The organism is Streptomyces sp. NPDC004610 (genome assembly GCF_040609715.1).
Classification (GTDB): Bacteria; Actinomycetota; Actinomycetes; order Streptomycetales; family Streptomycetaceae; genus Streptomyces.
This window is the reverse complement of the sequence record NZ_JBEXLA010000022.1, coordinates 118,441-161,728: the sequence shown is the minus strand read 5'-3', so window position 1 is coordinate 161,728 and position 43,288 is coordinate 118,441. Positions and strand designations below refer to the sequence as shown.

The window sequence follows — 43,288 nt, the reverse complement described above, 5'->3', positions numbered from 1 at the left end:
GCAACCCGCTACGACAAGACCGCCGAGTCCTACCAGGCAGCCGTCACCCTCGCATCGCTCCTGATGTGGGCGTGACAATTGAAGACAACTCCTAGCGGACATCGGCGTTGGGGTCGGTGAGGGCCTTGGCCAGGGTGGGGACGTCCAGTTCGGGCGCGGCGGCCGACAGCGCGGTGGCGGCACCCGCCCGCACCTGTCAGGCCGGGTCGGACTGTGCGGTGGCGGCGTCGGCGGCCAGGGCGTCCGGGCAGTGGGTGGCGGCCAGGGAGGCGCTGCCAGCGCCGCCGCTCGCCCTACCCGCGCCCCTCGCCCCGTCCACGCCCCCTTCGCACCGCCCGTGCCCCACCACTCACACACTCGGAACCTCAGCCCAGCGCGTTCAGCCCCGGCAGGAACGTGATGATCAGCGGCAGTAGCGGTACCAGCGCGGCGGCCGTCGTGGTCAGGGCCCGGCGGCGGCGGTTCAGCCGGGGCTTGGGTTCCAGCAGCCGGTCGACGCGCTCGCCCAGCAGTCGGTGGCTGGAGGAGCAGGACAGCACACCCCGGTGCTGGTTCAGCTCGATCAGCGCGAGGGCGGTGGTCAGATGGCCGCAGCGGCGCGAGGCGGTGTCATCGGCGGCCAGCTCGACCAGCCGCCGGGTCTGGTCGCAGAAGTGGGCGAACAGCGGCACCCGGGGGAAACCCGTGGCCAGCGCGGTGGACAGATGCAGCAGCCAGTCGTGATGGGCGCGGGCGTGACCGCGCTCATGGGTGAGGACGGCGTCCAGCTGGTGGTCGGTGAGCTTGTGCAGGGCGCCGGTGGTCACCACCAGCTGGGGCGGATGGCCCGGCAGCCACCAGGCGTCCGGGTACTCGTCCTCCAGCACCAGCAGCGGGCCCCGGGAGCGGGGCAGCCCGGCCGGCAGCTCGGGGGCGCGTTCGCGCAGATGGGCGCGGGTGGTGCCGCGCCGCCGCCGTACCTCGAACAGCTCCCGGGCGAGCATCGCCGTGGTCCAGGCCGCGCCGCAGGCCAGCAGCACGGTGAGGACCACGGCCCAGACCGGCGCGGCCGACAGATCGTAGGCGGCGGTCACGGCCGGGGGCGCCGGGGCGAAGACATGGTCGCGGACGGTCTGGAAGACGGCCGCCGCGCCCAGCGTCAGCGCGGTCAGACAGCTCAGCAGGACCGTGGCGACCAGGCACTGCCACACCCACAGCCCGACCACCGGTTCCCGCTCGGGCCACTCGGCCCGGGTCAGCGCACGGGGTGCCGGCACGGCGGCCATCAGGCCGACGACGGTCAGCAGGAGCAGGGTGACGGTCATCCCAGGGTCTCCGGATCCTGGTCGGGACGGGCGGCGGCTCGGGCGGAACAGAGGGAACGGACGGGAGGGCGGGGAGGGCGGAGCGGACACGATGCGGGCGGAGCGGGCGGAGCGGGCGGAGCGGGACGGCGCAGACGATGCGGAGCACCTCGGTACCTCACACAGGTCACTCACATACGCGCCGCCGCCCAGTATGACGGCCCCCGGCCCCTGGAGTCAGCCGTCGGGAACAGGGAAACCCACCACCTCCCCATCACCTCCCCGTGACCACCGCCCCCGCGACCACCGTTCCCTCGACCTCGCCCAGCCCCACCCGCAGCCCGTCCGGCCCCGGCGCCCAGCCCGTGAGCGTCACCACGTCCCCGTCCTCCAGGAAGGTCCGCCCACCGCCGGGCAGGTCGAGCAGCCGGTCGCGGCCGTTCCAGGTCAGCTCCAGCAGGGAGCCGCGTTCGCGCTCGCCGGGTCCGCTGACCGTGCCGGAGGCGTAGAGGTCGCCGGTGCGCAGCGAGGCCCCGTTCACCGTGAGGTGGGCGAGTTGCTGGGCGGCGGTCCAGTACATGGTGGCGAACGGCGGCTCGGAGACGGTGTGGCCGTTGATGGCGATGGACAGCCGCAGGTCGTACCCGGCGGGCTCCTCCGCGCGGTCGTCGAGATACGGCAGCGGCGGATGGGTCCGCTCGGGCGGGGCGATCCGGGCGGGTTCCAGCGCGTCCAGCGGGGTGATCCAGGCGGAGACCGAGGTGGCGAAGGACTTGCCGAGGAACGGCCCGAGGGGCACGTACTCCCAGGACTGGATGTCCCGGGCCGACCAGTCGTTGAGCAGGCACAGCCCGAAGACGTGGTCGCGGAAGGCGCTCTGCGGCACCGGGCTGCCCAGGGCGCTCGGCACGCCCACCACGAAACCGACCTCGGCCTCGATGTCCAGGCGGGTGGAGGGGCCGAAGACCGGCGCCGGGTCGGCGGGGGACTTGCGCTGCCCGGACGGCCGTACGACGTCGGTGCCCGAGACCACGACCGTGCCCGCGCGGCCGTGGTAGCCGATGGGGAGGTGCTTCCAGTTCGGGGGGAGGGAGTCGGGGGCGTCGGGGCGGAAGATCCGGCCGACGTTGCGGGCGTGGTTCTCGGAGGAATAGAAGTCGACGTAGTCGGCGACCTCGAAGGGCAGGTGCAGACGGACCGAGGACAGCGGGCGCAGCAGCGGGGCGATCACCTCGCGGTGGGCGGGCACGGTCACCCAGGCGGTCAGCGCCCGCCGTACGTCCGACCAGGCGGTACGGCCGGCCGCGAGCAGCGGGCCGAGGGTGGGGCGGGCGAGGAGCGCGGCGTAGGGGGAGCCCAGGGCGTGGGCGGCGGCACCGGCGTCCAGGACCTGGTCACCCAGCCGGACCCCGACGCTCCGCCGACCGCCATCGGCGCCAGTCCCGACGCCCCGCCCACCGGCACCCGCGCCCCCGTTCATCCCACCCGCCCCGCCGACGTCGCCGTCCGCCCCGACCGCTGCCGCTTCCCCCGCCCCTGCCACTGAGAAGACTCCGTACGGAAGATTGTGCGGGCCGAAGGGGTGGCCCTCAGGGATGTCGAAGGGATCACCCCCGGACGCGCGGGAGGGGTGGGGATCACGGTCGGGGACGCCGATGGGCGGCATACGGTCTGCCTCGCTCTCCTCTGCCGGAACGGATGCTGGACCGGACCAGACCCGGACCCTGGCAGGGCACGGCCGAGCCGGGCCATCGGCCACGTTACGTCTCCCTACCCCCGCCCCTCCCGGTCTAGAACGCCTAAAGAGTCCGGCAATTTCATGAAAACCGCCATTTGGAGCGGGCGATTCCGGCTTGGCGTCCTTCGCGCGGCACACGGCATGGCCGGCCCGCTTACCGCCGTACCGGCCTGCTACGACGACATCGCCGCGTTCGCCGAGCACGCCGACTTCCCGGTGGTGGCGAAGAACCGCGAGGCGCGGAGCATCCCCCCGAAGCAACACGCGAAGCACCCCCGAAGCAACACCCGAAGCAACCCCCTCTGAGTGAAAAGCGGACCCGTTTTCAGCAGTCGTCCCGGCCGCCTCCCGAGTGAAGGGCCGCATGGTACAGGGGAGTTGACAGGGGTGGACGGGTCGTGCGGGAACCCGTCCGACGTCCGGTTCGGGCCGGGTCGGGGCCGCGCGATGTCCGTATTCTCTGATCATGGCCGCACCCACCGCATATGCCGCACGCACCGCGCGCATGACGTTCGCCCTTGTCGCCACCGACCTCGACGGCACTCTGCTGCGTGGCGACGACACCTTCTCCGACCGCTCCTTGGCCGCGCTGGCGCGGACCGCCGAGGCCGGTGCCCGGCACCTGGTGGTGACCGGTCGCCCGGCCCCCCGGGTACGCCCGCTCCTGGAACGCCTGGGCAGCACCGGCCTCGCGGTGTGCGGCCAGGGCGCGCAGCTGTACGACGCGGGCGCGGACCGGCTGCTCTGGTCGGTCACCCTGGACCGGGAGCTGGCGGAGACCGCGATCGGCAAGATCGAGGCCGAGGTCGGGGAGGTGTACGCGGCGGTCGACCAGGACGGGGTGGACGGGCTCACCCTGATCGAGCCGGGCTATCTGATGCCGCATCCGACCCTGCCCGCCGTGCGGGTCGGGCGCCGGGACGAACTGTGGGCGGAGCCGATCAGCAAGGTGCTGCTGCGCCACCCGGACCTCACCGACGACGAGTTGGCGTCGGTGGCCCGCGCGGTGGTCGGTTCCCTGGCGACGGTCACCATGTCGGGTCCGGGGACCGTCGAACTCCAGCCATGCGGGGTGACCAAGGCGACCGGGCTGGCGCTCGCGGCCGAGCGGCTGGGGGTGCGGGCGGAACACACCATCGCGTTCGGGGACATGCCCAACGACATCCCGATGTTCGACTGGGCGGGCCACGGCGTGGCGATGGCCAACGCCCATCCCGAACTCAAGGCGGTGGCCGACGAGGTCACCACATCGAACGAGGACGACGGCATCGCCGTCGTCCTCGAACGGGTCTTTCCCCGGCGTCTGCCCCAACAGTCACCCGGGAATTCATGAATTCCGCCTTTGCGGGCCCCAACCCGCAAAGGCGGGGTGGATCAGTACGCGCCGAAGACGTTGTCGATCGACCCGTACCGGTCCGCCGCGTAGTTGCACGCGGCGACGATGTTCGCGATCGGGTCGTACGGGTCGTAGATCGTCCCGGAGACGTGGTACGCGGCGAAGGTCGGGTCGATCACCTGGAGCAGGCCCTTGGACGGGGTGCCGGCGGCGGCGTTGGAGTCCCAGTTGTTGACGGCGGCCGGGTTGCCGGACGACTCGCGCAGCACATTGCGGTGGATGCCGTCGTAGCTGCCGGGGATGCCGTTCTGCCGCATGACGTCGAGGGCCTGGCGGATCCAGCCGTCGAGGGTGTTCGGGTAGGCCGAGGTGGCCGCCGAGACGACGGTCGGGGTGGCGGCGGTGGCGGTGGTGGCGCCGATGATCGGCAGGGCGAGCACGGCGGCGCCGGTACCGGCGACGGCCAGTCGGCGGGCGATGCGGCGGACCCGCGTGGAGCGGTGCGCGGACCCGGCGGGATCAGAGATCGCGGGAGCGGACAGGGGAAGGGACATGGGAACGGTTCCTCTCCTACGCCTGCGAGGTGAGCTGTCGGGTTCGGGCGGGGAGGTGCCCGGCCGGCCCTTGCGGGCACGGCTTCACCCCGAGCCGCGCCGGGATGTCGTGCAGCACGTACTGCGCTGCGTACGACGTCCGGCCCGGCGACTTACCTGGGTCCCCCGCTCCTGCCGTGGATCTAGTGAGGTGGATGCGGGCGGTGGCAGGACTAGGCGTCCGCCCGACTGGCCGGGAACGTATGCGAGACCGGATGTCCGAAACAAGTGGTGGAATCACAGATCGCCGCTTGTGATCTTTCTTCCGTCATTTGCCGCACATGATCCTTTGCGGCTGGAAAGGTTCAACTCGTGCGGCGGGGAAGGTGAATCGGGGCGTGGTGGTGGAAAGGCTCCGGACCGGAGGGAGGGGGGTGCGAGTGAGCCAAGTCACGCCCGTGCGCAAGAGTGGCAAATCGGGCAATGCTCCCAAGTCCCTATTAACCAGCGGTGCGTGGAATCCGCCGCTCCCAGGTGCGATGGAAGACCACCTCACGGCCGAGGGTGCAAATCACCTCATTAACGGTCAAAAACTCCGTCGCCGTGCAGCTGATCTCCGACCGGGCCCGGACCCTGGTGTCCCAGGCCGCGTCCGGCCGGTGCAGCCGGATCGTCCGGTCCGACCGGGTCCGCGCCGAGAGCGCGTCCCCGTCCCGGATCGTGTACGACTCCAGCGCCTCCTCCGTGACCTCCAGACCGTCCGGATGCACCTCGGTGCCGCCCGGCCCCGGAGCGACCTCCAGCCGCCACTCGCCCCGGGCCACGTCCCGCACCACCAGCCGCCCTGGACGCGGCTCGTCCAGCGTGACGGCGGAGACCACCCCGAGCGGCCCCGCCTGCTCCGCCTCCCCCTCGGGCCCACCGCCGGTCCCCGGCCCCACCCCGGCCCTCGGCCCCACTCCGGCCCCCGGCCCCACCCCGGTCCCCGGCCCCATCCCAGCCCCCGGCCCCCGCACCGGCAGCTCCAGCGCGCTGCCCGCCGGGTCCAGGACGAACCCGGCCTCGGAGCCGGGCTGCGGCCACACCCACGGCCAGTACGCGGACGAGACGGCCAGCCGCACCCGGTGACCCGGCGCGAACACATGCCCCGCGGCCCCCAGCTCGAAGGCCACCTCCCGCGTCGCACCCGGCGGCCACGGCACCGCCCGGTCCCGCCCCTCCCGCGCCGAGAGGTTCAGCACCCCCCGGGTCACCAGCACCGAGGAACCGTCCGGGGCGACGTCGCACAGCCGCGCGATCACCTGCCCGCGCTCCGTCCCGCAGCGCAGCCGCAGCCGTACGCGGGGCCGCCCCAGGACCGGGATCCCGGTGCCGCCGGCCGGGAACTCGAAGCACACCGACCGCCCGTCCTCCGCCCGCTGGTCCGGCGGCAGATCGGCATCGCCCCCGCGCGGCAGGAACGCGCCCGCGTCGACCCCGGTGTGCATCGGGGACCGTACGGGTACGGGGGCGCCCTGGAGGGCGTACACGACCGGGGTGATGTGCGGGGAGGGCCAGGCGGGCTCGGCGGTCCAGTGGCCGGGCAGGGCGGCGGGGGAGGGGGCCGGGGGGTGCGCGGCGGTGAGGTACGCGCGCAGCGGCGGATCGGCGGCGACGCCGGTGTCCCGGCCCTTGAGCCAGTGGTCCCACCAGCGCAGGGTCTCCTGGAGGAAGCCGATCGCCGGGCCGGGCGGGCGGCCCCGGTCGGGGTACTCGTGCGGCCAGGGGCCGAGCAGCCCGCGCACCCGGGCCGCCGGGAGGTGCTCCACCAGCCGCAGCACGGTGTCGCGGTACGGGTCGCGCAGACCGCCGACGGCGAGCACCGCCGCCCGGATCGCGCCATAGTCCTCGCGCACCGCGCCGACCGCCCTCCAGTACGCGTCGCGCAGCTGATGGCCCAGCCAGGTGTGCAGCGGCGGCTCCAGGGCATCCAGCCGGTACTGCCACAGGTCCCGCCAGCCGTCCCCCAGGTGACGGGGGTCCGGCGGGCGGGCGGCGAGCGCGAGGGAGCGTGCCGCCCAGCCGGGCAGATCCGCCGCCTGGACGGAACCTCCCGTGTACTGCCCGTCGTTGTCGTAGGGGTCGTCGGTGGCGCAGACGCTGACGACCGCCCTGAGCGGTCCGGGCGCCAGGGCCGCCGTCCGCAGTGCGAGGGAGCCGCCCCAGGAGATGCCGATCATGCCGACCCCGCCGTCGCACCACGGCCGCGCCGCCAGCCACTCCACCACCTCGGCGGCGTCCGCCGCGTCCGCCCCGGGCCCGTCCCCGGGGACACCCCCGCTGTTGCCGTGCCCGCGCGCGTCGACCCGCACGCTCGCATAGCCGTGGCCCGCGTACCAGGGGTGGCGCTGGGCGTCCCGCGCGGCGGTCGCGTCGGTCAGCCGGAAGGGAAGGTGTTCGAGCAGCGCCGGTACGGGTGTGTCGGTGACCGGCCGCCATACGCGCGCGTAGAGCAGTGTCCCGTCGCTCAGCGGGATCCGGAGGTCGTCGTGGGTCGTCTCATAGGGGAAGGAGGTACGGACGCGCACCGAACCGGAGACCGGACCGGACGCCGGGCCGGACGCCGGACCGGGCGTCGAACGGGGCGTCGGGTCAGGCATGGAGCCGGACATCGGACCGGGCGTCGGACCGGACATCGGATCGGGCGTCGGATCGACCATCGGGCTGCCCCCGGGTGGACGGCATCGCAGGAAGGAGACGCCCCGCGAGGTGGCTGAAAATGATGCGGTCGGCTCTCGGTATCGAGGACCAATCCGCGACACTTCTCCCTATTGCTCTGCAATTCAATAAATATCCGCTCGTATCAGGTGATCAAAAACATACCGGGCCTGATCCGATACCGCCCGTGCTGCGCGGTGGGCGGCATGGGTGATCGAAACATGACCGGATACGCTGACGTGAGTGATGGCAGCGACCAATCGACATACCGGGTAATCGCCAGTAGACACCAGCAGACAGGAGACCCCTCGTGACCGTCGTCGGGCCGTTCGGGCTGAGCGTGCGGGACCAGGTTCTGGAAGCAGATGTCCAGGCCGGATTGGTGGCTGTCGAGGAAGGGCTGCTAGAGGCCACCAAGAGCGAGGTGCCGTTCATCACGGAGGCCGCGCAGCACCTGGTGCGGGCCGGTGGCAAAAGATTCCGGCCACTGCTGGTGATGCTCTCCGCCCAGTTCGGCGACCCCTACGCGCCCGGGATCGTCCCCTCCGCCGTCGTCGTCGAACTGACCCATCTGGCCACGCTCTACCACGACGATGTGATGGACGAGGCCGCCGTCCGGCGCGGGGTGCCCAGCGCCAACACCCGCTGGGGCAACTCGGTCGCCGTCCTCACGGGTGACTTTCTCTTCGCGCGCGCGTCGCACATCCTCGCCGACCTCGGGCCGGAGGCCGTCCGGGTGCAGGCCGAGGCGTTCGAGCGGCTCGTCACCGGCCAGATCCTGGAGACCGCCGGACCCGCCGACGACCGCGACCCGGTCGACCACTACCTCGATGTGCTCGGCGGCAAGACCGGCTCCCTGGTCGCCGTCTCCTGCCGGTTCGGCGCGATGATGTCCGGCGCCGCCGACCCGGTCGTCGATGTCCTCACCCAGTACGGCGAGCGGCTCGGGGTCGCCTTCCAGCTCGCCGACGACGTCCTCGACATCGCCTCCGACACCCATGAGTCGGGCAAGACCCCGGGCACCGATCTGCGCGAGGGCATCCCCACCATGCCGGTGCTGCGGCTGCGCGAACGCGCCCGGCGGCTGGGCCTCGCCGAGGACCTCGCCCTGTGTGAACTGCTGGACTCCGACCTCACCGACGACGCCCGCCACACCGAGGCGCTCACCGCGCTGCGCGCCCACCCGGCCCTGGAGCAGGCCCGGCGGGACACCGTCCGCTACGCCGAGGAGGCGCGGGCCGCGCTGGCACCGCTGCGGGAGTGCGACGCGCGGGCGGCGCTGGAGGAGCTGTGCGACGCGGTGGTGCACCGCGCCGGTTAGGCACCGCCCGCCATCCGTGCCCGACCCTTACGGGTGGGAGTAGTTGCGGGCGCCCGGTGTCATACCGGGGCAGTACGCGGAGTTGGCTCTGGGGACTGACGCTTCGTCGCCGGTGATTTGGTCAGATGGTGAGTACGGGAAACACACCACTCCTCACCGGTTCGGGTGAGAATGGCGGCTCAGGGTGGACGAGTGTACGGACGCGACAAGACGGAGAGCCGCCGCCGACACGGAGGTAGGGCACACATGGCACCGTACGAATCCGACGACAGCACGACTGGCGCGGGCACCGACGACCGGCGCGCGGGGCGGCGCAAGAAGGCCGCGCGGTACATCGTCCCGGTCGCGGTGACGGGGGTGGCGGCGGCGACCATCGGACTGGTTCCCGCCATCGCCGACTCCGGCAGCCCCGACCTCCCCGAGATCAGCGCGGAGCAGCTCATCCAGCGCATAGCCGAGTCGGACACCGAGCAGCTGTCCGGCACGGTGAAGATCACCACCGATCTGGGCCTGCCCAACCTGGGCGGGCTGGAGAGCGGTCTGCTCTCCGGCGCCACCGGCTCCGGCGGTGACGGCTCGGGTTCCTCGGCCGACCCGCAGTCCAAGCTCACCGCGCTGGCCGCCGGCACCCACACCCTGCGGGTCGCGGTGGACGGCCCCGACCGGCAGAAGCTGTCCCTGCTGGAGAACGCGGCGGAGTACAGCGTCATCCACAACGGGGACGACGTCTGGGGCTACGACAGCGCGTCCAACGAGGTCTACCACTCGGCCGCCGCCGAGGACGCCGAGTCGGGGGCGGACGTCCCGGCCACGCCGAAGGACTTCGCCGAGCAGACCCTGAAGGCGGTCGACGACACCACCTCGGTCACCGTCGACGGCACCGCCCAGGTCGCCGGGCGCGACGCCTACAAGCTGGTCGTCAAGCCCCGGCAGTCCGGCTCGACGGTCGGCCAGATCACCATCGCGGTGGACTCGAAGACGTACACCCCGCTCAAGTTCACGCTCACCCCGGCCGCCGGTGGGGCGGCCGTGGTCGACGCCGGGTTCACCCAGGTCGACTTCGCCCGGCCGGCCGCCTCGACCTTCGACTTCACCCCGCCCGAGGGCGCGAAGGTCACCGAGAAGTCCGACCTGCCGGCGTCGTCCGGATCCGAGCAGCCGAAGTCCGAGGAGGACCTCGGCAAGGGCCTCGACGGGCTGAATGTGCTCGGCGAGGGCTGGAACGCCATCGCGGTCCTGGACGGCGGCGGCCAGGGCGTCCCGTCCGGCGCCGAGGCCGGCGGCCAGTTCGGCGGCTTCCTGGACTCCCTCGGCGACCAGGTCAGCGGCAAGTTCGGGGAGGGCACGGTCTTCAAGACCCGCCTGATCAACGCCCTGATCACCGACGACGGCACGGTCTATGTGGGCGCGGTCACCCAGGACGCGCTGGTGAAGGCGGCCGATTCCGGGCAGTAAGCAGCGGCGGCGGTCGGTCGGAAACCGACGGTCGGTCGAGCATGGTCGGTCGGTCGAGGACAGTCCGTCGAGCGAAGACGATCGGGGGAGTCCGGATGGAGGAAGCGTCCGCCAGGGAACCGCGGCGGGAGCGCGGGGGAGAGGACGACGACGACCGGGGCGCCGAGGGTGCTGGGGGTGACCCTGGCGGCGACAGCGCCCAGGGCGCTGCGAGCGCCCAGAGCACTGAGGGCACCCAGGGCACTGAGGGCGTCGAGGGCATCATCCACACCCGCGCGCTCACCAAGCGCTACCGCGGCGGGCAGCTCGCCGTGGACGCCCTCGATCTGACCGTCCCGGCGGGCAGCGTCTTCGGCTTCCTCGGCCCCAACGGCTCCGGCAAGACCACCACCATCCGCATGCTGATGGGCCTGATCGAGCCCACCTCGGGCACGGCGCGGATCCTGGGGCAGCCCATGCCCCGGGCCACCCGCGCCGTGCTCCCGCACGTCGGCGCCCTGATCGAGGGCCCCGCCCTCTACGGCTTCCTCTCCGGCCGCGACAATCTGCTCCGCTACGACGCCGCCGACCCCGCCGCCGACCCCCGCACCCGGCGGGCCCGGGTCGGCGCGGCGCTGGAGCGGGTCGGGCTCGCGGCGGCGGCCGGAAAGAAGGCCAAGGCGTACTCGCTCGGGATGAAACAGCGGCTCGGGCTGGCCGCCGCCCTGCTCCAGCCCCGCCGACTGCTGGTGCTGGACGAGCCGACCAACGGGCTCGACCCCCAGGGGATGCGGGAGATCCGCGCCCTGATCCGCGAGCTGGCCTCCGACGGCACCACGGTCTTCCTCTCCTCCCATCTGCTGGACGAGATCGAGCAGGTGTGCACCCATGCCGCGGTCATGGCCCAGGGACGGCTGATCACCCAGGGGCCGGTCGCCGATCTGTCCGCCGGGGCGCGCGGCCGGCTGGTCGTCCTCACCCCGGACGCGGGGGACGCGGCCCGGGTGCTCAAGGAGCGAGGGGTAGGGGATGTGGTCCTGGAGGACGACAGGGTCTCCGGGGAACCCCCTGAGGGGGAACTCGCCGATCTCAACGCCGCGTTGGTCGCGGCCGGGGTGCGGGTGCGCGGCTTCGCCGTGGAGCGGGCCTCGCTGGAGGACGCGTTCGTGGCGCTGACGGGGGAGGGCTTCGATGTCGCGGGCTGAGACGGCCGCCGGGACTGAGGCTGACGCCGGGACTGAGGCTGACGCCGGGACCGGGACCGACGCCGGGAACAGGGTCGACGCCGGGACCGATGGCGGCACCGTCGCCATGCGCGAGCCCGGCCCGCTGTGGACGTTCGGGCTGCTGCGCAGCGAGCTGGTCATCACCTTCCGCCGCTGGCGCACGATCGCGCTGCTCGGCGTCCTGGCCGCCGTACCGATCCTGGTCGGGATCGCGGTGAGGATCGAGACCAGTGACGGGTCCTCGCTCGGCGGTGGGGGAGGCGGCGGTGAGGGACCCGCCTTCATCTCGCAGATCACCAACAACGGGCTCTTCCTGGTCTTCACCGCCCTAGCCGCCACCCTGCCGTTCTTTCTCCCGATGGCCGTGGGGGTGGTGGCGGGCGACGCCATCGCGGGCGAGGCGAACGCCGGGACCCTGCGCTATCTGCTGGTCGCCCCGGCCGGCCGCACGAGACTCCTGCTCACCAAGTACGCCACGGTGATCGCCTTCTGTCTCGCCGCGACCCTGACGGTGGCGGTGTCCGCGCTGACGGTGGGGGCGCTGCTGTTCCCGATGGGGGAGCTGACGACGATCTCCGGGACCCGGATCGGCTTCGCCGAGGGGCTCGGGCGGGCGCTGCTGATCGCCCTGGTGGTCGCCGCGTCACTGGTGGGCGTGGCGGCGCTCGGGCTGTTCGTGTCCACGCTCACCGGGAGCGGGATCGCGGCGATGGCGACGACCGTCGGGCTGCTGATCACCGTGCAGATCCTCGACCAGATCCCGCAGCTCGACGCCCTCCAGCCGTACTTCTTCTCGCACTACTGGCTGTCCTTCGCCGACCTCATGCGGGAGCCGGTGTACTGGGACGAGCTGCTGAGAAACCTCGGTTTGCAGGCGCTGTACGCGGTGGTGTTCGGATCGGCGGCGTGGGCCCGGTTCGCGGCGAAGGACGTGACGTCCTGAGCGCCGGGGCTCGTGTGCTCCGGCCGGGCGCAGCCATCTCCTAGGGGACTCCCGCCCCCTACGCCACCTCGTAGGGGAAGCGGGCGAGCGGTGCCTCCTGGGTGAAGAAGGTCTTCGCCCGCGCCAGGGCCCCGGCGTCGGCGCGGACATCGCCCGGCTTGCTGCCGTTGCCCAGCAGGACCCCGCCGAACCGCATCCGCATATACGCCGCCGAGTGGTGCAGAGCGCCGATCAGCGGGTCGGCCACCTCGGACTCCTCGTGGGCCAGCACGGTCACGCCCCACAGGGTGCGGTCCGCCATCGTGTCGTGGAAGTCCGTACCGGGGGTGCGCAGCCAGCCCGACCAGTGGTCGAGGTAGCGCTTCATCGGGGCGGACAGGGTGTACCAGTACAGCGGCGAGGCGATCACGACATCCGTCGCCGCGAGCGTGGCGTCCAGCAGGGTGGCGAGCGGGCCCTCGGTGGGGCGGACATGGTCGCTGTCGTGCCGCAGATCCTCGAACTCCGGCACATCGAGGTCGGCGAGATCGATCCAGCGCTGCTCGACATCGGCGGGCAGTTGCGCGGCGGCTTCGCGGGCGAGCAGCTCGGTGTTGCCGTCGGCACGGCTGCTGCCGAGGACGAAGAGGAAGCGGCGGGTGGTCATGACGGTCTCCCGGATCGGCGAGGGGTCCTGCGAGAAGCCTCCGGCGAGGGCCCCTGCGGGTGTCCCTGCGAGGGCCCCTGCCGGTGTCCCTGCGGGTGTCCCGTGCGGGCGGCCCCCGCGGGTGTCCCGTGCAGATTTCCCACGCAGGTGTCGGCAACGAACGGCCGTGATGGGAGAGGGCGCATCTACGGTCACACTTCGCAGCCCCTAACCCGCGCACGGCAATTAAGCGCATCTGCATTATGTGCACACGCATGCAGTGTCTGTCCACACCATGGGAGGCATCGCCGCCACGCTGTGGGAGGCATCGCTGCCACACCGTGGGAGTCACCGCCGGTGTCACCGCCGAGGTCATGGCCGAGGCCGTTGCCCAGCCCATTCCCCCGCCCATTCCCCCGCCACCGCCAGCAGCAGGTCCTCCCGCCCGTGCGGCGCCACGAGTTGGAGCCCGGCCGGGCAGCCGTCGCTGTCGAATCCGGCCGGGAGGCTGATCGCCGGATGGCCGCTGAGGTTGAACGCCCAGGTCAGCTCGGTGGAGTAGCGCTCACCCGGACCGTCGTGACCGTGCGGGGCGAGGGGGACGGTCGGCGTGAGGAGCAGCCCCGTACGGGTGAAGAGCGAGGCAAGGCGCCGGTCGTTGTCGGCGCGGAGGCGATGCGCCGGGGCGGGGTCGGCGCCCGGGGTGCGCAGGGCCAGCCAGGCCGGGGCCGGGTCGATGAGGCGCAGGGCGCCGGGCGGGTCGGTCGGCCGCAGGACGCCTTGGTCGGCCAGCTGTAGAACGCCCCGGTCGGCGAGGCGCTGGGCGGCGGCGCGGGCGAGGGCCAGGGGTTCGGGGTCGGGAGAGGCGAAGCCGAGGTCGGGGGACCAGAGGGCGGGGACACCCGGCGCCAGGTCTCGGGACCAGAGGGCATGGACACCCGGCGCCAGGTCTCGGGACCAGAGGGCATGGACGCCCGACGCCAGGTCTGGGGACCAGGCGGCCGGGACATCCGACGCCAGGCCCCGGGACCAGAGGGCCGGGACATCCGACGGAGGCCGGGGCGCCGACGGATCCGCCTCCGGGGCGTCCGACGACACCACCGACCAGTACAGCGCCGCGTCCCTCGCGCAGCGGGTCAGGACGCCCGGGGCGGTGAGGCCGGTGGGGTCGGTGACCGGGAGCCGCCCGTTGGTGGTCTTCAGGCCCAGCACCCCGCACCAGGCCGCCGGGATCCGGACCGACCCCGCCCCGTCGGCGCCGGTCGCCAGGGGCACCAGCCCCGCCGCCACCGCCGCCGCGGCCCCCGCCGACGAGCCGCCCGGCGTCCGGTCCGCCCGCCAGGGGTTGACCGTACGGCCGTACCGTCCGAGCCCCCAGGTCTGCCACGCGGTGCCCGGCCCGGGGACGGAGGTGGCGCCCACCGGTACCGCCCCGGCGTCGGCCAGTGCCCGCGCGTCCGCCGCGCGCAGCCCGCCGCGCCGCCCCTTCACCGCGAACGGCACCCCGGCCAGCGGCCCGGCCGACCCGGCGTCGGCCGCCACGTCGACCGCCGCCGCCCGCCGCAGCGCCTCGTCCGCCCACACCTCGGTGAACGCGCTCAGCCCCGGGTCGGTCCGCTCGATCCGGTCCAGGGCCGCCGTCACGGCGTCCACCGCGCGGGTGACACCGGAACGGACGGCCGCGGCGATCTCATGGGCGCAGTCGATGGCGCAGATCACGGGCTCCATGCGGCCCCTTCCTACCCGCGCCGCCGCTCCGGGACCAGTTCTTGGGACGAGGCTGTGACGCCCCGGTGACTCCTGCGGTCCGGCCGGGCGGGACACTCGACACAGGTGTGCGCGGAAGGCTCGCGGACACATCCGAGTGAGGGAAGCGATGTCTCGACTCAGCCGCGAGAAGAAGCGGGAAACCCAGCGCGCCGCCGACGAACCGGCCACCGCCTCCGCGGCGACCCCGATCGAGGTACGGGTACCCGGCCCCGGCGGCGACGGCGCAGCCTCCGTCGGCGGAGTGCGGATCACCGTGGTGCCCGGTCAGCCGCTCCAGCGGACCGTGCTCGACCATCTCCACCGCGCCGCGCGGACCGCCGGGCGCCCCGTCCTCGCGACGGTCCACGACGAGCGGACCGGCTACGTCATCCCGCTCCGGGTCGACCCCGACGGCACCAGCCATCTCGCCGGCGAGCCGACCGCCCTGACGCCGACCCCGTCGAAGCCGCCGGAGCCCGTGCCGCCCTTCCCCCCGCCGACACCGCTCGGCGAGAACACCCCGACCTTCCCGCTGCGCGCCGCGCCCGGCACCGCCGTAGCGCCGACCGGCGCGTTCGGACCCCCGCCGGTCATGGCACCGAGCACGGGTGACCCGGGCGACCCGCGGTCCCACCCCGCGCCCCCCTCCGTGCCGTCCGTACCACCGCCCGCGCCCCCCGCCGCTCCTCCGCGCGCCCCCAGCCCCTTCCTCACCCCGCGCGAGCTGGCGCTGGACCCCGATCCGGTGCCCACGCCGACGCCGCCGCGCGGGTTCGACGCCGTCGCCGAGGCGGTGCTGGACGACCGGCCGCCCGCCGCCACCCCGCTGGCCGGGCCGATGACCTTGATCGGGGACGCGGTCAAGGAGGGCCGTACCCAGGACGCGGCGACGCAGGCCGAGCGGGCGCTGACGGAGGCGTCCGCCACCCTCGGCGCCGACCATCCCGAGGTCCGCAGGCTCGCCGAACTCGCCGCCTATGTCGCCTATCTGGCCGGGGAGCCCGAGCGGGCGTTCCGGCTCTCCCTGGAGCTCGCGCGCGGTTACGCCGCCGCCGGGGAGGCGGAGTCCGCGTACGGGAACGTCCAGAGCGCGGCCACGGCGTGGCGGGCGGTGCGAAACGCCGGGCGCGGGCTGGAGCTGGGGCGGGAACTGATCGCCGTATGGGCGGAGCTGGCGGCCGAGCCCGGAGGGCCGGCCGCCATGGACGGGGAGGAACTGGACGGGGCGCGGGCGCGGATGGACCGGCTGACCGCCCGTGCGGCGGCGGCAACCGCAGCGAGCCGGTGACGCCCGGCCCGCTTTCAGCGGGCGAGCCGCTGACGCCCCGCCCCCTTCCCGTGGTCCCCGGTCAGTCCGAGAGGTCCCAGACGGCGTGGGCTATCGCGTCGGAGTTCCGGTTCAGGGCGGTGTCGTTGACGCTGGCCGTCGTGTCGCACGACGAGTGGTAGCAGCTGTCGAAGGCACGGCCCGCCGTACCGCCCCACTTGGTTGCCTGGGCGGCGGTCTTGACCCGGCTGGCGCCGGTGAAGAGACCGCCGACCGGTATGCCCGCGTTCTTGAACGAGGCGTGGTCGGAGCGGCCGTCGCCCTCGGTCTCGATCTCGGTCGGGACGCCGAGACCGGCGAAGTAGGTCTTGAAGCTCTGCTCGATGGCGGGGTCGTCGTCATAGACGAAGTAGCCGGCGTTGGTCGAGGAGATCATGTCGAAGTTCAGATAGCCGTCGATCCGGGCGCGGTCGGCGGCCGGGAGGCTGCTGACGTAGTGACGCGAGCCGACCAGCCCGAGTTCCTCCGCGCCCCACCAGGCGAACCGCAGATGCTTCACCGGCTGGTACCCGGCCCGGGAAACAGCGAGGGCGGTCTCCAGGACGGCGGCCGAACCGGAGGCGTTGTCGTTGATGCCGGGCCCGGAGGTCACGCTGTCCAGATGGGCGCCGGACATCACCACCTGCTCCGGGTCGCCGCCGGGCCAGTCCGCGATCAGGTTGTAGCCGGTCCGGCCGGACGAGGTGAACTGCTGGATCGTGGTGGTGAATCCGGCCGCGTCCAGCTTCGCCTTCACATAGTCCAGCGAGGCCCGGTAGCCGGTCCGGCCGTGCGCTCTGTTGCCGCCGTTGGCGGTGGCTATGGACTGGAACTCGGTGAGATGCGCCTTGACGTTCGCGAGGGGGATGTCGGGTGCGGCGAGCACCGACGGCCCGGAGGCGGGAGCGGCACCGGCGAGGGATCCACCGGTGAGCACGGTCGCGACCGCGACGACGGCAGCCGTGGCCGCCCGCCCGGAAACGGAGAGCTTCATGTGGGGGCTCCGAATTCCGTGGGGAACCCTGTGGGGTGACCACAGGGATTCCACAGTGAATGGGGTGCCTGGATGGTGAAGCTGAGGCAGATTCTCCGTCAAGGGACGTATTCGGCCATGCGTTTGAAGGGGACGGTTCCCCCTCTGATCCGCTAGGCCACGCAGAACTCGTTCCCCTCCGGGTCTCCCAACACTCCGTTCTAGCGGTTCTGGAGTGTGGTCATGGTGGCATCGGTCCTGGTCAACGGCACGGGGAACCCCTCGCCCTCCACAGGGTCCATGGAAACGACCCGCACCCCCGTCACGGGGACAGTCTTCGAAACGACCCTCCGGGGCGTGCGCTGCATCCGCCTGTCCGTCCTCACGGACGAGACGACCAGCCCCGAGCGGCAGCGCGAGGCAGACGACATCGCCGCAGCAGCACTCGGCATCAGCTTCGGCGAGGGTGACCGGCTCCGGGAAGCGGTCGACCTTGACGTGTCGGCCAGCAAGACCAGCCCGTTTGAACGCCCCGAGCTGGGCAAGTGGCTCGCTCGCCCCGATGACTTCGACGCGTTGGTGTTCTGGCGATTCGACCGCGCCATTCGGTCCATGGGCCACATGCACGAACTTGCGAAATGGGCCCGTGAACATCGGAAAATGCTGGTGTTCGCCGAAGGTGTGGGAGGGGGCCGGATGGAATTCGACTTCCGCAACCCGGTGAGCGTCACAAGCGAACTCATGATGATGCTGTTCGCGTTCGCCGCACAGGTGGAAGCACAGAGCATCAGCGACCGGGTTACCGGCGCCATGGCTGCAATCCGGAAAATGGCTCTCCGGTGGCGCGGTTCCCGACCGTCGTACGGCTACATGCCCGCCCCGATGCCCGAGGAACACGGCGGAGTCGGCTGGACCCTCGTCCAGGACTCGGACGCCGTGAAAGTCATCCTGCGAATCGTCAAGGAACTGTTCGACGGCAAGACAGCCGCAGCAGTAGCCGTAGGTCTGAACGAGGACCGGATTCCGAGCCCTCGCGACCACTGGGCAATCAAGAAAGGCCGTACCACGGGCGGCAAGCCGGGCGGAAAAATCGGACTCAGCAAGGACGCGTTCAACTGGAACCCCGCAGTCATCACCCGGATGCTCAAGAATCCGGCACTGCTCGGCTGGAAAATGCACAAGGGCAAGCCGGTACGCGACGACCAGGGCAACCCGGTCATGGCTACAGAGTTCCCGGTCTTCACCCGTGAGGAATTCGACAGCATCGGCGCACTGCTCGACTCGCGCAGCATCGACAACGCGGACCGCAAAGACACGGACGCACTGCTGCTGCGGGTCATCCACTGCGCAAGCTGTGGGGGCCGTATGTACCTCAACAAGCAAGAGAGCAAGAAAAACCAGCACCCCACGTACAAGTGCAACGCGCACGCCAGGGGCGACAGGTGCGACAAACCGGCGAGCATCCGGGGCGACTGGACGGACGACCACGTGACAGCAGAGTTCCTGCGGCTGGTCGGGCCGATCGAGACGAAAACCGTGATCGAGATCCCCGGATACGACCCCGAGCCCGAGCTACTCGCAACCCTCGCAGAGTTCACAGAGCACCAGGAACAGAAGGGCCGCCAGAAGTCAAAGCACGCTGCCGCCGAATGGCAGCGACGCGCGGACGCACTCGACAACCGGATAGCCGAGCTGGAGAACCGCGAAAAGATCGAACCCCGCCGGGAAGCCACCCCGACCGGCCGCACGTTCGCGGACGAGTGGACGGAGAAAGACACTGCGGGACGACGGGCCATGCTCGTTGAAGCGGGGGTGCGGCTGGAGGTACGGCGGGGCACTCCGGGCGGGTGGCGGAAGCTGGACACTCGGCGCGTCGACTTCACCATGTTCGGTGAGCTGAACGCGGTGGTGGATGAACTTGTCTCCCTCGCCGACGTAGCCGCAGCGGAGACGGACCCGGCAAAGGATGCTCCGACCGCCCCGCGCCACCGGCTCCGCGTAGCAGAGACCGATGCCCCCGCAGTGACGGAGCCCGAGCACACTCCCGAGCGCGAAACAGCGCTTGTGTGAGCCCGTAGAGCCCCGGTGGTCCCTCTCGTCCACCGGGGCAGTCTCATGCCCCCACACGGGCGTACAGGGCTTTCGCGGGTGGTCCCTGGGGGAAGCCGCCCCCCCGGTGCAGCCTCTCAGCGGGCAAGAGGGATGACGGGGTGGTGAAAATACCCTCTTTTTTTGAACGCGTAGAAAAAATATAGAGAAACAAGGAACGGGGTCTATCCCGCCACCCCACCACCGCCGTTGCCTCTCGGGAAACCTTCGCCCTCCACTACTGGGGAGAGCGGGACAGGCAACCAACCCGGAAGGGTCCGGGAAACCTTCGCCCTCCACTACTGGAGAGAGAACGGAGGTGGCCCCGTGCCCAGACGCCCCCGTACCCCCTGCCCCGTCCCTGGGTGCCCTGAGCTGACCGCAGGGGGCCGCTGTGCCGCTCATGAGCGTGAGGCGAACCAGGACCGTGCCTCACGTGGTGGTGCGGTCTATACGACCCGATGGCAGCGCATCCGGCGCGCGTACCTGTATGCCCATCCGTGGTGCGTGCTGTGCTCCGCCCTGGCGACGGTGGCCGACCACTTCCCGGAGAGCCGGCGAGAGCTGGTGGCGAGGGGCGAGGCGAACCCGGACGCATGGTCACGGCTCCGTCCGCTGTGCACGACGTGCCACAACCGCTCGACTGCGCAACGGCAACCGGGCGGGTTCGCTGCTGAACGTCGCTCGCAGCGTGAGGCGAATGAGCGTCCGCCGTTCTGACCTCACCAGGGGGGTGCCCCCTCCCCGTGCCCGAGTTGAGCGGCAGGGAGGCGTTTCTTTCACCTGGCTAAATAGACCATTCTTGCGGGGTGTCCAATTGCCCGAACGGGCCATTCTCAGCGACCGAATATCCAGCAGAATGCGGGTCAGTCCCGCGTTGATGGTGACCACGGAGCGGGGCACCGTGAAGAACGGGGCCGCAACGATTGCGGGCCAGTACCGGACGCAGCTTTCCCGGTGAATCAGGGAGTTGGGCCTGTCCCCGAGTTCGCGCAGCGCGATCACGTCCCCGGAATTCGATGAAGACGATGACGGAATTTTCGACTGACCAGACTGTCAGTAATCCGTCAACAAACAAGGAGAACACATCGTGGCACTGACCCTTGCCGAATCCGCGAAGCTGACTACCGAAGAACTTCGCAGGGCGGTAATTGAGATGTTTGTTCAAGAGTCGCCCATTCTTGACCGCCTTCCGCTGCTCAGCTTTGAGGGCTCGGCCTACGCGTACAACGAGGAATCTACCCTTCCCGGCGTGTCGTTCCGTTCGGTGAATGAGGCATACCCGGAAAGCACTGGATCGGTGAACCGGAAGATCGAAACACTGGCGATTCTCGGAGGAGACGCAGACGTAGACCGCTTCATTGCGCGGACACGAGGGAACGTAGTTGACCAGCGCGCCGTGCAGACAGTAATGAAGGTCAAGGCTGCATCAATTCACTTCTCAGATCAGTTCTTCAACGGGGACACGGTAGTAGATCCCAAGGGTTTCGACGGTTTGCGTAAGCGGCTGATCGGGCGTCAGGTGATCGACACCAACGGCGTCGGGCCGGTCGCTAACGGGCATGATTTCTTTGATGCACTTGACCGGCTGGCAGCTTCTGTGCGCGGCATCAACGGCTCCAACGGCGCGCTCTACATGAATGGTCAGCTTATCGCGCAGATCCGGTCGGGGTTCCGCCGATTGGGAGGCAGTGAACTACTGCTCAGCGACATCATGGGGAAGAGCACCACGACATGGAATGGAATTCCACTGCTCGATGCCGGTCAGCGGCTGGACGGCACGGATGTCCTTCCCCTCACCGTGGGTGCCGACGGCAAGGAGACCGGAGACATTTACGCGGTGCGCTTCGGATCCACTGAGGCCAATTCGGCGGTTACCGGCATCACGAACGGCGGGGTTCAGGTTACGGACCTCGGCGAGGCGCACGACAAGCCGGTTTATCGGACCCGCATCGAGTTCTACTGCGGGATTGCCGTATTCGGCGGAAAGGCTGCCGCTCGACTCAGAGGTGTTTTGAACGGCTGATTATCTGCCACAACCCCCGCACTCGTTTCCCTTCAGGGTTGCGAGTGCGGGGGTTATTTTTTCGTCCGTCAATTTGATCGGCGGAGTAATCTTTCTGGAGTTACAAGACGTGCCCGCTCGTAGAGTTCGCGGGCTGCGTTATTCTTGAGATGCGGGCCGATTCGGCTGTGCATCCTGGAAATGCTTTGATCACATTGCCCGGATTGGACCATTGGAAAGATTTCCAGAACCTTTCCCCATGTTTCGCACGCGGATTCCAGATGGCCAATCTCTAGCTGCCGCTCGGCCAACATGGACAGGTATCTAACCCTATTCCTTCGAAGTGTCGATCGTCGCAATTTATCGGACTCTTCGAGTGCGGAAATTGAGCCTTGCGTATCACCCAATTCATACCGTACTTGACCTATGTGGTAAGTCAATGAGGAGGGGTTGTATGAGCCGAATGTTTTTGACTGTGATTCCGCTTTCTCCATGGCGACTTCAGCTTCGCGAAGATATGAAATAGCAGACCTCTTCTCGCCGAATTGTGCTGCCGCGTGTGCTTGCTGTCCGGCAAGAAAGGCTCGCATGCGGGGTCCGGCGTTTGGTGAAGCAGTAGCAGCAGCATTGGCGAGGCGTTGGGCTTCTGCGCTATGTCCAAGATCTACGGCTTGCACACTCATTCCTCGGAGAGTAGTGCAATAGGTGAGGTGATCCTCTGCGGCGCCCGCCAATTCCAAAGCTTTGAGATAATAGCTTTGGGCCATTCTGTGAACGCCCTCATCGACAGCCATATATCCGGTGAGATAGCAAAGATCGGACGCTGCGGCCATCATGGCTTTCCGGACCGGCTCGGGGGCATCGATGCGCAGAAAGGGAACCACCGTATTAACGAGATATGCGGCAGCCATCGGACGGGCCGTTCGACCGCCGAATTCATCGTCCATGTCTGAGATACGCTCGGTCATTGCTACGACGGTTTGGACGTCGGTCATCCCTATACGCTGTGCTTCACCTTTCTGGACAGCCTCCATCCTGCCAACGACATCCGGCCAGTTTGGGATGGTCAGGGCAACAGAGAAAAGGGTTGCCCCGACAACACGTCGGCGTGAGGGGTCCATGTCCTCTGTCCCGAGGTTGATCAACCCTTCCACGGTAGTCGGGTGGGTGTTCGACTCTTCCGGGGGCGCTGGAAATCCTGCCTCAGAGTGCGTAATGGGTCGGCCCAGTCTCCGGGCGAACGCTTCCAGGATCAGGGGTCGGACCGCTTCCTTCGGCAGATGGCCGCTCAGCCACTGGTGCACGGAGGGCTGTTGGTACTTGAGGGGGGTTCCGTACTCGGTCCCGATGCGGTTGACCGCCTGGGCGAGCTGTCGCATGGTCCACCCGCTCTCGCGGAGCAACCGCTCAAGCGCCGTGTTCGGCTGCCGTGTCCTCACTGGCCCCAACTCCCGTGTTCAGACCGCTTATCGCTCTTATCTCCTGCCGTCTTCCCCACGGTACCGCCGTGCGTGACCGCGCGGTTGCCTAGTGCAAGCAAGAAGCGCCACGGCGAGGGACTCGGACATGGATCACGAGACGGCACCCGAGAGCGATGACGTACACGAGTTGGCTGCCTTGGTACGGGCGGGTGGGTTCTGGAGTCTCGCCCCGGAGTGGGTACCACGGACCGGCTACGCGGCCCCGACCCCGCTGGTGCTCAGAGATGTTGAGGCTGGCCTACGGAGGTTGATCGATGACTGACCCGCCCAAGCCCATGGCACTGCACGTGCCCCTTCTACAGCCTGTCCCGGTCGAGGGGTGCGCCGTGTGCGGTGCTGCGGCAACCGCCCGGGACTCCGCCCGGAAGCTGGGCAGCGTCATCAGCGAACGGGCAGCGGACGAGACGATCCGGGAGCACCCGCACCGACGCGTCACGGACCAGACCACCACCGCCGAGGGGGACAGTCAGACCCTTGCCCGGTTGCGGGAGCGGGTCCGTGAGGACAACCGGAAGCGCCGTGAGGGTGGCCGGTTGCCGTGACAAGCCGTAACCCCGGTCCGGTCCCCGCCCGGGTGAGCCGGCCGCACCCGTTCTTCCGCACCCCGCACGAAATCGTCATCGGCATGGTCGTCTTCGATCGCGACTACGACATGCCCGGCAGGGTGCGGAACCTTGACGGTCGTTGGGTCGAGTTGCAGCGTCCCACGGGTTTCATCTGGCGCGTGGACTTCGCCCGGTTGAGACGGGGCACGGCACGTGAGGGCCGCCAACTGGTCGCCCTGGCCAAGCTTCAGCGCGCACGCGAGCGGGGGCGGTGGTCATGAGGCGGTGGTGGGATTTCGCCGCAGCGGTCACCGGGCCGCTTCTGATTGCCACGCTGAGTGGTTCCTGCGGATTCGCGCTCTGCATGGTGTTCCGCACCTAGATTCCCGTTCCTGCCGGACGTACCGAACCAGGCTCCCCCAGCGCCTATCGGAATCCCGGCAGGAACGGGGCACCACTCCGCTTTCGTCGGGGACTTCCCGGGAGTGCCGGTAACCATCACGGCCGGTGTTCAAGCGAGAGCGGGTGCCCGGCCCCGTAGTGACGGAACGGGGTCGGGCGCATCCGAGCCCCGCCCGACTGTCAAAGAGGGACAGCGGCAGTCGGGCGGCCTCAAGTTCCACACTTCCCAGACCGATCGCTGAGAGGATGCCCCCCAACAGGTGTCAATGGGACACCCGTTGGACCGCAAAGGAGCACACGGCATGTCGGCAACCTTGGTGACACAGGCTTTGATTCTGGCGGGCGGTCAAGCAACCCGTATGCGGCCGTACACCGACGACGCGCCCAAAGCCATGGTCCCCGTAGCCGGTGCCCCCATCGTCGGCTACCAACTGACTTGGCTCGCAGAACACGGCGTGAAATCCGTAGTGATCAGCGGCGGATACAAGCACGAGATGATTTCGGATTACGCAGGCGACGGCTCACGCTTCGGCATCGAGACCCGCTACGCCATCGAGAATGAACCGTTGGGCCGTGGCGGGGGACTGAAATTCGCCGCGCGTCAGCTCGCGAACCCCGAAGCACCGTTCTTCGTACTCAACGGCGACGTAATCAGCACGTTCTCATTGGTGGACCTTTCCGCCTATCACGAGAAGTACAACGGAGCCGTGACGGTCGCACTCTCCCCGTACCGATCCAACTGGGGCGTAGCCGATCTCGGCGACCAGAACCGTATTCGGGGCTTCGTTCAGTCGCCCGAACTCCCGTACTGGATCAACGCCGGAATCTACATCTTCAACCCCGAAGTAGTCGCCATGCTCCCTGACAAAGGCGACCACGAAGACAGCACATTTCCCCGACTCGCCACAGAAAACCGCCTTATCGGCTATCGACTGTCCGGCTACTGGCGCGGCATCGACACTGTGAAAGACGTGATCGAAGCATCCAAGGAGGTTCGGAAAGCGGGGGGCGTTCTCGCTCCGGAGTTCCTGACAACAGACCCCACCATCTGAACCGTGGGCCATCGTTAGCCCACGGAGTCGAAAGGAAAGAACCCGTGATTGACGCGAACGAGGTAGTCGGAAGCCACAACGTTCTGTTCGTCACGTTCGACTCACTACGCTACGACGTAGCGCGGGCAACAACGCACGGTGGCCGAACTCCAAATCTGGAAAATGTGCTCGCCGGCGGACTGTGGGAAGAGCGCCGTACGCAAGGGTCCTTCACGTTGCCCGCACATATGGCGTTCTTCTCCGGATTTCTGCCGGTCCCATCCGGCCCGGTACGACCCGGCAGGTTATTCGCGTGCTACGCGGTACGCGGAACCACCATCAAAAAGCGCACGTTCGTATTTGACGCCCCCAACATCGTGAGCGGACTTTCCGGTATCGGATACCGAACCGTATGCATTGGCGGAGTCGGATTCTTCTCGAACCAGACCAAGTTAGGCCGCGTCTTGCCGGGACTCTTCCAGGAGAGCTATTGGAGCCCGGACACAGGGACTGACTGCCCGGACTCCACACGGCATCAAGTAGACATTGCTCTAAACGTTCTGGCAGAGCAGATGCCAGGGAAGCCACTTTTCCTTTTTCTCAACATCTCGGCCACTCACACCCCGCATCACATGTATCTACCGGGGGAGAGTGCGGATTCCTGGGAAAGTCAATGCGCGGCTCTCGCATACGTCGACACCGAGCTAGGCAGAATGTTCGCCGCCATGCCGAACGTAGGCCCGTGGCTAATTCTACTATGTGCGGACCACGGTGAAGCCTTCGGGGAAGACGGGCATCACGGCCATGGAATTGCCCACCCATCAGTGTGGAGTGTCCCATACTCAGAATCGGTCATGCCTGCCGCAAGGCAGTCGCCCTGACGGACTTCCCGCCGCATTCCGGTTGATGCTAGCTTTCTCAGACAACAAAAGAACGGCCCCGGCAGAGTGCTGGTAACACTCCGACTACCCGGGGCCGCCTGACGACACCACTGCTAGGAGCTGTCGCCGTGCGCAACTCTATCTTGCGCGCCATTGTGGCGTGCCTTCGCACCCTGCTTGCCCTATGCCTCCCCGGAACAGGGCGGCATAGGTTCGTCGTGAAGCCGGTGAGCCGTCCTACGGCCCGCATTGAGACTCCGCCCGACCCCGCCCCGGTGTCCGCATGGTCCGCCCCGTGGGCCGGACCGTCAGCGCGGGAAGTTCGAGCCGTCTTCAAAGACGAACGGGCGCAAGGGTTGGCCGACCTACAGCGTGAGCGGTACTACGCCGCAGGATTCGCCGCACTCGGTGTCGACTACGACCACCCGACCATGCCACTCAGCAGCATCGTCACCCGGCAGGCAGCGGCATGACCGACCCCAAGCTCATTGCGGCACTGCTGCGCAACGAACCCCCGGAGCCGTCCGGGGCGCTGTGCTGCCGCTGCAAGCGATGGACATACGCACCCGTCCCCGTCCGGCACATCGAGCGTCAGAGCGGCCCCGGGGTGACCCTGTACGCGTGCCCGAACCATGCTGTGGCTCTCGGGGCACGGGCAACCCCGGAAGATGACCTAGACGCCCCGTAGCACCACCCCCAGACAGCGGAAACGCCCCGTTCGGCCAAGTGCCGTGCGGGGCTCTGTTGTTGGCGCTGACGTGCGCGTATCCTCAGAACTGGTAGTTGAAGGTGTTGGGCTCCCTCATGATCACCCACGTCCCCTCGGCCTCCCGCACCTCCCGCAGCACCCCCGCCCCCAGCCCCGTCAGCCGTTCCACCTCGGCGATCCGCCGGTCCGGGCCGGGATGCAGATCGAGATGGATCCGGTTCTTGCCGCTCTTCTCCTCGGGTACGCGCTGGAAGAGGATCCGCCGCCCGAGCCCGGTCCCCGACTCCTGGTCGTACGGATCGTCCGGATGCCGTACGGCGACCAGGTCCCGGAAGGCGAGCCGGGCGTGGAACTCGATGGTGGCCTCGCGGGGCAGCGCGCCCAGCTCCAGCAGGCGCTGGATGAGCGCGTCGTTGTCCTCGACGGTGTAGTGCAGGGCGGCGCCCCAGAAGTCGGCCTGGGACTGGGGGTCGGCGCAGTCGACGACGAGTTTCCAGTGGATCGGCAGGGGGGTCTGCGGTGCGTCGGTCATGTAACCATCTATAGTGGTTACGTGAGCCATGGGGCAAGGGAAACGCCGGGACGGACGGGGAAGGCAGGAGGAGCGGAGGGGGTCGACCCCCCTGCGGGGCTCATCCTGCACACCCGTGAGGGCACGCCGTACCGCTTCGACCCGGGGGCGCTCTGTCTGGAGCTGCTGACGACCGGCGGCCCCGGTGTCTTCGTCCGCTACGAGGTGCTGCACGCCCCCGCCGACCTGGCGGCCTGGGCGGCCCGCAGCCGGCTTCCGGAAGGGCTGGAACTCGCCGTCACCGACGCCGAGTTGACCACCGTACGAGAGGTGCGCGACGCGCTCTTCCGGCTCGCCGCCGATCGGGCGCACGGCAGGCCGGCGGATCCCGCGCGGCTCGCCGTGCTCAACGCGGCGGCGGCCGAACCGCCGCTCGTCCCGCTGCTCACCGCCGACGGCCGCCGGACCTGGGCGCGGGGCGGCGCCGCGACCGGCACCCAACTGCTGTCCACGGTGGCCCGGGACGCCATCGACCTGTTCAGCGGGCCCTACGCGGACCGGGTCCGCGAATGCGGCTCCGGCACCTGCTCGCTGCTCTTCGTCGACACCTCACGGCCGGGGCGGCGGCGCTGGTGCTCGATGGAGCACTGCGGGAACCTGGCGAAGGTACGGGCCCACCGGGCGCGGCGGGCCGAGAGCGGGCCGTGAACCGGGAGTAGGGGTCAGCGGGGGGAGGCGGCGGCCATCGGGGCGGGGCGGGTGGGCGCTGGTGCACCGGCCGCGGGTGCTACGGGTGCTACGGGTGCTGCGGGGGCTACGGGTGCCGCCTCCGCCGCCTCCCGCGCGTCGTACGACGCCCGTGCCGTCGCCACCTCCTGCCGGTGCTCCTCGGTCCAGGTCACCAGGGACTGGATCGTGGCGTGCAGGGTCTTGCCGAGCGAGGTCAGCTCGTAGTCGACGCGCGGCGGCACCACCGGATGCACCGTCCGCTTGACCAGGCCGTCGCGCTCCAGCTGGCGCAGGGTGACGGTCAGCATCCGCTGGCTGACCCCGTCGATCTCCCGGCGCAGCTCGGTGAAGCGCAGTCGGCGGTCGTCCAGCAGGGCGATCACCAGGAGCGACCACTTGTCGGCGATGCGGTCCAGGATCTGGCGCACCTCGCAGTCCTCGCGGGTGTCCCACTGGAACGGGTCCCTGTCCCCGTAGTCCACGGTGCTGTCGCAGTAACCGGGTGACTTAGAAGTGCCTTCTTCCATGTTTCCCGATGGTGCCGCACTCTTGCCATGGTTACAAGAGGGAACTGACCCTCACTCTCGTAACCGCCCTATTCGTTTTTATTCCTCATCAAGGAGTCCCCATGGGCACCCGTGCCTGGGCCCTGCTGCTCGTGCTCTGCGGAACGATTTTTCTGGAGGGCATCGATGTCGCCATGCTGGGGATCGCGATCCCCTCCATCCGGGCCGATCTGGACCTGACCACCGGCGCCGCCGCCTGGGTGATGAGCGCCTATGTGCTCGGTTACGCCGGTTTCACCCTGCTCGGCGGCCGGGCCGCCGATCTGCTGGGGCGGCGCCGGATGTTCCTGGGTGGACTGATCGTCTTCCTGGTCTTCTCCGGTCTCGGCGGTGTCGGCACCGAGGGCTGGATGCTGATCGTGTCCCGGTTCGTGACCGGGATGGCCGCCGCCTTCATGACCCCCGCCGCGCTCTCGCTCATCACCACGTCCTACCGCGAGGGCCCGGAGCGCAACAAGGCGCTGCTGATCTTCGCGGGCACCGGCGCCGGTGGCTTCTCGCTCGGTCTGGTGATCGGCGGACTGCTCACCCAGATCGGCTGGCGCTGGGTCTTCTTCGCGCCGGTGATCCTGGCGGCGGTGATCCTGGTGGCCGCGCTGCGGCTGGTGCCGGGTGACAGCGCGACGACGATCGAAGCCCGCCGGGGAGGCTTCGACCTGGTCGGCGCGGTCACCGCCGCCGGTGCCATGCTGCTGGCCGCCTACACCGTCGTACGGCTGGAGCACGGGCTGGACGGCTGGCCGCTCACCCTCGCCGCCGGGCTCGGGGCGGTGGCGTTCGGGGCGGTGTTCACCGGGGTGGAGCGGCGGACCGCGACACCGCTGGTCCGGCTCGGCATCCTGCGCAACGCGGCGATGGTCCGCGCGGATCTGGGGGCGCTGCTGTTCCTCGGAGCGTTCTTCGGTTTCCAGTTCGTGGCGACGCTCTACCTTCAGGAACTGCGCGGCTGGTCCTCGCTCCAGACCGCCGTCGCCCTGGTCGCCATGGGCGTCGACGCGGTCCTCGCCCCGACCCTCACCCCGCGCCTGGTGAACCGTTACGGCACCACCAAGGTCATCCTCAGCGGCTTCCTGCTGGCCGCCGTCGCCTACGCGCTGTTCCTGCCGGTGGGCATGGACTGGACGTACGCGGCCATGTTCCCGACGTTCATCCTCGCCGGGGTCGCCTTCGCGCTGGCCTACGGGCCGCTGACCATCGCGGCGACGGACGGGGTCGCCGAGCAGGAACAGGGCCTCGCGGGCGGGCTGCTCACCACGGCGACCCAGTTCGGCTCGGCGGTCGGGATCTCGGCGGTGACCGCGGTCTACGGCTTGGCGTCGGCCGGGGTGGACGCCGGACCGGCGGAGCGGCTGTCGGCGTTCCGGACGGCGCTCTCGGTGCCGGTGGTGATGGTGGTGCTCGGCGCGCTGGTCGCCGCCCTGAGCGTGCGCGCCGCCCGCCGCGAGGTGCGCAGCGCGTCCCAGGTCAGCATGGTCAGCGCCAGCCAGACCAGCGCGAACCCGGCCCAGCGTTCGGAGGGCATGGCCTCCCGGAAGTAGAGGACGCCCAGCAGGAACTGGAAGACCGGGGCCAGATACTGGAGCAGGCCCAGGGTCGACAGGGGCACGCGGATCGCCGCCGCGCCGAAGCAGATCAGCGGCAGCGCGGTCACCACACCGGTCGCCGCGAGCAGCGCCGCGTGCCCCGCGCCCTCGGCGCCGAACGTCGACTCGCCCCGGCCGCCCAGCCAGAGCAGAAAGGCCAGCGCGGGCAGGAACTGGACGGCGGTCTCGGCGGCCAGCGACTCCAGGCCGCCGAGATTGACCTTCTTCTTCGCCAGCCCATAGATGGCGAAGGAGAAGGCGAGGATCAGCGAGACCCAGGGCGGCTGTCCGTAGCCGACGGCGAGCACGACGACCGCGGCGAAGCCGACGCCGACCGCCGCCCACTGCACCGGGCGCAGCCGCTCCTTGAGCAGCAGCACCCCGATCGCGATGGTGACCAGCGGGTTGATGAAGTAGCCGAGGGACGCCTCCACCACCTGGTCGTTGTTGACGGCCCAGATGTAGAGGCCCCAGTTGACGCTGATGGTGGCCGCGGCGATGGTGACCAGCCCGAGCTTGCGGGGCTGGCGCACCAGTTCGACGGCCCATGCCCAGCGCCGTACGACCAGCAGCACCACCGCGACCACGGCCAGCGACCACACCATCCGGTGCGCCAGGATCTCCAGCGCGCCGGAGGGCTCCAGCAGCGGCCAGAAGAGGGGGACCAGCCCCCACATCCCATACGCGGCGAAACCGTTCAGCAGTCCTATACGCCGTTCGCTCTTCGCCTGTCCCGCGTCCGGCGCGCTCATCGGCTGTCCTGCGTTCGGCGCGCTCTTCGGCTGCCCTATGTGCCGACTGTGCTGGCTGTGCTGACTGTGCCCATCGCCGCTCGACTTCCCCGTCACGGGCCGCCTCCTTCGCCTCACCCCGGCGGCCGGCCCGCAGTGCCCGGCCCGCTCTGTCGGCCCGGCGGCGCCGGGTCCCGGACGACGGTAGCGCCGGGCCGGTCCCGCTGTCATGTCTGTACCGGAATACGGTCATGACAGCTGGGAGGGGGCGTCGAGGTGGGGAGCGGTCAGTCCTTGAGCGCGGCGGCGACCCCCTCCGCCACCGCCTCCGCGAGCGGTGTCGTCGGGCGGCCCGCCAGCCGGGACAGCTCCGTGCCCCCGCCCGCCAGCTCGCCCTTCCCGATGGACACATCCACCCCGGCCAGGATCGCCGCGAACGCCTCCGGCAGCCCGGCCCCGGTCAGGATGCCGGTCAGGGCCTCGGGGGTGACGTCGGTGTAGGTGATCTCCCGCCCGGTCGCCCGGCTCAGCTCGGCCGCGTACTCGGCCATGCTCCACGCGCTGTCCCCGAAGAGTTCGTACGCCTTGCCCTCGTGCCCCTCGCCGGTCAGGACGGCGACCGCGGCGGCGGCGTAGTCGGCGCGGGCGGCGGAGGCGATCCGGCCGTCACCGGCCGCGGCGACCACGGTGTTGTGCGCCAGCACCGGGGCGAGGTTCTCGGTGTAGACCTCGTGGTACCAGCCGTTGCGCAGAAAGACATGGGGCAGGCCCGAGTCCAGGATGACCCGCTCGGTGCCGCGGTGGTCGTCGGCGAGGGCGGCGGTCAGGCTCGCGGGGGCGCTGGTGTACGCCAGCAGCGCGACCCCGGCCTCCCGGGCGGCGTCCACGACGACCCTGTGCTGGGCGACCCGGCCCTTGTCGAACTCGTTGCCCGAGATCAGCAGCACCTTGTCGCCGGGCGCGAACAGGCCCTCGAAGGTCTCGGGGAGGTTGTAGTCGGCGACGGCGAGGCGTACGCCGCGAGGTCGGCGGCCCTGGCAGGAGAGGGAGAGGGCGCGGCGGTGACGAGGCGATCTGCCCGTACCGGCTGGTCCTGGAGCATGTCACCAGCCGCTGGGGCGTCCTGGCGCTGATCGCCCCGCTCGACCGGCCGCACCGCTTCAGCGAGCTGCGCCGGGCGATCGACGGGGTCCGGCGGGTCAGCGAGAAGATGCTGGCCCAGACCCTTCAGACCCTGGAGCGGGACGGCTTCGTCCACCGCGACGCCCAGCCGGTGATCCCGCCCCGCGTCGACTACTCCCTCACCCCGCTGGGCCGCGAGGCCGCCGAACAGGTCCGGTCCCTGGCGCTGTGGACGGAACGCCGGATGGCGGCGGTGGAGGAGGCGCGGGAGCGGTACGACGGGGCGCGGGAGGCCGCCGGATAGGCGGGCGCCGTGCCTGTCAGAGGCACGGGGCCGGGTGCGGCGGGTGGGTGCAAAAGGGCGGGCCCGGGTGCGCCGTGCGGCACGGCACCCGGGCCCGCCCCTGTCATCGGCGGGGGCGTCGGATCACCCCACGACCGTCCAGGTGTCCCCGCCCGCCAGCAGTGAGGCGAGGTCGCCCTTGCCGTTCTGCTCGACGGCGGTGTCGAGCTGGTCGGCCATCTGGTCGTCGTAGACCGCCCGGTCCACGGAGCGCAGTACGCCGATGGGGGTGTGGTGCAGGGTGTCCGGGTCGGCGAGCCGGGACAGCGCGAACGCCGTGGTCGGTGACGCGGCATGCGCGTCATGGACCAGGATGTCCCCCTCGTTCTCCGGGGTGACATCGACGACCCGCAGATCACCGGTGAGCGGATCGCGGACGACGCCCCGCCCGCCGTCGGCGCCGAAGCGGATCGGCCGGCCGTGCTCCAGCCGGATCACCGCCTCCTCGGCCCGCTGCTTGTCCTTGAGGGCGTCGAAGGCGCCGTCGTTGAAGATGTTGCAGTTCTGGTAGATCTCGATGAGGGCCGTGCCCGGGTGGGCGGCGGCCTCGCGGAGCACCTGGGTGAGGTGCTTGCGGTCGGAGTCGATGGTGCGGGCGACGAAGGACGCCTCGGCGCCGATCGCCAGCGACACCGGGTTGAAGGGCGCGTCCAGCGAGCCCATCGGCGTCGACTTGGTGATCTTCCCGACCTCGGAGGTGGGGGAGTACTGGCCCTTGGTCAGCCCGTAGATCCGGTTGTTGAAGAGCAGGATCTTGAGGTTGACGTTGCGCCGCAGGGCGTGGATGAGGTGGTTGCCGCCGATGGAGAGGGCGTCGCCGTCGCCGGTGACGACCCAGACGGACAGATCGCGGCGCGAGGTGGCGAGCCCGGTGGCGATGGCGGGGGCGCGGCCGTGGATCGAGTGCATCCCGTAGGTGTTCATGTAGTACGGGAAGCGGGAGGAGCAGCCGATGCCGGAGACGAAGACGATGTTCTCCTTGGCGAGGCCCAGTTCGGGCATGAAGCCCTGCACCGCGGCGAGGATCGCGTAGTCACCGCAGCCGGGGCACCAGCGCACTTCCTGATCGGACTTGAAGTCCTTCATGGACTGCCGGGCCTCGGCCTTGGGGATGAGCGAGAGTGCCTCGATCGTGCCCGTGCCTTCCGTGGTCGTCTCAGCCATCGATGGCCTCCTTGAGCGCCGTGGCGAGCTGTTCGGCCTTGAACGGCATGCCGTTCACCTGGTTGTAGCTGTGCGCGTCGACCAGGTACTTCGCCCGGATCAGGGTGGCGAGCTGGCCGAGGTTCATCTCGGGGACGACGACCTTGTCGTAGCTCTGGAGAACCTCGCCCAGATTTCTCGGGAAGGGGTTGAGATGGCGCAGATGGGCCTGCGCGATCGGCAGCCCCGCGGTGCGCAGCCGGCGGACGGCTGCGGTGATCGGCCCGTAGGTCGAGCCCCAGCCCAGGACCAGGGTGCGGGCGCCGTCCGGGTCGTCGGCCGTCACGTCCGGGACCTCGATCCCGTCGATCTTCGCCTGCCGGGTGCGGACCATGAAGTCGTGGTTGGCCGGGTCGTAGGAGATGTTGCCCGTGCCGTCCTGCTTCTCGATGCCGCCGATGCGGTGCTCCAGACCGGGCGTGCCGGGGACGGCCCAGGGGCGGGCCAGCGTCTGCGGGTCGCGCTTGTACGGCCAGAAGACCTCGGTGCCGTCGTCCAGGGCGTGGTTGGGGCCCTGGGCGAACTGCACCGCCAGATCCGGCAGTTCCTCCAGCTCGGGGATGCGCCAGGGCTCGGAGCCATTGGCGAGATAGCCGTCGCTGAGCAGCAGCACCGGGGTGCGGTAGGCCAGCGCGATCCGGGCCGCCTCGATGGCGGCGTCGAAGCAGTCGGCCGGGGTGCGCGGGGCGACGATCGGCACCGGCGCCTCACCGTTGCGCCCGTACATCGCCTGGAGCAGGTCGGCCTGCTCGGTCTTGGTCGGCAGCCCGGTGGAGGGGCCGCCGCGCTGGATGTCCACGATCAGCAGCGGCAGCTCCATCGAGACCGCCAGCCCGATGGTCTCCGACTTCAGGGCGACCCCGGGACCGCTGGTGGTGGTGACAGCGAGAGAGCCGCCGAAGGCGGCTCCCAGGGCGGCTCCGACACCGGCGATCTCATCCTCCGCCTGGAAGGTGCGCACCCCGAAGTTCTTGTGCCGGCTCAGCTCGTGCAGCACGTCCGAGGCCGGGGTGATCGGGTACGAGCCCAGATAGAGCGGCAGATCGGCCTGGCGGGACGCGGCGATGAGACCGTAGGCCAGGGCGAGATTGCCGGAGATGTTGCGGTAGGTGCCGGTGGGGAAGGCGGTGGAGGCGGGCGCGACCTCGTAGGAGACCGCGAAGTCCTCCGTCGTCTCGCCGAAGTTCCAGCCCGCGCGAAACGCCGCGATGTTCGCCGCCGCGATCTGTGGCTTCTTGGCGAACTTCGAGGTCAGGAACTGCTCCGTGCCCTCCGTCGGCCGGTGGTACATCCACGACAGCAGACCCAGCGCGAACATGTTCTTGCTGCGCTCGGCCTCCTTGCGGGACAGCTCGAAGTCCTTGAGGGCCTCCACGGTCAGCGTGGTCAGCGGCACCGGGTGCAGGTGGTAGCCGTCCAGCGAGCCGTCCTCCAGCGGATTGCCGGTGTAGCCGACCTTCTGCATGGCCCGCTTGGTGAACTCGTCCGTGTTGACGATGATCTCCGCACCGCGCGGCAGATCCCCCACGTTCGCCTTCAGCGCCGCCGGATTCATGGCGACCAGCACATTGGGGGCGTCACCGGGGGTGAGGATGTCGTGGTCGGCGAAGTGGAGCTGGAAGGACGAGACACCCGGCAGGGTCCCGGCCGGCGCCCGGATCTCGGCCGGAAAGTTCGGCAGGGTGGACAGGTCGTTGCCGAAGGACGCGGTCTCCGAAGTGAACCGGTCCCCGGTGAGCTGCATGCCGTCACCGGAGTCCCCCGCGAATCTGATGATCACCCGGTCCAGCCGGCGGACGTCCTTCCCTCCCGCCGGTTTGCGCTGCTCCCCCACGACGGTTCCGTCGGCCTGTTCCTTCTCGCTACTGACCTGGCTGGTCACTGAACTGGACCTCCTTCGAGGCGGCTGTCGGGGCACGGCCCTCCCGCAGGCCCACCCAGGATCAACCCTACGTCCGCCGGGGTCACCCGCTCGGGGCCATTCGCATGATGAACACCCCTTTGAGCACCCTTTTGAGACGACACCCCGCCGGACGAGCGCTCACCTGACACGCCGACACGCTGTTTGTCTTACGCATTGTCTTACGAATTGTCTTACGCATTCGTCTCACGAATTGAGATACGTCAGCACGGCCAGCACCCGCCGATGGTCCCCCTCGCTCGGTGACAGGCCCAGCTTCAGAAAGATATTGCTGACGTGCTTCTCCACGGCCCCGTCACTCACCACCAACTGCTTCGCGACGGCCGAGTTCGTCCGTCCCTCCGCCATCAGCCCCAGCACCTCCCGCTCCCGCGGCGTCAGCCCCGCGAGCACATCCTGCTTGCGGGACCGCCCGAGCAACTGCGCGACCACCTCCGGGTCCAGCGCCGTCCCGCCCTGCGCGACCCGCACCACCGCGTCCACGAACTCCCGGACCTCGGCGACCCGGTCCTTCAGCAGATACCCGACCCCGCGGCTCGACCCGGCCAGCAACTCCGTCGCGTACCGCTCCTCCACGTACTGCGACAGCACCAGCACCCCCAGCCCCGGATACGACTTCCGCAACCGCACGGCCGCCCGTACGCCCTCGTCGGTGTGCGTCGGCGGCATCCGCACGTCCGCCACCACGACGTCCGGCAGCCCGCCCTCCGCGTCCAGATCGGTCACGGTCTTGATCAACGCCTCCGCGTCCCCGACCCCGGCGACCACATCGTGCCCCCGGTCGGTCAGCAGCCGGGTCAGTCCCTCCCGCAGCAGCACCGAATCCTCGGCGATGACCACCCGCACCCTGTCCTCCACGTTCTTCGGCCCCCCAGCCCGCCCCGCCGTTCCCCAGCGACCGGCTTCGTCTCACTCCATGAACGGGTCCAGCATTCCAGTATTCGGACCCGAATGCGTATGGGGGTCGGTCAGGTAATCGGGGGGAATGCGGGGGAGTGGGGGGAGCGCGGGGAAGCGGGGGGAGTGGGGTGGGGCGGCGTGGGGCGGGGGGATGTGGTCGTCACCCTCGGTCGAGCCGAGGCCGTCTGGGCGGCGCCTCTCACCTCCGCCAGGGCAGTTCCGCCGTGACCCGGGTGGGGCCGCCCTCGGGGGAGTCGACGACCAGGATGCCGTCCACCGCGTCGAGCCGCCCCGCGAGACCGGCGAGGCCGGAACCCGCCGCCGAGTCCGCTCCGCCCACCCCGTCGTCCGTGACCTGGAGCATCAGCCGGTTCTCCACCCGCCACACATCCACCCACGCCGACCTGGCCCGGGAGTGCTTGCTGATGTTCTGGAGCAGCTCGGACACCGTGAAGTACGCGATCCCCTCGATGGCCGGCGCCGGTCGCTCCACCAGATCCACGTCCACCCGCACCGGCACCGCGCACCGCGAGGCCACCGACGACAGCGCCGCGTCCAGCCCCCGGTCGGTCAGTACCGCCGGGTGGATGCCCCGGGCCAGATCCCGCAGCTCCTGCAACGCCGTCTTCACCTCGCCGTGCGCCTCGTCCACCATCCGCGCCGCCGCCTGCGGGTCCTCGGACAGCTTCTCCTTCGCCAGCCCCAGATCCATCGCCAGATTCACCAGCCGGGCCTGCGCCCCGTCGTGCAGATCCCGCTCGATGCGCCGCAGATCGGCCGCCGCCGTGTCCACCACGACCCCGCGGTCCGACTCCAGCTCCACCACCCGCGTCGCCAGCCGCGACGGACCCAGCAGACCGTGCACCATCAGCCGGTCCACCGTGGTCAGCGCCCGCACGATCCACGGCGCCGCCAGCACGAACAGCAGCCCCACCGCCCCGGTCACCGCGATCTCGAAGGGGTTGTCCAGGTACACCTGGTGCGTGTCGTCGCCGTAGAGCTGAATGCCGTCCTGCCCGCCGTACACGGGCAGGACCCAGAACCACAGGGGATACGTCACCAGGCTCCAGCCCGTCACCCAGACCGTGAGCGCCACGCTGAACGAGAAGACCGCCCACGGGAGCTGGAGCACCGAGTACAGCAGCGCCCGCCATGACGCCCCGTCCTTCAGCGCGGCCCACATCCACCCCATCGCGCCGCCCTTGCGGGCCCGCAGCGGCTCCGGCGCGGCCACCTCCAGCCGGAGCAGCCCCCGTGCCCGGACCCGCTCCAGCGCGCCCAGGCCCCGGCTGCCGGCCAGCGTCCCCGCCAGCACCGGTATGCCGAGGAACGTCACCAGCAGGCCCACCCCCAGCGCGAACATCGTCACCGCGTAGGTGAACAGCGCGATGCTGATCGGCAGGCTCAGCAGCACATAGAGGAACTCCCGCCAGGCCCGCCCCCCGAACGGCGCACTCAGCCCGACCGGCACCCGCCCGCCCCGGCGTCCGTACCCGGCCCCGTACTCGTGCCCGTACTCCGTTGTGGTCATCGGTGTCGTCCCGTCCCGTTCCTTCGCTACCGATCTGGGTCTGCTCGCGTATCCGTTCCCGCGCTGTCCAGCCTCCTCCGCGCGCCGCCGCCGAACCATGGAGCGGGTCGCAGTCTTGAGAGGGGGGTTTTCCCTACCTTGGCCTCTGGGGTGCTGGGGGCATGGTGGGTACGCACATGCCGGTGGGTGGGCATGGTGGGTACGCACATGCCGACGGGGCGGTACGCCCGCCCCGCCCCCCGATTCCCCCCGCCTGCCTTCAGTCCCTCAGCCCCGCCGCTCCCGCCACGGCAGTTCCGCCGTGATCGTCGTGGGCCCGCCCTGCGGGGAGTCGATGATGAACAGGCCGTCCACCGCGCCCAGCCGCTCCGCCAGGCCCCGCATCCCCGTACCGCCGTCCAGGCTCGCCCCGCCCCGGCCGTCGTCCGTGACCTGGATGAGCAGACGTTCCTCGGAACGCCACACCTCCACCGCCGCCGACCTCGCCGCGCTGTGCTTGCTGACGTTCTGGAGCAGCTCGGAGACCGTGAAGTAGGCGATGCCCTCGATGGCCTCGGCCGGTCGCTCCGTCAGATCGACCGTCACCTTCACCGGCACCGTGCACCGCGAGGCGACCGAGGACAGCGCCGCGTCCAGCCCCCGGTCGGTCAGTACCGCCGGGTGGATGCCCCGGGCCAGATCCCGCAGCTCCTGGAGGGCGAGCTTCACCTCGCCGTGCGCCTCGGAGACCATCTCCGCCGCCGTGTCCGGGTCCTCCAGCAGCTTCTCCTTGGCGAGCCCCAGTCCCATCGCCAGATTGACCAGCCGGGCCTGCGCCCCGTCGTGCAGATCCCGCTCGATGCGGCGCAGATCGGCCGCCGCCGTGTCCACCACGACCCCGCGGTCCGACTCCAGCTCCGCGATCCGGCGCTCCAACTCGTCCGAGGGCGACAGCAGCCCGCGCACCATCGCCCGGTCCACATTGGCCAGGCCCCGCGCGATGAACGGCAGCACCGGCCACAGCACGAACAGCGACGCCAGGGTGATGACGAAGGTGAGGATGCCCCAGGGCAGCCGGATGATGTCGTAGAGGAAGGTCCGCCAGCCGACCGGGTCCTTGAGCATCATCCACATCTGCGCGAGGAACCCGCCCTCCCGCTGCCCGCGCCAGCGCAGCCGACTGGGCTCCTCCACCTTCACCCCGAGCAGGGCCCTGGCCCGCGCCCGCTCCAGTTTGCCGAGCTGCCGCGCGCCCATCAGCCCCAGCGCGAGCAGCGGGAGGCCGATCACGGTCACGGTCAGCAGGGCGCCGGTGGCCAGCACGGTGATCGTGTAGACGAAGCCGATGAGCGCCATGGGCAGATTGATCAGGAGATGCGCGATCTCCTTCCAGGTGTGCGCGTCGTAGCCCAGGCGGGGCGGGGGCAGCCGCTCGCCGAGATCCTTCCCGCCGTCCGCGCCGCCGCCGTCCGCAATCCGCTCGGGCCGCTCGGGCCGCTCGGGCCGGTCGTCGGCCGCCCGGTCGGCCCGGTCCGCCCGGAAGGCTCGATCGCGCCGGCCGGTGCGGCCGGTGCGGCCGGTCCGGTCGGTCAGATCGCTCCGGTCGGTCCGGTCGGTCCGGTCGTTCCAGCCGGTCGCGGTGCCCGCGGACGGGATTCGTTCGGTCATGACAGCCAGCGTGCCTGCCGGGCGACTCCCGCGCCATGAGGTGGACCGCACGCTTCGACTGAGGAAAACCCCACCCCCGTGTCCCCACCCCCGCGTCCCGACCCCCGACAGGCTGCTTACCGCGCCTTTAGCAGGGCCTAGACTCCCGTGCGTGCAGATCGTCGAACGGTGACGCACACAGTGTTCGTACGGCAGGCACACAGCCGGTCGTACCGGAGGTCGAGCAACAGGCCGGGCAACAGGCCGAGCAACAGGCCGGACCGGGGAACGGTCGAGGCCAGGGAGCGAGGGGCGGACGTGAGGCAACCGACCGTCGAACCGACCGAGGTCGTCGCGGCGGACTACTTCCAGTCCTACTCGGTCGTCGGACTGCTCGCCGCGATCGGCGTGCTCTTCGTCGCCGTCGCCTTCGGCGCCGGACGGCTGCTGCGCCCCGTCGTACCGACCCCCGAGAAGCTGATGACGTACGAGTGCGGCGTCGACCCGGTCGGCGAGGGCTGGGCCCACACCCAGGTCCGCTACTACGTGTACGCCTTCCTCTATGTGATCTTCGCCGTCGACTCGATCTTCCTCTTCCCCTGGGCGACCGTCTTCGCCGATCCCGGCTACGGCGCGACCACGCTGGTCGAGATGTTCATCTTCCTCGGCTTCCTCGCCGTGGGACTGCTCTACGCCTACAAGAAGGGGGTCCTGGAATGGACGTGACCCCGCCGTCCCTGCCGGATCAGATGCCGGTGTCTCTGCCGGAGCCCAAGCGGCTCGGCGCCCTCGCCCGGCTCGCCCCGGAGCCGATGAAGGTCGTCCTCAACTGGGGCCGCCGCTACTCCCTCTGGGTCTTCAACTTCGGCCTCGCCTGCTGCGCCATCGAGTTCATCGCCGCGTCCATGGCCCGGCACGACTTCATCCGGCTCGGCGTCATCCCCTTCGCGCCGGGTCCCCGCCAGGCCGACCTGATGGTCGTCTCCGGCACGGTCACCGACAAGATGGCCCCCGCCATCAAACGCCTGTACGAGCAGATGCCCGAGCCCAAGTACGTCATCTCCTTCGGCGCCTGCTCCAACTGCGGCGGCCCCTACTGGGACTCCTACTCCGTCACCAAGGGCGTCGACCAGATCATCCCCGTCGATGTCTATGTCCCCGGCTGCCCGCCCCGCCCCGAGGCGCTCCTCCAAGGCATCCTCAAGCTCCAGGAGAAGATCGCCCGCGAGTCGCTCGGCGAGCGCTACGCCAACCCCGGAACCGCCCCTTCCGCCGCCCCTTCCGCCGGCCCCTCCGCCGCCGCCCTCCAGAGCGGCCTGGTCGCACCGCCGGCCGGCGAGGGGGAGCCCCGATGACCGCCGTCGGCTGGCTCCCGGCCGACGCCGAGGAACTCTTCGGCCCGGACGCCACGGCCGAGGAGTCCTACGACCTCCTCACCGTCGACGTACCCCCCGCCACCTGGACCGACGCCCTGCGCACCGCCCGCGACCGGCTGGGCTGCCGCTACTTCGACTGGCTCAGCGCCGTCGACGAGCCCGGCACCGGCTTCCGCGTCGTCGCCCATGTCGTCGCCCTGGCCCCCGTACGCCGACTGCTCCTGCGCACCACCGTCCCGCACGACGCGCCCACCCTCCCCACCGCCGTCGGCGTCTACGCGGGCGCCGCCTGGCACGAGCGCGAGACCCATGAGATGTTCGGCGTCGACTTCGCCGACCACCCCGGCCTCGACCACCTCCTCCTCCCCGAGACCTTCGAGGGCCACCCCCTGCGCAAGGACTTCGTCCTCGCCGCCCGCGTCGCCAAGGCATGGCCCGGCGCCAAGGAGCCCGGCGAGTCCGAACACGGCGGCCCCAAACGCCGCCAGATGCTCCCCCCGGGCGTTCCCGACCCCAACGAATGGGGCCCCCTCAAGGGCCAGCTCCCCCCGGCCCCGGCCCGCCCCGCCCGAGCGACGGGCCGCGGCGCGTCCGGTGCCGGTGCCGCCGGCCGCCCGGCCACCGGCGAGCGTCCGGTACGACGCTCCCGTACGGCCTCGGACGGCTCCGCCAGCCAGACCGCCGCCCGGCAGACACCCTCCGCGCCCCCGGCACCACCGGCCGACGAGCCCGCGACCGGCAGCGGCACGGGCACGGGCACCGCTCCCGGGGATCAGGCACAGGGGGCGGCCCCGCCCCCCGCCGGTCCGCGCCGAGCCCGCAGCGCCTCCGAGGGGTCGGCCTCCCAACGGCCCTCCGCCCCGCGCCGCTCGCGCAGCGCCTCCGAGGGCTCGGCGACCCAGCGGGGACCCGGCACGGCGAGTGCCCCCGAGCCCGCCCCGCGCAGCCCCGACGCCCCCTGGCACCACGCCCGCCCGGCCCACGGGGACGGGCCCGAGGACGCCCCCACCTCCGACGGGGACCGGCCCGAAACCCCTGCTCCCGCCACCGAGGCCACCCCCGAGTCACCGGAAGACCCCCCCTCCACGCAACCCCCCGCCGCACCCGAAGACCCGGAAGGAGGCCGCCCGTGAACGACGCCCTGGACGTCGCCCTGCGACTCCTCATCGTCTTCGCCGTGTTCCTCGTCTTCCCCCTGCTCGTCGGCCAGACCGAGCACAAGGTGATGGCCCATATGCAGGGCCGCCTCGGCCCGATGTACGCCGGCGGCTTCCACGGCTGGGCCCAGCTCGTGGCCGACGGCGTGAAGTTCGCGCAGAAGGAGGACGTCGTCCCCAACGGCGCCGACCGCCGTATCTTCCAGCTCGCCCCCGCCGTCGCCCTCCTCCCCTACCTCCTCGTCCTGCTCGCCATCCCCATCGGCCCCGGCGAGGGCGCGGTCGGCGAGGTGATCGACGCGGGTGTCTTCTTCGTGCTCGCCGTGATGGGCGTCGGGGTGCTCGGCTCGCTGATGGCCGGGTGGGCCTCCGCCAACAAGTTCTCCCTCCTCGGCGGCCTGCGCACCGCCGCCCAGCTGCTCGCCTACGAACTCCCCATGCTGCTCGCCGCCGCCTCCGTCGCCATGGCGGCCGGTACGGTCTCGCTGCCCGGCATCCTCGACGCGTTCGAGTGGTGGTGGCTGCCCTGGCAGATCGTCGGCGCGCTGGTCTTCTTCGTGGCGGGCCTCGCCGAGCTGCAACGTCCCCCCTTCGACATGCCGGTCGCCGACTCCGAGATCATCTTCGGCGCCTACACCGAGTACACCGGGCTGCGGTTCGCGCTCTTCCTCCTCGCCGAGTACGCCGGGATCGTCGTCCTGTGCGGACTGACCACCGTCCTCTTCCTGGGCGGCTGGCACGGCCCCTGGGGCGCCGACGGGTTCGGCTGGGTGTGGACCCTGCTGAAGACCGCCGTCCTCGCCTTCATCGTGATCTGGCTGCGCGTCACCTATCCCCGGATGCGGGAGGACCAGCTCCAGCGGTTCTCCTGGACCCTCCTCGTCCCCCTCTCCCTCGCCCAGATCGCCCTCACCGGCGTCGTCAAGGTGGTGATCCAGTAGCCATGGCCGAGTCTCCTCCGCCCACCCGGTCCCGCATCCCCGGCAGCGGCCTCGCCAAGGGCCTGGCCGTCACCCTGCGCACGATGACCAGGAAGAGCGTCACCGAGCAGTACCCGGACGTCCAGCCCGACCTCCCGCCCCGCACCCGGGGCGTGATCGGTCTGTTCGAGGAGAACTGCACGGTCTGCATGCTCTGCGCCCGCGAGTGCCCGGACTGGTGCATCTACATCGACTCCCACAAGGAGACCGTCCCCGCCGCGGCCCCCGGCGGCCGTGAGCGCAGCCGCAACGTCCTGGACCGCTTCGCCATCGACTTCTCCCTGTGCATGTACTGCGGTATCTGCATCGAGGTCTGTCCTTTCGACGCCCTCTTCTGGTCACCGGAGTTCGAGTACGCGGAGACCGACATCCGCGAACTCACCCACGAGCGCGACAAACTCCGCGAGTGGATGTGGACGGTCCCGGCCCCGCCCGCCCTCGACCCCGCCGCCGAGGAGCCCAAGGAAGTCACCGCGGCCCGCAAAACCACCGAGAAACTGACATCGACCTCGACCCCGACATCCCCGGCCCCGGCGCCGACATCTGCCACCCAGGCCCCGGATTCCGCCACCCCGGCCCCGGCCTCCGCTACTCCGGCCCCGGAGTCTCCTGCTCAGGCTGCGGAGTCGTCCGCTCGGGGCACGGGTGCGGCGTCGGCCGCTCAGGCTCCGGCCTCCGCTACTCCGGCCCCGGGCTCTTCTGC

Annotated in this window: 36 protein-coding genes, 2 pseudogenes and 1 riboswitch; of the genes and pseudogenes, 20 read left to right on the top strand and 18 right to left on the bottom strand. The window is 70.3% G+C overall.

All coding sequences use genetic code 11. From position 1 onward, the window contains the following. Window positions 1-196 precede the first annotated feature (196 nt). From ABZX40_RS24440 to fahA, 3 genes are all read right to left on the bottom strand, one after another. Entirely contained in the window at window positions 197-319 is a 123-nt protein-coding gene (locus ABZX40_RS24440) for a hypothetical protein (protein WP_355741463.1), read from the bottom strand. A 46-nt stretch (window positions 320-365) separates the two neighbouring features. After that, the gene (locus tag ABZX40_RS24435; RefSeq protein WP_355741465.1) at window positions 366-1,304 is read right to left on the bottom strand and encodes a M56 family metallopeptidase; all 939 of its coding nucleotides are present in this window, start codon (window positions 1,302-1,304) and stop codon (window positions 366-368) included. A gap of 253 nt (window positions 1,305-1,557) precedes the next feature. Beyond that, window positions 1,558-2,949 carry a fumarylacetoacetase gene (fahA, locus tag ABZX40_RS24430; protein ID WP_355741467.1) on the bottom strand — a complete coding sequence of 464 codons (1,392 nt, stop codon included), beginning with the start codon at window positions 2,947-2,949 and terminating at the stop codon, window positions 1,558-1,560. A 213-nt stretch (window positions 2,950-3,162) separates the two neighbouring features. On the opposite strand from fahA, the gene ABZX40_RS24425 reads away from it, so the two are divergent. Together ABZX40_RS24425 and ABZX40_RS24420 are read left to right on the top strand one after the other, a co-directional pair. Beyond that, complete coding sequence (locus ABZX40_RS24425) at window positions 3,163-3,327, top strand: hypothetical protein (RefSeq protein WP_355741469.1); 165 nt, start codon at window positions 3,163-3,165, stop codon at window positions 3,325-3,327. A 160-nt stretch (window positions 3,328-3,487) separates the two neighbouring features. Continuing rightward, on the top strand, window positions 3,488-4,354 hold the full coding sequence (locus ABZX40_RS24420) for an HAD family hydrolase (protein ID WP_355741471.1): 867 nt from the start codon (window positions 3,488-3,490) through the stop codon (window positions 4,352-4,354). A 41-nt stretch (window positions 4,355-4,395) separates the two neighbouring features. On the opposite strand, the gene ABZX40_RS24415 is transcribed toward ABZX40_RS24420, so the two are convergent. After that, window positions 4,396-4,911, bottom strand: a complete 516-nt coding sequence (locus ABZX40_RS24415; RefSeq protein ID WP_355741473.1) for a transglycosylase SLT domain-containing protein — start codon at window positions 4,909-4,911, stop codon at window positions 4,396-4,398. Between the two features lie 4 nt (window positions 4,912-4,915). After that, window positions 4,916-5,109, bottom strand: a riboswitch (cyclic di-AMP (ydaO/yuaA leader). 281 nt (window positions 5,110-5,390) lie between these two features. Further along, window positions 5,391-7,457 (bottom strand): CocE/NonD family hydrolase, encoded by a 2,067-nt coding sequence (locus tag ABZX40_RS24410; protein ID WP_355741708.1) that lies wholly within the window; start codon window positions 7,455-7,457, stop codon window positions 5,391-5,393. 440 nt (window positions 7,458-7,897) lie between these two features. On the opposite strand from ABZX40_RS24410, the gene ABZX40_RS24405 reads away from it, so the two are divergent. From ABZX40_RS24405 to ABZX40_RS24390, 4 genes are all read left to right on the top strand, one after another. After that, on the top strand, window positions 7,898-8,908 hold the full coding sequence (locus tag ABZX40_RS24405; RefSeq protein WP_355741475.1) for a polyprenyl synthetase family protein: 1,011 nt from the start codon (window positions 7,898-7,900) through the stop codon (window positions 8,906-8,908). A 246-nt stretch (window positions 8,909-9,154) separates the two neighbouring features. Further along, on the top strand, window positions 9,155-10,363 hold the full coding sequence (locus ABZX40_RS24400) for a DUF2092 domain-containing protein (protein WP_355741477.1): 1,209 nt from the start codon (window positions 9,155-9,157) through the stop codon (window positions 10,361-10,363). 95 nt (window positions 10,364-10,458) lie between these two features. Beyond that, window positions 10,459-11,547, top strand: a complete 1,089-nt coding sequence (locus ABZX40_RS24395; protein ID WP_355741479.1) for an ABC transporter ATP-binding protein — start codon at window positions 10,459-10,461, stop codon at window positions 11,545-11,547. A 106-nt stretch (window positions 11,548-11,653) separates the two neighbouring features. After that, complete coding sequence (locus tag ABZX40_RS24390; RefSeq protein ID WP_355741480.1) at window positions 11,654-12,511, top strand: ABC transporter permease; 858 nt, start codon at window positions 11,654-11,656, stop codon at window positions 12,509-12,511. Window positions 12,512-12,569: 58 nt separating this feature from the next. On the opposite strand, the gene ABZX40_RS24385 is transcribed toward ABZX40_RS24390, so the two are convergent. Both ABZX40_RS24385 and ABZX40_RS24380 read right to left on the bottom strand, forming a co-directional pair. Continuing rightward, window positions 12,570-13,157 carry an NAD(P)H-dependent oxidoreductase gene (locus ABZX40_RS24385; RefSeq protein ID WP_355741482.1) on the bottom strand — a complete coding sequence of 196 codons (588 nt, stop codon included), beginning with the start codon at window positions 13,155-13,157 and terminating at the stop codon, window positions 12,570-12,572. A 351-nt stretch (window positions 13,158-13,508) separates the two neighbouring features. Then, complete coding sequence (locus tag ABZX40_RS24380) at window positions 13,509-14,864, bottom strand: amidase (RefSeq protein ID WP_355741484.1); 1,356 nt, start codon at window positions 14,862-14,864, stop codon at window positions 13,509-13,511. 148 nt (window positions 14,865-15,012) lie between these two features. Here ABZX40_RS24380 and ABZX40_RS24375 point away from each other — a divergent pair, with 148 nt between their 5' ends. Next, a complete protein-coding gene (locus ABZX40_RS24375) occupies window positions 15,013-16,173 on the top strand; it encodes a tetratricopeptide repeat protein (protein ID WP_355741486.1) in 1,161 nt (386 codons plus the stop codon). 61 nt (window positions 16,174-16,234) lie between these two features. Here the strand turns inward: ABZX40_RS24375 and ABZX40_RS24370 are convergent, their stop codons facing one another. After that, window positions 16,235-17,185, bottom strand: coding sequence for a M28 family metallopeptidase (locus ABZX40_RS24370; protein ID WP_355741488.1), 951 nt, complete (start codon window positions 17,183-17,185; stop codon window positions 16,235-16,237). 279 nt (window positions 17,186-17,464) lie between these two features. Between ABZX40_RS24370 and ABZX40_RS24365 the strand changes: the two genes are divergently transcribed. Beyond that, entirely contained in the window at window positions 17,465-19,234 is a 1,770-nt protein-coding gene (locus tag ABZX40_RS24365) for a recombinase family protein (RefSeq protein ID WP_355741489.1), read from the top strand. A 1,108-nt stretch (window positions 19,235-20,342) separates the two neighbouring features. Next, window positions 20,343-21,278 carry a major capsid protein gene (locus tag ABZX40_RS24360; RefSeq protein WP_355741490.1) on the top strand — a complete coding sequence of 312 codons (936 nt, stop codon included), beginning with the start codon at window positions 20,343-20,345 and terminating at the stop codon, window positions 21,276-21,278. A gap of 68 nt (window positions 21,279-21,346) precedes the next feature. On the opposite strand, the gene ABZX40_RS24355 is transcribed toward ABZX40_RS24360, so the two are convergent. After that, window positions 21,347-22,696 (bottom strand): tetratricopeptide repeat protein, encoded by a 1,350-nt coding sequence (locus tag ABZX40_RS24355; RefSeq protein ID WP_355741491.1) that lies wholly within the window; start codon window positions 22,694-22,696, stop codon window positions 21,347-21,349. A gap of 580 nt (window positions 22,697-23,276) precedes the next feature. Between ABZX40_RS24355 and ABZX40_RS24350 the strand changes: the two genes are divergently transcribed. The 3 genes from ABZX40_RS24350 to ABZX40_RS24340 all read left to right on the top strand — a co-directional run bounded on the left by ABZX40_RS24350 (window position 23,277) and on the right by ABZX40_RS24340 (window position 25,597). After that, the gene (locus ABZX40_RS24350) at window positions 23,277-23,564 is read left to right on the top strand and encodes a hypothetical protein (protein ID WP_355741493.1); all 288 of its coding nucleotides are present in this window, start codon (window positions 23,277-23,279) and stop codon (window positions 23,562-23,564) included. Between the two features lie 423 nt (window positions 23,565-23,987). Then, window positions 23,988-24,737 (top strand): nucleotidyltransferase family protein, encoded by a 750-nt coding sequence (locus ABZX40_RS24345; RefSeq protein WP_355741495.1) that lies wholly within the window; start codon window positions 23,988-23,990, stop codon window positions 24,735-24,737. A 44-nt stretch (window positions 24,738-24,781) separates the two neighbouring features. Next, window positions 24,782-25,597: an STM4013/SEN3800 family hydrolase gene (locus tag ABZX40_RS24340; RefSeq protein WP_355741497.1), complete on the top strand. Its 816-nt coding sequence runs from the start codon at window positions 24,782-24,784 to the stop codon at window positions 25,595-25,597. Window positions 25,598-26,367: 770 nt separating this feature from the next. Here the strand turns inward: ABZX40_RS24340 and ABZX40_RS24335 are convergent. Continuing rightward, entirely contained in the window at window positions 26,368-26,838 is a 471-nt protein-coding gene (locus ABZX40_RS24335) for a VOC family protein (protein ID WP_355741498.1), read from the bottom strand. A 105-nt stretch (window positions 26,839-26,943) separates the two neighbouring features. On the opposite strand from ABZX40_RS24335, the gene ABZX40_RS24330 reads away from it, so the two are divergent. Beyond that, window positions 26,944-27,525: an ABATE domain-containing protein gene (locus ABZX40_RS24330; RefSeq protein WP_355741711.1), complete on the top strand. Its 582-nt coding sequence runs from the start codon at window positions 26,944-26,946 to the stop codon at window positions 27,523-27,525. Between the two features lie 14 nt (window positions 27,526-27,539). On the opposite strand, the gene ABZX40_RS24325 is transcribed toward ABZX40_RS24330, so the two are convergent. Next, window positions 27,540-28,073 (bottom strand): helix-turn-helix domain-containing protein, encoded by a 534-nt coding sequence (locus tag ABZX40_RS24325; RefSeq protein ID WP_355741500.1) that lies wholly within the window; start codon window positions 28,071-28,073, stop codon window positions 27,540-27,542. A gap of 101 nt (window positions 28,074-28,174) precedes the next feature. Here ABZX40_RS24325 and ABZX40_RS24320 point away from each other — a divergent pair. Beyond that, window positions 28,175-29,527 (top strand): annotated as a pseudogene (locus ABZX40_RS24320) (MFS transporter); the annotation flags it as partial. Here the strand turns inward: ABZX40_RS24320 and rarD are convergent. Continuing rightward, on the bottom strand, window positions 29,416-30,447 hold the full coding sequence (rarD, locus tag ABZX40_RS24315; RefSeq protein WP_355741714.1) for an EamA family transporter RarD: 1,032 nt from the start codon (window positions 30,445-30,447) through the stop codon (window positions 29,416-29,418). The pseudogene ABZX40_RS24320 and the gene rarD sit on opposite strands and share 112 nt — an antisense overlap. Window positions 30,448-30,713: 266 nt before the next feature. Then, window positions 30,714-31,528: pseudogene (locus ABZX40_RS24310) on the bottom strand (NmrA family NAD(P)-binding protein). Between ABZX40_RS24310 and ABZX40_RS24305 the strand changes: the two are divergent. Continuing rightward, complete coding sequence (locus ABZX40_RS24305) at window positions 31,499-31,852, top strand: helix-turn-helix domain-containing protein (protein ID WP_355741717.1); 354 nt, start codon at window positions 31,499-31,501, stop codon at window positions 31,850-31,852. The pseudogene ABZX40_RS24310 and the gene ABZX40_RS24305 sit on opposite strands and share 30 nt — an antisense overlap. 123 nt (window positions 31,853-31,975) lie before the next feature. On the opposite strand, the gene ABZX40_RS24300 is transcribed toward ABZX40_RS24305, so the two are convergent. The 5 genes from ABZX40_RS24300 to ABZX40_RS24280 all read right to left on the bottom strand — a co-directional run bounded on the left by ABZX40_RS24300 (window position 31,976) and on the right by ABZX40_RS24280 (window position 39,093). Further along, window positions 31,976-33,055 (bottom strand): 2-oxoacid:ferredoxin oxidoreductase subunit beta, encoded by a 1,080-nt coding sequence (locus ABZX40_RS24300; RefSeq protein ID WP_355741502.1) that lies wholly within the window; start codon window positions 33,053-33,055, stop codon window positions 31,976-31,978. After that, a complete protein-coding gene (locus tag ABZX40_RS24295) occupies window positions 33,048-34,976 on the bottom strand; it encodes a 2-oxoacid:acceptor oxidoreductase subunit alpha (RefSeq protein WP_355741504.1) in 1,929 nt (642 codons plus the stop codon). The genes ABZX40_RS24300 and ABZX40_RS24295 overlap by 8 nt, the downstream gene beginning before the upstream one ends. A 225-nt stretch (window positions 34,977-35,201) precedes the next feature. Further along, on the bottom strand, window positions 35,202-35,861 hold the full coding sequence (locus ABZX40_RS24290; RefSeq protein ID WP_355741720.1) for a response regulator transcription factor: 660 nt from the start codon (window positions 35,859-35,861) through the stop codon (window positions 35,202-35,204). A 253-nt stretch (window positions 35,862-36,114) separates the two neighbouring features. Then, the gene (locus tag ABZX40_RS24285) at window positions 36,115-37,446 is read right to left on the bottom strand and encodes a sensor domain-containing protein (RefSeq protein ID WP_355741506.1); all 1,332 of its coding nucleotides are present in this window, start codon (window positions 37,444-37,446) and stop codon (window positions 36,115-36,117) included. 267 nt (window positions 37,447-37,713) lie between these two features. Further along, entirely contained in the window at window positions 37,714-39,093 is a 1,380-nt protein-coding gene (locus tag ABZX40_RS24280) for a sensor domain-containing protein (protein WP_355741507.1), read from the bottom strand. A gap of 297 nt (window positions 39,094-39,390) precedes the next feature. On the opposite strand from ABZX40_RS24280, the gene ABZX40_RS24275 reads away from it, so the two are divergent. The 5 genes from ABZX40_RS24275 to ABZX40_RS24255 form a co-directional block, all read left to right on the top strand. After that, complete coding sequence (locus tag ABZX40_RS24275; RefSeq protein WP_355741509.1) at window positions 39,391-39,798, top strand: NADH-quinone oxidoreductase subunit A; 408 nt, start codon at window positions 39,391-39,393, stop codon at window positions 39,796-39,798. Continuing rightward, window positions 39,789-40,427: an NADH-quinone oxidoreductase subunit B family protein gene (locus ABZX40_RS24270; RefSeq protein WP_355741511.1), complete on the top strand. Its 639-nt coding sequence runs from the start codon at window positions 39,789-39,791 to the stop codon at window positions 40,425-40,427. The genes ABZX40_RS24275 and ABZX40_RS24270 overlap by 10 nt, the downstream gene beginning before the upstream one ends. Further along, on the top strand, window positions 40,424-41,581 hold the full coding sequence (locus tag ABZX40_RS24265) for an NADH-quinone oxidoreductase subunit C (protein WP_355741512.1): 1,158 nt from the start codon (window positions 40,424-40,426) through the stop codon (window positions 41,579-41,581). The genes ABZX40_RS24270 and ABZX40_RS24265 overlap by 4 nt, the downstream gene beginning before the upstream one ends. Further along, window positions 41,578-42,546, top strand: coding sequence for a complex I subunit 1 family protein (locus tag ABZX40_RS24260; RefSeq protein ID WP_355741514.1), 969 nt, complete (start codon window positions 41,578-41,580; stop codon window positions 42,544-42,546). Before ABZX40_RS24265 ends, ABZX40_RS24260 begins: the two co-directional genes overlap by 4 nt. Before the next feature lie 2 nt (window positions 42,547-42,548). After that, on the top strand, window positions 42,549-43,288 hold a 740-nt coding region (locus ABZX40_RS24255; protein WP_355741516.1), incomplete at its 3' end, for an NADH-quinone oxidoreductase subunit I.

Coding starts and splice junctions, on each gene's coding strand:
- ABZX40_RS24345 (WP_355741495.1), top strand. CDS start 23,988: ATGTCGGCAACCTTGGTGACACAGGCTTTGATTCTGGCGGGCGGTCAA.
- ABZX40_RS24335 (WP_355741498.1), bottom strand. CDS start 26,838: ATGACCGACGCACCGCAGACCCCCCTGCCGATCCACTGGAAACTCGTC.
- ABZX40_RS24420 (WP_355741471.1), top strand. CDS start 3,488: ATGGCCGCACCCACCGCATATGCCGCACGCACCGCGCGCATGACGTTC.
- ABZX40_RS24270 (WP_355741511.1), top strand. CDS start 39,789: ATGGACGTGACCCCGCCGTCCCTGCCGGATCAGATGCCGGTGTCTCTG.
- ABZX40_RS24280 (WP_355741507.1), bottom strand. CDS start 39,093: ATGACCGAACGAATCCCGTCCGCGGGCACCGCGACCGGCTGGAACGAC.
- ABZX40_RS24370 (WP_355741488.1), bottom strand. CDS start 17,185: ATGAAGCTCTCCGTTTCCGGGCGGGCGGCCACGGCTGCCGTCGTCGCG.
- ABZX40_RS24325 (WP_355741500.1), bottom strand. CDS start 28,073: ATGGAAGAAGGCACTTCTAAGTCACCCGGTTACTGCGACAGCACCGTG.
- ABZX40_RS24400 (WP_355741477.1), top strand. CDS start 9,155: ATGGCACCGTACGAATCCGACGACAGCACGACTGGCGCGGGCACCGAC.
- ABZX40_RS24385 (WP_355741482.1), bottom strand. CDS start 13,157: ATGACCACCCGCCGCTTCCTCTTCGTCCTCGGCAGCAGCCGTGCCGAC.
- ABZX40_RS24390 (WP_355741480.1), top strand. CDS start 11,654: ATGCGCGAGCCCGGCCCGCTGTGGACGTTCGGGCTGCTGCGCAGCGAG.
- ABZX40_RS24300 (WP_355741502.1), bottom strand. CDS start 33,055: ATGGCTGAGACGACCACGGAAGGCACGGGCACGATCGAGGCACTCTCG.
- rarD (WP_355741714.1), bottom strand. CDS start 30,447: ATGAGCGCGCCGGACGCGGGACAGGCGAAGAGCGAACGGCGTATAGGA.
- ABZX40_RS24395 (WP_355741479.1), top strand. CDS start 10,459: ATGGAGGAAGCGTCCGCCAGGGAACCGCGGCGGGAGCGCGGGGGAGAG.
- ABZX40_RS24285 (WP_355741506.1), bottom strand. CDS start 37,446: ATGACCACAACGGAGTACGGGCACGAGTACGGGGCCGGGTACGGACGC.
- ABZX40_RS24375 (WP_355741486.1), top strand. CDS start 15,013: ATGTCTCGACTCAGCCGCGAGAAGAAGCGGGAAACCCAGCGCGCCGCC.
- ABZX40_RS24415 (WP_355741473.1), bottom strand. CDS start 4,911: ATGTCCCTTCCCCTGTCCGCTCCCGCGATCTCTGATCCCGCCGGGTCC.
- ABZX40_RS24425 (WP_355741469.1), top strand. CDS start 3,163: ATGGCCGGCCCGCTTACCGCCGTACCGGCCTGCTACGACGACATCGCC.
- fahA (WP_355741467.1), bottom strand. CDS start 2,949: ATGCCGCCCATCGGCGTCCCCGACCGTGATCCCCACCCCTCCCGCGCG.
- ABZX40_RS24365 (WP_355741489.1), top strand. CDS start 17,465: ATGGAAACGACCCGCACCCCCGTCACGGGGACAGTCTTCGAAACGACC.
- ABZX40_RS24435 (WP_355741465.1), bottom strand. CDS start 1,304: ATGACCGTCACCCTGCTCCTGCTGACCGTCGTCGGCCTGATGGCCGCC.
- ABZX40_RS24265 (WP_355741512.1), top strand. CDS start 40,424: ATGACCGCCGTCGGCTGGCTCCCGGCCGACGCCGAGGAACTCTTCGGC.
- ABZX40_RS24380 (WP_355741484.1), bottom strand. CDS start 14,864: ATGGAGCCCGTGATCTGCGCCATCGACTGCGCCCATGAGATCGCCGCG.